The sequence below is a fragment of the Williamsia sp. DF01-3 genome, from assembly GCF_023051145.1.
Classification (GTDB): domain Bacteria; phylum Actinomycetota; class Actinomycetes; order Mycobacteriales; family Mycobacteriaceae; genus Williamsia.
Genome location: NZ_JALKFS010000005.1, coordinates 510653 through 568200, shown reverse-complemented (window position 1 = coordinate 568200; position 57548 = coordinate 510653). Strand labels below are relative to the sequence as shown.

61 protein-coding genes and 1 pseudogene (2 of these 62 running past the window's edge) are annotated in these 57548 nt (G+C 63.2%); 31 read left to right on the top strand and 31 right to left on the bottom strand.

What is annotated here, in order from left to right; all coding sequences use genetic code 11:
- On the bottom strand, positions 1-176 hold the start of the coding sequence (locus MVA47_RS04590; RefSeq protein ID WP_247206861.1) for a DUF4178 domain-containing protein. Its footprint begins 454 nt before the window's first position; 176 of the gene's 630 nt are visible here — the first part of the coding sequence; its start codon is at positions 174-176; its stop codon lies beyond the left edge, outside the window.
- Between the two features lie 58 nt (positions 177-234).
- Positions 235-1107 carry a S49 family peptidase gene (locus tag MVA47_RS04585; protein WP_030167448.1) on the bottom strand — a complete coding sequence of 291 codons (873 nt, stop codon included), beginning with the start codon at positions 1105-1107 and terminating at the stop codon, positions 235-237.
- 141 nt (positions 1108-1248) lie between these two features.
- Between MVA47_RS04585 and MVA47_RS04580 the strand changes: the two genes are divergently transcribed.
- Genes MVA47_RS04580 through MVA47_RS04565 form a run of 4 tightly spaced genes read left to right on the top strand, consistent with a single transcriptional unit; the run spans position 1249 to position 4172 of the window.
- Positions 1249-1992, top strand: a complete 744-nt coding sequence (locus MVA47_RS04580; protein WP_247206860.1) for a VOC family protein — start codon at positions 1249-1251, stop codon at positions 1990-1992.
- A gap of 42 nt (positions 1993-2034) precedes the next feature.
- Positions 2035-2652, top strand: coding sequence for a trans-aconitate 2-methyltransferase (locus MVA47_RS04575; RefSeq protein WP_247206859.1), 618 nt, complete (start codon positions 2035-2037; stop codon positions 2650-2652).
- Positions 2653-2694: 42 nt separating this feature from the next.
- Positions 2695-3252: a GrpB family protein gene (locus MVA47_RS04570; protein WP_247206858.1), complete on the top strand. Its 558-nt coding sequence runs from the start codon at positions 2695-2697 to the stop codon at positions 3250-3252.
- Positions 3249-4172 (top strand): DAPG hydrolase family protein, encoded by a 924-nt coding sequence (locus tag MVA47_RS04565; RefSeq protein WP_247206857.1) that lies wholly within the window; start codon positions 3249-3251, stop codon positions 4170-4172. Before MVA47_RS04570 ends, MVA47_RS04565 begins: the two co-directional genes overlap by 4 nt.
- Here the strand turns inward: MVA47_RS04565 and MVA47_RS04560 are convergent.
- Positions 4147-4764 (bottom strand): ABATE domain-containing protein, encoded by a 618-nt coding sequence (locus MVA47_RS04560; protein WP_247206856.1) that lies wholly within the window; start codon positions 4762-4764, stop codon positions 4147-4149. The genes MVA47_RS04565 and MVA47_RS04560 overlap by 26 nt on opposite strands.
- 101 nt (positions 4765-4865) lie before the next feature.
- On the opposite strand from MVA47_RS04560, the gene MVA47_RS04555 reads away from it, so the two are divergent.
- A complete protein-coding gene (locus tag MVA47_RS04555) occupies positions 4866-6032 on the top strand; it encodes an epoxide hydrolase family protein (RefSeq protein WP_247206855.1) in 1167 nt (388 codons plus the stop codon).
- 41 nt (positions 6033-6073) lie between these two features.
- Positions 6074-6739, top strand: a complete 666-nt coding sequence (locus tag MVA47_RS04550; protein ID WP_247206854.1) for an HAD family phosphatase — start codon at positions 6074-6076, stop codon at positions 6737-6739.
- Between the two features lie 78 nt (positions 6740-6817).
- On the opposite strand, the gene zapE is transcribed toward MVA47_RS04550, so the two are convergent.
- On the bottom strand, positions 6818-7834 hold the full coding sequence (gene zapE, locus MVA47_RS04545) for a cell division protein ZapE (RefSeq protein ID WP_247206853.1): 1017 nt from the start codon (positions 7832-7834) through the stop codon (positions 6818-6820).
- A gap of 43 nt (positions 7835-7877) precedes the next feature.
- Between zapE and MVA47_RS04540 the strand changes: the two genes are divergently transcribed.
- From MVA47_RS04540 to arr, 5 genes are all read left to right on the top strand, one after another.
- The gene (locus MVA47_RS04540; protein ID WP_247206852.1) at positions 7878-8480 is read left to right on the top strand and encodes a bifunctional 2-polyprenyl-6-hydroxyphenol methylase/3-demethylubiquinol 3-O-methyltransferase UbiG; all 603 of its coding nucleotides are present in this window, start codon (positions 7878-7880) and stop codon (positions 8478-8480) included.
- Positions 8481-8662: 182 nt separating this feature from the next.
- The gene (locus MVA47_RS04535) at positions 8663-9304 is read left to right on the top strand and encodes an O-methyltransferase (protein WP_247206851.1); all 642 of its coding nucleotides are present in this window, start codon (positions 8663-8665) and stop codon (positions 9302-9304) included.
- Positions 9301-10014, top strand: coding sequence for a carbon-nitrogen hydrolase family protein (locus MVA47_RS04530; protein ID WP_247206850.1), 714 nt, complete (start codon positions 9301-9303; stop codon positions 10012-10014). The genes MVA47_RS04535 and MVA47_RS04530 overlap by 4 nt, the downstream gene beginning before the upstream one ends.
- Before the next feature lie 121 nt (positions 10015-10135).
- The gene (locus MVA47_RS04525) at positions 10136-10333 is read left to right on the top strand and encodes a hypothetical protein (protein ID WP_247206849.1); all 198 of its coding nucleotides are present in this window, start codon (positions 10136-10138) and stop codon (positions 10331-10333) included.
- 406 nt (positions 10334-10739) lie between these two features.
- The gene (arr, locus tag MVA47_RS04520) at positions 10740-11168 is read left to right on the top strand and encodes an NAD(+)--rifampin ADP-ribosyltransferase (protein WP_247210584.1); all 429 of its coding nucleotides are present in this window, start codon (positions 10740-10742) and stop codon (positions 11166-11168) included.
- A 164-nt stretch (positions 11169-11332) separates the two neighbouring features.
- Here arr and MVA47_RS04515 read toward each other — a convergent pair whose 3' ends face one another.
- A complete protein-coding gene (locus MVA47_RS04515; RefSeq protein WP_247206848.1) occupies positions 11333-11656 on the bottom strand; it encodes a hypothetical protein in 324 nt (107 codons plus the stop codon).
- 187 nt (positions 11657-11843) lie between these two features.
- On the opposite strand from MVA47_RS04515, the gene MVA47_RS04510 reads away from it, so the two are divergent.
- The 3 genes from MVA47_RS04510 (at position 11844) to MVA47_RS04500 (ending at position 13591) form a co-directional block, all read left to right on the top strand.
- Entirely contained in the window at positions 11844-12227 is a 384-nt protein-coding gene (locus tag MVA47_RS04510) for a hypothetical protein (protein ID WP_247206847.1), read from the top strand.
- A gap of 172 nt (positions 12228-12399) precedes the next feature.
- A complete protein-coding gene (locus tag MVA47_RS04505) occupies positions 12400-12882 on the top strand; it encodes an acetyltransferase (RefSeq protein ID WP_247206846.1) in 483 nt (160 codons plus the stop codon).
- Between the two features lie 16 nt (positions 12883-12898).
- Positions 12899-13591 (top strand): NUDIX domain-containing protein, encoded by a 693-nt coding sequence (locus MVA47_RS04500; RefSeq protein WP_247206845.1) that lies wholly within the window; start codon positions 12899-12901, stop codon positions 13589-13591.
- A gap of 82 nt (positions 13592-13673) precedes the next feature.
- On the opposite strand, the gene MVA47_RS04495 is transcribed toward MVA47_RS04500, so the two are convergent.
- The 7 genes from MVA47_RS04495 to MVA47_RS04465 form a co-directional block, all read right to left on the bottom strand.
- Positions 13674-14627, bottom strand: a complete 954-nt coding sequence (locus MVA47_RS04495) for a diguanylate cyclase (RefSeq protein ID WP_247206844.1) — start codon at positions 14625-14627, stop codon at positions 13674-13676.
- A 152-nt stretch (positions 14628-14779) separates the two neighbouring features.
- The gene (locus tag MVA47_RS04490; RefSeq protein WP_247206843.1) at positions 14780-15586 is read right to left on the bottom strand and encodes an ABC transporter ATP-binding protein; all 807 of its coding nucleotides are present in this window, start codon (positions 15584-15586) and stop codon (positions 14780-14782) included.
- The gene (locus tag MVA47_RS04485; protein ID WP_247206842.1) at positions 15583-16623 is read right to left on the bottom strand and encodes an iron chelate uptake ABC transporter family permease subunit; all 1041 of its coding nucleotides are present in this window, start codon (positions 16621-16623) and stop codon (positions 15583-15585) included. Before MVA47_RS04485 ends, MVA47_RS04490 begins: the two co-directional genes overlap by 4 nt.
- Positions 16620-17621, bottom strand: coding sequence for an iron ABC transporter permease (locus tag MVA47_RS04480; protein WP_247210582.1), 1002 nt, complete (start codon positions 17619-17621; stop codon positions 16620-16622). The genes MVA47_RS04485 and MVA47_RS04480 overlap by 4 nt, the downstream gene beginning before the upstream one ends.
- An 88-nt stretch (positions 17622-17709) precedes the next feature.
- Complete coding sequence (locus MVA47_RS04475; RefSeq protein WP_247206841.1) at positions 17710-18732, bottom strand: iron-siderophore ABC transporter substrate-binding protein; 1023 nt, start codon at positions 18730-18732, stop codon at positions 17710-17712.
- Between the two features lie 360 nt (positions 18733-19092).
- Entirely contained in the window at positions 19093-19878 is a 786-nt protein-coding gene (locus MVA47_RS04470) for an aminoglycoside phosphotransferase family protein (protein WP_247206840.1), read from the bottom strand.
- 474 nt (positions 19879-20352) lie between these two features.
- Positions 20353-20769, bottom strand: a complete 417-nt coding sequence (locus MVA47_RS04465) for a hypothetical protein (RefSeq protein WP_247206839.1) — start codon at positions 20767-20769, stop codon at positions 20353-20355.
- 565 nt (positions 20770-21334) lie between these two features.
- Between MVA47_RS04465 and MVA47_RS04460 the strand changes: the two genes are divergently transcribed.
- Positions 21335-21553, top strand: a complete 219-nt coding sequence (locus tag MVA47_RS04460; protein ID WP_247206838.1) for a hypothetical protein — start codon at positions 21335-21337, stop codon at positions 21551-21553.
- A 125-nt stretch (positions 21554-21678) separates the two neighbouring features.
- On the opposite strand, the gene MVA47_RS04455 is transcribed toward MVA47_RS04460, so the two are convergent.
- Positions 21679-22713 carry a PIG-L deacetylase family protein gene (locus MVA47_RS04455; RefSeq protein WP_247206837.1) on the bottom strand — a complete coding sequence of 345 codons (1035 nt, stop codon included), beginning with the start codon at positions 22711-22713 and terminating at the stop codon, positions 21679-21681.
- Between the two features lie 370 nt (positions 22714-23083).
- Between MVA47_RS04455 and MVA47_RS04450 the strand changes: the two genes are divergently transcribed.
- The 6 genes from MVA47_RS04450 to MVA47_RS04425 all read left to right on the top strand — a co-directional run bounded on the left by MVA47_RS04450 (position 23084) and on the right by MVA47_RS04425 (position 28672).
- Positions 23084-23488, top strand: coding sequence for a VOC family protein (locus MVA47_RS04450; RefSeq protein ID WP_247206836.1), 405 nt, complete (start codon positions 23084-23086; stop codon positions 23486-23488).
- A complete protein-coding gene (locus MVA47_RS04445; RefSeq protein ID WP_247206835.1) occupies positions 23485-23766 on the top strand; it encodes a helix-turn-helix domain-containing protein in 282 nt (93 codons plus the stop codon). Before MVA47_RS04450 ends, MVA47_RS04445 begins: the two co-directional genes overlap by 4 nt.
- A 676-nt stretch (positions 23767-24442) precedes the next feature.
- Entirely contained in the window at positions 24443-25558 is a 1116-nt protein-coding gene (locus tag MVA47_RS04440) for a hypothetical protein (RefSeq protein ID WP_247206834.1), read from the top strand.
- A gap of 96 nt (positions 25559-25654) precedes the next feature.
- A complete protein-coding gene (locus MVA47_RS04435) occupies positions 25655-26299 on the top strand; it encodes a dihydrofolate reductase family protein (protein WP_247206833.1) in 645 nt (214 codons plus the stop codon).
- A gap of 328 nt (positions 26300-26627) precedes the next feature.
- Positions 26628-28019 carry a PQQ-binding-like beta-propeller repeat protein gene (locus MVA47_RS04430; RefSeq protein WP_247206832.1) on the top strand — a complete coding sequence of 464 codons (1392 nt, stop codon included), beginning with the start codon at positions 26628-26630 and terminating at the stop codon, positions 28017-28019.
- 80 nt (positions 28020-28099) lie between these two features.
- Complete coding sequence (locus MVA47_RS04425) at positions 28100-28672, top strand: hypothetical protein (RefSeq protein ID WP_247206831.1); 573 nt, start codon at positions 28100-28102, stop codon at positions 28670-28672.
- Between the two features lie 267 nt (positions 28673-28939).
- Here MVA47_RS04425 and MVA47_RS04420 read toward each other — a convergent pair whose 3' ends face one another.
- Positions 28940-29392 carry a hypothetical protein gene (locus tag MVA47_RS04420; RefSeq protein ID WP_247206830.1) on the bottom strand — a complete coding sequence of 151 codons (453 nt, stop codon included), beginning with the start codon at positions 29390-29392 and terminating at the stop codon, positions 28940-28942.
- Between the two features lie 234 nt (positions 29393-29626).
- Positions 29627-30556, bottom strand: a complete 930-nt coding sequence (locus tag MVA47_RS04415; protein ID WP_247206829.1) for an AraC family transcriptional regulator — start codon at positions 30554-30556, stop codon at positions 29627-29629.
- Positions 30557-30664: 108 nt separating this feature from the next.
- On the opposite strand from MVA47_RS04415, the gene MVA47_RS04410 reads away from it, so the two are divergent.
- The 4 genes from MVA47_RS04410 (at position 30665) to MVA47_RS04395 (ending at position 34740) form a co-directional block, all read left to right on the top strand.
- Positions 30665-31405: an SDR family NAD(P)-dependent oxidoreductase gene (locus tag MVA47_RS04410; RefSeq protein WP_247206828.1), complete on the top strand. Its 741-nt coding sequence runs from the start codon at positions 30665-30667 to the stop codon at positions 31403-31405.
- 257 nt (positions 31406-31662) lie between these two features.
- Entirely contained in the window at positions 31663-32859 is a 1197-nt protein-coding gene (locus MVA47_RS04405) for an oxidoreductase (protein ID WP_247206827.1), read from the top strand.
- Between the two features lie 76 nt (positions 32860-32935).
- Complete coding sequence (locus tag MVA47_RS04400; protein WP_247206826.1) at positions 32936-33370, top strand: SRPBCC family protein; 435 nt, start codon at positions 32936-32938, stop codon at positions 33368-33370.
- Positions 33371-33429: 59 nt separating this feature from the next.
- Entirely contained in the window at positions 33430-34740 is a 1311-nt protein-coding gene (locus MVA47_RS04395; RefSeq protein WP_247206825.1) for a cytochrome P450, read from the top strand.
- Positions 34741-34767: 27 nt separating this feature from the next.
- Here MVA47_RS04395 and MVA47_RS04390 read toward each other — a convergent pair whose 3' ends face one another.
- From MVA47_RS04390 to MVA47_RS04335, 12 genes and pseudogenes are all read right to left on the bottom strand, one after another.
- On the bottom strand, positions 34768-35334 hold the full coding sequence (locus MVA47_RS04390; RefSeq protein WP_308280622.1) for a helix-turn-helix domain-containing protein: 567 nt from the start codon (positions 35332-35334) through the stop codon (positions 34768-34770).
- Between the two features lie 269 nt (positions 35335-35603).
- Positions 35604-36362 (bottom strand): 1-acyl-sn-glycerol-3-phosphate acyltransferase, encoded by a 759-nt coding sequence (locus tag MVA47_RS04385; protein WP_247206823.1) that lies wholly within the window; start codon positions 36360-36362, stop codon positions 35604-35606.
- 194 nt (positions 36363-36556) lie between these two features.
- Positions 36557-37252 carry an SDR family oxidoreductase gene (locus MVA47_RS04380; protein WP_247206822.1) on the bottom strand — a complete coding sequence of 232 codons (696 nt, stop codon included), beginning with the start codon at positions 37250-37252 and terminating at the stop codon, positions 36557-36559.
- A 272-nt stretch (positions 37253-37524) separates the two neighbouring features.
- Complete coding sequence (locus MVA47_RS04375; protein WP_247206821.1) at positions 37525-38451, bottom strand: fumarylacetoacetate hydrolase family protein; 927 nt, start codon at positions 38449-38451, stop codon at positions 37525-37527.
- Between the two features lie 31 nt (positions 38452-38482).
- Positions 38483-39127 (bottom strand): VOC family protein, encoded by a 645-nt coding sequence (locus MVA47_RS04370; RefSeq protein ID WP_247206820.1) that lies wholly within the window; start codon positions 39125-39127, stop codon positions 38483-38485.
- Between the two features lie 213 nt (positions 39128-39340).
- On the bottom strand, positions 39341-39694 hold the full coding sequence (locus MVA47_RS04365) for a helix-turn-helix transcriptional regulator (RefSeq protein ID WP_247206819.1): 354 nt from the start codon (positions 39692-39694) through the stop codon (positions 39341-39343).
- Positions 39695-39864: 170 nt separating this feature from the next.
- Positions 39865-40029: pseudogene (locus MVA47_RS04360) on the bottom strand (AraC family ligand binding domain-containing protein); the annotation flags it as partial.
- 208 nt (positions 40030-40237) lie between these two features.
- A complete protein-coding gene (locus MVA47_RS04355) occupies positions 40238-41320 on the bottom strand; it encodes a winged helix DNA-binding domain-containing protein (protein ID WP_247206818.1) in 1083 nt (360 codons plus the stop codon).
- Positions 41317-44775 (bottom strand): ATP-binding protein, encoded by a 3459-nt coding sequence (locus MVA47_RS04350; RefSeq protein ID WP_247206817.1) that lies wholly within the window; start codon positions 44773-44775, stop codon positions 41317-41319. Before MVA47_RS04350 ends, MVA47_RS04355 begins: the two co-directional genes overlap by 4 nt.
- Positions 44772-45542 (bottom strand): DUF4194 domain-containing protein, encoded by a 771-nt coding sequence (locus MVA47_RS04345; RefSeq protein WP_062794655.1) that lies wholly within the window; start codon positions 45540-45542, stop codon positions 44772-44774. The genes MVA47_RS04350 and MVA47_RS04345 overlap by 4 nt, the downstream gene beginning before the upstream one ends.
- Positions 45539-47065, bottom strand: a complete 1527-nt coding sequence (locus tag MVA47_RS04340; RefSeq protein ID WP_247206816.1) for a DUF3375 family protein — start codon at positions 47063-47065, stop codon at positions 45539-45541. Before MVA47_RS04340 ends, MVA47_RS04345 begins: the two co-directional genes overlap by 4 nt.
- Before the next feature lie 161 nt (positions 47066-47226).
- A complete protein-coding gene (locus MVA47_RS04335; RefSeq protein ID WP_247206815.1) occupies positions 47227-48387 on the bottom strand; it encodes an iron-containing alcohol dehydrogenase in 1161 nt (386 codons plus the stop codon).
- Between the two features lie 305 nt (positions 48388-48692).
- Here MVA47_RS04335 and MVA47_RS04330 point away from each other — a divergent pair, with 305 nt between their 5' ends.
- The 5 genes from MVA47_RS04330 to MVA47_RS04310 all read left to right on the top strand — a co-directional run bounded on the left by MVA47_RS04330 (position 48693) and on the right by MVA47_RS04310 (position 52553).
- Complete coding sequence (locus MVA47_RS04330) at positions 48693-48857, top strand: hypothetical protein (RefSeq protein WP_157366777.1); 165 nt, start codon at positions 48693-48695, stop codon at positions 48855-48857.
- 224 nt (positions 48858-49081) lie between these two features.
- Positions 49082-49711 (top strand): superoxide dismutase, encoded by a 630-nt coding sequence (locus tag MVA47_RS04325; RefSeq protein ID WP_030167355.1) that lies wholly within the window; start codon positions 49082-49084, stop codon positions 49709-49711.
- A 215-nt stretch (positions 49712-49926) separates the two neighbouring features.
- On the top strand, positions 49927-50484 hold the full coding sequence (locus MVA47_RS04320; RefSeq protein ID WP_247206814.1) for a peptidase: 558 nt from the start codon (positions 49927-49929) through the stop codon (positions 50482-50484).
- 470 nt (positions 50485-50954) lie between these two features.
- Positions 50955-51734 carry a TMEM165/GDT1 family protein gene (locus tag MVA47_RS04315; RefSeq protein ID WP_247206813.1) on the top strand — a complete coding sequence of 260 codons (780 nt, stop codon included), beginning with the start codon at positions 50955-50957 and terminating at the stop codon, positions 51732-51734.
- Positions 51735-51791: 57 nt separating this feature from the next.
- Positions 51792-52553, top strand: coding sequence for an SDR family oxidoreductase (locus MVA47_RS04310; RefSeq protein WP_247206812.1), 762 nt, complete (start codon positions 51792-51794; stop codon positions 52551-52553).
- 44 nt (positions 52554-52597) lie between these two features.
- On the opposite strand, the gene MVA47_RS04305 is transcribed toward MVA47_RS04310, so the two are convergent.
- From MVA47_RS04305 to MVA47_RS04295, 3 genes are read right to left on the bottom strand one after another with little or no spacing between them, the layout of a single operon-like run.
- Positions 52598-53755 carry an MAB_1171c family putative transporter gene (locus MVA47_RS04305; RefSeq protein WP_247206811.1) on the bottom strand — a complete coding sequence of 386 codons (1158 nt, stop codon included), beginning with the start codon at positions 53753-53755 and terminating at the stop codon, positions 52598-52600.
- Positions 53746-54258: a hypothetical protein gene (locus MVA47_RS04300; RefSeq protein WP_247206810.1), complete on the bottom strand. Its 513-nt coding sequence runs from the start codon at positions 54256-54258 to the stop codon at positions 53746-53748. Before MVA47_RS04300 ends, MVA47_RS04305 begins: the two co-directional genes overlap by 10 nt.
- A gap of 28 nt (positions 54259-54286) precedes the next feature.
- Positions 54287-54817 (bottom strand): helix-turn-helix domain-containing protein, encoded by a 531-nt coding sequence (locus tag MVA47_RS04295; protein ID WP_247206809.1) that lies wholly within the window; start codon positions 54815-54817, stop codon positions 54287-54289.
- A 277-nt stretch (positions 54818-55094) separates the two neighbouring features.
- On the opposite strand from MVA47_RS04295, the gene MVA47_RS04290 reads away from it, so the two are divergent.
- Positions 55095-55925 (top strand): hypothetical protein, encoded by an 831-nt coding sequence (locus MVA47_RS04290; RefSeq protein WP_247206808.1) that lies wholly within the window; start codon positions 55095-55097, stop codon positions 55923-55925.
- Positions 55926-55955: 30 nt separating this feature from the next.
- Here the strand turns inward: MVA47_RS04290 and MVA47_RS04285 are convergent, their stop codons facing one another.
- Positions 55956-57548, bottom strand: partial view of a TM0106 family RecB-like putative nuclease gene (locus tag MVA47_RS04285; RefSeq protein WP_247206807.1) — the 3' portion only. The gene runs 105 nt beyond the window's last position; 1593 of the gene's 1698 nt are visible here — the last part of the coding sequence; its start codon lies off the right edge, out of view — the gene reads right to left on this strand; its stop codon occupies positions 55956-55958.

The following is a 57548-nucleotide window of genomic DNA, read 5'->3' as shown; positions in this document are numbered from 1 at the left end:
CCACGGACGGCGTCGTCGTCGGCGGACGAGAACGGATCCCGCGGAGCGTATGTGCGGTCGCGAACCGCCTTGGTCTCGGCTGCCTGGCGCTCGCGACGTTTCGCGATTGTGTTGAACAGCATGATCACCGCGATGACGGCCAGTATCGCGACGATGATGATCAGCAGCGACTCCATGCGATGAACCTATCCAATTCGGACAGGTCCCGTGCCGTCAGGACCACCCGATCGGCGTCTAGAGGCCGATTCGCATCCAGTGCGCTCGACGCTCGGCAGCCGCCAACACACCGGTGACCACGCCATCGAAGGTCTCAGCGGCCATTGCCGACACACGACCTTCGCTGCGCGACACACCACCGGTCAGCCGGGTCAGCAGCGGCTTCGGTGAGGCGATGATCTCGAGTTCGGCGTCAGGGAAGCGTTCTGCCAGTACCGACCGCAGCACTCCGATGCCGTCGACGAGGCCCACGTCGGCAGCGGCGCGGCCCACCCAGACGTCGCCGCTGAACAGCTCGGCGTCGGACCCGACGAGTTTGGCGCCACGGCGCTGACGCACCCAGGTGATGAAGGCGGCGTGCAAGTCGTTCTGGAGACCGTGGAGCCAGGCGACGTCTTCGGGCTTCTCCGCCGAGAAGGGATCAAGGCGCGACTTGTTCTCACCAGCGGTGTAGACCCGGCGTTCCACCCCGACCCTGCCCAACAGCTCCGGAGCACCGAAACCCGACGACACCACACCGATCGAACCGACGATCGACGTGTGCGCGGCGTAGATCTCGTCGGCCGCACAAGCGATCCAGTAGCCGCCGGATGCTGCCGCGTCCTCGCAGAACGCGATGACCCGAATGCCCTTCTCCGAGGACAATTGGCGGATGCGTTCAGCGATGTACTCCGACTGTGCAGGCGAACCACCTGGGGAATTGATGACCAGAACGACAGCTTTGAGCCGTTCGGTCTCGAATGCGCGCCTGAGTTTCGGTTCGAGGTTGTCGGCGGTCAAGCCGCCACGTGCCATGCCGACCGAGCCGATCGGACCCTCCAGGCGCACCACTGCAACCTTGTCGGCGTGTGCCTTGGCCATCTTCTTGGCGAGCTGCTTGATCGGACCCATCCCTCAACAATATGCGCGTGTACGCCGGTGGCAGCCGAACATCGACTCAGCCGCAACGACAAAGGCGCGTGACCGCTGCCGGACTCACGGCAGTCGATGTCAGACTGTCGTCATGGGACACCGCTTCGGAGTGAGTGATCGATGACGATCCGCTGGCTCAGCGCCTTTCTCGACTTTCCTGCCGACAGCTTCAGCAACGAGGTGACGTTCTGGCGGGCGATCGCCGGGAGTACGGTGTCGCCCGCCCGAGGACCGGACCGCCAGTTCGCATCTCTGGAGCCTTTCAACGGCGACCCGCACCTGCGTGTTCAACGGGTGAAAGACGGGCCCGGCGGCGTCCATCTCGATCTGCATGTCGACGACATCAAGCCGGCCACTGCGCACGCCAAGTCTCTCGGCGCCCACATCGTCTCTGCAGCAAGCGACTTGGTGGTGCTGACCTCGCCCGCCGGATTCGGGTTCTGCCTGGTGCCCTGGAACGGCGAACACGAACGTTCCCGGCCCATCCGGTGGCCCGGTGACACCATCAGCATCATCGATCAGCTCTGCATCGACATACCGGCGAAACTGTATGACGCCGAATGCGACTTCTGGGCCACGCTCACCGGCTGGCCGTGGCGTCAGGGCGTGATGCCCGAATTCCGTAATCTGCGACGTCCGAAGGAGATGCCGCTACGGGTGCTGCTCCAACGGATCGGATCGTCCACGATCGGTGGTCATCTTGATCTCGCCAGCACCCACCCCGACGAGGAGGTCGCTCGACACGAGGGGTGGGGCGCCAAAGTGGAGCAGCACCACCGGTTCTGGACCGTGATGTCGGACCCGATCGGCCGCCGCTACTGCATCACCCATCGCAACCCGCGGTCAGGCGACCTGACCCACTAGCCGCCGGCCGAGTCCAGAGGACGACGAAAGGAGACGCGCACCGTGGAGCAACCGGGGTACGACGCACTGGCGGACCTGTATGCCGAAACGTTCCCTCATCCGTTCCTGACTCCCCTCGAAAAACACGCGGTCGAGGCGTTCGCCGACACGGTCCGAGACCGTGGCGCCGATGGACCTGTTGTGGATGTCGGGTGCGGGCTGGGCCAGGTCACCGCATTTCTGGCCGAACGGGGGCTGGCGTCGATCGGCGTCGACCCCAGTGAGCAGATGCTCGCACGGGCGACGCGCGAGTTCCCACAGCTCGATTTCGTCCGAGGTGATGCCACGCTCGCTCAGCTCGGTGGCGACCTGCCGATCGCTGCCATCCTGGCGCGTTTCAGTCTGATCCACATACCGCCCGAGGATGTCCCGGATGTGCTGCGCTGCTGGGCCTCCCGGACTTCTGCGGGCGCGCCCGTCCTGGTGGCGTGCCAGATCAGTTCGCACACCGGACAAGTTGAGCAGTTCGACCACAAAGTGGCGTCCGCCTGGCGATGGCATCCCGATCGCTTGGCAGCGGCCCTGTCCGACGCCGGATTCGACGAGGTGTGGCGGGCGGTGAGCCAACCCGACGATCAGCACCGATTCGCCGATGTCCACATGCTCGCCACACGGCGATGAGACCTCCCGGGCGTCGCGGTCGGGGCGTTTTAGTCTTGCCTGGTGGCCTTCGAATTGATCGGCGGAATCGAGAAGCGAACGATAGTCCTGGTTCCGTACGACGATGCCTGGCCCCATGCTTTCGAGCGAGAGCGTCGCCGCATCGCATCCGCGCTCGGTGAGGTCGCCATTCGGATCGATCACATCGGATCGACTTCGATTCCAGGTCTGGTCGCAAAGCCCGTCATCGACATCGACGTGAGCGTCGCCGACCCCGATGACGAGGCCGGCTACCTGCCGGCCCTCGAGTCAGCCGGCTACCGACTTCGCGTGCGTGAACCCGGACACCGAATGGTGCGCACGGCAAACCGCGACGTTCACGTACACATCTGTCGCAGTGGAAGCGACTGGGAACGTCGGCACCTCCTCTTCCGAGATTGGTTGCGCCACGACGCGCGCGACCGCCAAGCATATGCCGTACTCAAACAGTCCCTGGCTCAGCGTGATTGGCAGGACATGAACGCCTACGCCTCGGCCAAGGGGCCCCTCATCGAGCAGATCACCGCGCGGGCCGAGAAGTGGGCCGCGCAGGGCGCATGGCGTGGGCTGGAGGAATCGTGACCTTCGCCGACTACCGGGTCACTGACGCCGACCGTCGCCCGTTGCCGCAGTCGTACCGAACCGAGCCGCGCCACCTCGGCTACCGCGACGACGATCTCACGAAACCATTTGCGCACTACCTGGACTCGACGATGCTGCCTCTTCCGCCGCACGTCGACAAGGCGCTGAGAACCGGCCCGGAACCCTCGGCTGGAGGCTACGAGGTCGACGACGTCGCTGAGTATCTGTCGGCGCCGGGATACACATCGATGGAAACCGGATGGACCCGAACTTCGGCGGGAACACTGGTGGTGTCGTGCCTGACCGACATGCCCGATGTCACGGCCGGCATGTGGGACTGGTGGTTCGGATGGCATGGCTCCGACAGCGCACGTTACAAATTGTGGCACCCACGCGCCCATGTCTTCGCGGCCTGGGGAGATGACCGCAGTTCCCAGCCGCACCTGACGGACACGGAGCGCTACATCGAGAACGTGTCATACGTCGATGAATATATCGGATCCACCCTGTCGCACTTCGCAATCAGGTTCGTCGAACCGAGCGCGCTGGGTTTTGCCCCCAGCGCAGGTACCACCCACATCTGCGCCCGCATCGGTACAAGCGACTTTCCGGTGGTTGCTGGGTGGCTTGTTCACCAGGTCCGCCCCACCGATCGCGGTAGTGAGATGAGATCCCGCTTCTTTCTCGGACGCGCCGAAATCCTGGATTTACCAGCGAATTCCACATCACGACCCATGAGCACCCGGTTGCTCGCAAATCCGGTGGGTCACCGAGCACTTGCGCCTGTGGTCGCCACGGTCGGGCGTAGACGCACCAGCGCACAGCTCGCTCGGGATCTTCTCCGCCACTGTGCCGAAGAGATGAACCACTTGGCTGCGTTCTTACCCAGCCTCTTCACCGAGTTCCGCGGTGTGCCTTGATCATTGCGCAGGTCCACTGACTCGATGTCTCGACGCTTCTGCTCTGGGCGGCCTTCAATCGAGCTTTCTTCTGCCGATTCCCACACGTGTTCATGTCGCACCATCTGCGAGTTCGACTTTGACTGGTGTCGAAGAAAGCCGCCTGACAGGTTGGTGAGGCGCACAAGGCCAACCTCCCGTCGCGTTCACCTGCGATGATGCTGATCGCGTCGGCGGCGATCACGCCCAGGGCATCTTCGACACGAGAGGGCGAACTGAGTCGCCAGAGGCGATTGCCGTCGGGCATCAAAATCGCCGCGGCCCTGCCCTCGATGCTGCAGTCGTTGATGATCCGGACGGTGGATTTCGGAAGGTCACTTCCCACCGCGGCAGCCGCCGCTACGGCGTGAATGGCTTCGCGCAGTTCCCGAGCGCGCTCGAGCTGCGCTGCGGTGCATGACTCAACATTCAGACCGTTGATCTGTAACCAGTCGACCAGCCGGTGCGGCGTCGGTATGCGTTCGACGGCTTCACCATGTCGCTCCGACAACGTTCCGGTGAAGCTGGTTGCCAGCACACTCCCGAGGCGGAAGTCAGGAAAACCAACGGACATGGAACCACCTTAGCCGGTTGCGGACGGCCGGCCCCGACTGTTAGAACTGTCTTAGGTGGTTCCAGAACCGTCTTAGACGGTTCCCGACAAATGGAGAACTGATGCACACCGACGGAGTACACGACTTCCGGGCCCATGCAGCTGACGCGGAGCTCGATGATCTCCGCACCCGCATATCTGCCACTCGGCTCCCGGAAACCGAGACGGTTCACTCCCCCGCGCCGAATCCCCGCCGATGGGATCAAGGTGTGCCCCTCGCCGACCTCACCGATGTCCTGAATTACTGGCGCACCCAGTACAACTGGCGATCGTTCGAAACCCGGCTCAACCAGATCGGCCAGTTCCGCACGACAATTGACGGTCTGGGAATTCACTTTCTGCACCGCAGGTCCACGCGCGCCGACGCCACTCCCCTCATCGTGACCCACGGTTGGCCGGGCAGTATTAGTGAGTTCATCGGCGTGGTGGACGAGCTTGCGGATCCGAAAGATGCAGGCGCTCCGGCATTCCACGTCGTGGTGCCTTCGCTGCCGGGCTTTGGCTACAGCGACAGGCCCACCACCACCGGATGGGGAACCGAAAAGATTGCAGCCGCTTGGGGGGAACTGATGGGTCGGCTCGGTTATGGCAAGTTCCTCGCGCACGGCGGCGACTGGGGAGGTGTGATCACGACCATCCTCGGCGGTCGGTTCCCCGAGCAGGTTCTCGGCATCCACACGACGCTCGCCCAAGCACCGCCCGGACTGACAACCGAGGGGCTGACGACGGCCGAACGGTCATGGACCGCGGAGACCCGGAACTTCTGGGCCCACCGCACGGCGTATGCCAAACAGCAGGCCACCCGCCCACAGTCCATCGGCTATTCGCTCGTCGACTCGCCGGCCGGCCTGCTCGCCTGGATTCTCGACAAGTTCGCCGAATGGACTGACACCGAAGACAGCCCGTTCGAAAGAGTGTCCATCGACAGCGTTCTCGACAACGTCACCCTGTACTGGCTGACTCGCACCGGCGCCTCTGCGGCCCGCATCTACTACGAAAGCCACAACTCTCTTGATCCCGAACTGCGAGTGGACGTTCCCGCAGCGATCACCACGTACCCGGGTGATATCGAAAAGTACCCCCGCGCTTGGGCTCAGGAGCGGTTTCGGCAGATCGTCCGATGGCGGACACCAGAAGTGGGCGGGCACTTCCCATCACTAGAAGTTCCTGACTACTACATCAAAGACCTACAGCAAGGGCTCGCAGCAGTGTTGGCCGCGACCAGGTGAATTATCGCGAGGCACCAGCCTTCTCCCGCTATGGTCGCTTGGTGGCGATTCCTTCTGTGGTGAGCGCGGTTGTGTTTGATTGCGATGGCCTGCTTCTGGATACCGAAACGTGTTGGTCGCGGGCTGAGGCTTCGCTCTTCGCCGACCACGGATTTGGTTTCGGCGCCGCGGAGAAGGATCTGCTGATCGGACGGACCTTGGAGGCGGCGTGCGCCAACATGGCGGAGTACATCGGTCGGCCGGGAACAGGACCTGAGCTACACGCCGAATTGCTCCCGCGGGTGGAAGCCGAGCTGTCGGCAACCGTCGAGGCGATGCCCGGCGCTCGCGAGTTGCTCGAACTGTTGCACGGGAAAGTGCCGCTCGGAGTCGCAACGAACAGCCCACGCCACCTACTCGCCGCGGCACTGCGGTCGGCGAACATGCAGCACTACTTCGACGTGTCGGTGGCCTCCGACGAAGTCGCACAGCCCAAACCGCACCCAGAGCTGTATCTACGAGCCTTTCAAGCGCTCTCGGCCGCACCACAGGCTGGAGTGGCGCTGGAAGACTCGGCCACCGGTGTTGCCTCCGCCCAGGCGGCCGGCACGTACCTCATCACCGTGCCCTCCCAACCTGGCAAGCAACTCGACGGTGACTATGTCGCAACATCGCTCGCGGATCCGCGAATCGTTCAGTGGGCCCAACGTGTGACGTCACAAGGCTGACCAGCTCGAACCCATCACCCGATACAGCGTGGACCAGTCAAGGGATCGAGATACCGACCAGCACGTCGCGGCCGAACGTCAGGCTGGACCTCGACGTAGCAGTTGCATGCGACTGGCCAGCCGAAACGCATCGGGCCGTCGAGTGGCGCCCTCGAGGAAGCTCGCGAGTTCGTGGGTGGACACGAAGTGGACGCACACATCGGCATCGACAAGCACATCGACCAGATTGATGAAACGTTGCTGAGCCTCGAGATCGGCATCACGAAGCAAGGGGACGTCGGTAATCGTCCAGGTGGTGAATGCCCGCGTCCATTCCAGGTATTCGATTGTCGATGTCGGGGAATCGCAGATCTGGCTGAAAGAAGCCCACAGGTGAGCGGGGCGTATCGCAAGGACCGGGAAGTGGCGGCCGCGAACTTCCGCCGTTGTGGCCTCGCTGCGTGGTGGAAGCTCTACTGGCGTTCGCGTAGTCCAGGTGCCGGCCGCGAAGCCGACTGCGTGATCAACCCGACGCGACCGATAGTCGGCAGGGCCCTCTAGATGGAAGAGCTCCATATTCGTCTCGATCAGTTCGATTCCGGTCTCGAAGGTGTGATGCCACACCGGGTTCGGCAACAAGTCTCTTGGTGCATAGTTGGAGGTTGCGAGCACAGTCATTCCACGGCGGAACGCGTTCTCGAGCAACCGTGTTAGCAAACGTGCGTCGCCGGAATCATGGACGTGCAACTCGTCGAAGAACAGCAACCTGCCCGCGCCAGTCACTTCGTCGATTGCCCGGTCCACAGCTTCCCGCTCGGTGCGATGATCATGGATGTTGCGATGGAGCTCGTCGAAGAAGCGGTGGAAGTGAATACGGGTCTTCTGGGTCGTAGGAACTGCTGCATAGAGCGCGTCGGTCAGCCACGACTTACCCCTGCCGGCGTCGCCATAGATGTACAGGCCACGAGGCGTCGATTGGCGCCTCTGCTTCTTGTCGGCTGTTGCTGCAACACAAGCGAGTCGGTCAAGAAGTCGCCGCTGGGCGGCGTCCAGAGTGAACCCGGCCCGCGTCGCCGATGCATCGACCGCCGCAACGAGCTGCTGCTCTGAACGCACGTTGGAAGTGTCCCATGTCGGCGCCGCATGCCACAGTGGTGGAGTGGACAAGAAGCTAGACGGCCGATGGAACCACAACATTCACTACTACGACATCGCATTGGCGGCGGCGCCGATGGCCAGAAAGGCACTCGATGTCGGAACCGGCGACGGACTCCTCGCCGCCCGCCTCGCGGAGAATGTTGATGAGGTCACCGGTATCGATTCTGACAATGAAACGCTGACGAACGCGCAAAAGAACATGTCCGCCGACATCGCGTGGATTGCTGGAGACGTACTGATGTATCCACTCCCCGAAGCGCACTACGACCTCGTCACCGCAGTAGCAACTGTCCATCATTTCCCGGACCTCGCGACAGGCCTCGAACGGCTCGCGCGCCTCACAGCCCCGGGTGGCACCCTGGTAGTCATTGGCTGCGCACGCAGTTCGATCGCGCAGGACTACGCCTTGGAACTCGTGGGCGCAGTACAGCACCAAGTGCTGTCTCGCAGGCGCGGCTACTGGCAACACAACGCTCCGGTGCAGATGGACTTCCCGCACACCTACACACAGGTCAAAGGCATCGCCACAGGCGTACTACCTGGCATGATCTGGCGCCGCTTACCGCTGTGGCGCTACGCGATCATTTGGGGCAAGCCGGAGTAGGACCCCTGAGCAGTGCGCCCACAACACATGGACAACGACTTTCCCGTGCCGCACTGCCTCGATCCTCACAGGCGAGTTCGGACACGCACGGTCGGCAATGGTATGCGCACTCTTGTACCCGGCTGCTCTTAAAATGAGGTGTCCGAGGCTGCGACCTGCCTCACCGTCAGAGGAAGTGGCACATGAGCTTTGATCGCCTGGAAGTAATCGTCAACGAAGCCCGTGGTCATGGGTGGTTTGTCGAGGGGTCCGCGAACGCCGAGCAGCTTGCCTTCCTCAAGACTCTCGCCGCCAGGGATGGGATAAGCCGAATCGGCGAGATCGGTTTCAATGCAGGGTTCTCGAGCTACGCGTTTCTCAGTGCCGGCCCCCTCGTTCATGTCACATCATTCGATCTGGCCGAACACGAGTACGTGTCAATGGCCAAGGAACACATCGACGCGGAGTTCCCGGAGCGGCACACGCTGATCGCCGGCGATTCGCGCCAGACGATTCCGCTGTTCGCCGACTCGGAGACCAACGGCACCTTCGATTTGATCTTCATCGACGGTGGGCACACGTACGAGGTTGCCTCCGCCGACATCTCCAACATGAAGCGCCTGGCCCACGAGGGCACCGTGCTCATCTTCGACGATCTGCTCCCGCACAAGCCGTGGGGCGAGGGGCCCATCCGTGCGTGGCGCGAGGCGATCGAAGCCGGAACCGTGCTGCAAACAGGCTTGTTCCAGGATGGTGTTGGGGTCGAGGCGATACGCCCTGACGCGGCTCGGGCTGGGCGGTTGGGCGCTACGCCTAAAGGCCAGGACGGCGATAAAGACCGATGACGACGAAGAGCCCGACTCTGCGGGTAGCTGCGGCGCAACCCGTCACCAAGACCGACGACCTCCGCGCGAACGCCCAAGCCCACGCCGACGCCGTCCGGCGGTGCCGTGCACGACTTGTTGTGTTCCCGGAGATGTCTCTGACCGGGTACAGCATGGAAGCGCAGGCCGTCGACGTCGATGACCCGAGTTTGGATCCACTGGTGGACGCATGCGGGGAGACGGGCTCGATCGCGCTGGCGGGCGCGGCTGTTCCCCACTTGTCCGGACGGGCCATCGGCGTCCTGTCGGTGGCGGGAACCGGTGCCGAGATCGTGTACCGCAAAGTGCACCTCGGAGGCCCCGAGATCGGGGTGTACGTACCGGGAACGGCGGTGGCTGTGGTGGAGGTTTCGGGATGGCGTGTCGGCATCGGGATCTGCAAAGACACCCGCATCGACGATCACACCAGCGCCACCATTGCCTCGGCGATCGACTTGTACGCCGCCGGTCTCGTGCACAGACCACACGAAGTAGGTGAGTTCGATGTCCGCGCGCGCCGTATCTGCGCCCTGGGCTCGGTTCCAGTGGTGTTCGCGGGTTTCGCCGGTCCGATTGGCGGCGGATACCCACAGACATGTGGCGGGTCGGCCATCTGGGATGCCAACGGCAACTGCGTGATTCAGGCAGGCGATCAACCCGGAGAACATGTGAGCGCTGAACTCAGCGCCTGAGTCGGGGATGCGCTTCGACATCGAGCGTCCACTCGATCTGTCTGGGAGGCCCACGCATCTCATGCGCAAAGTCATCACTATGCCGGACGCGAGGAAGGCTGGTCACGGTCACACTATTGGCATGCTCACCAACAAGTTGACTATGAACCTCGTAGCCGATGCGGCACTCATGATCGTGGGACTTGTGCTTCTGCTCTTCTTTCGCGACAGCGAGTTCTGGTGGTTTCGTGGCCAGCCGCTGGGTATCGTCCTGCTGATCTTGGGCGTCATCGGTATCGCCTCGGCCGTCTGGGAAGTCAAGAAGCCTCAGCGTCACTGACCTACACGGCTGCTCGAGTCTCCCACTGTGTAGCGAGCGATCCGATCTGGCGGCGCGTCTGGTTGGTTCTCGGCCAGGGCCGGTTTGCGGGGAGCAACATGCCCGCTCAGAGCGCGACGAGATAGGCGAAGACGATGAAAAAGGGGACTGCGAAGAGGATTACAAGCACTGCGATCACAATCACGAGCGCAACGAGGGCACCGGTTCCCGCGACCCTACGGCGATTCTCGGAGGAAGGTGGTTTCTCACTCAACTGAACAGTCCCATGGCGCGCCGCCTGGCTCGATCGTCCGTGCTATCACTTCCCCTTTCATCGTAACGCGGAGACGGGGGCTTGCGGCAAGACCCTGTTTGTCGTGCACAATCGCCCGGCAACCGACACGCGGAGGGGTTCTCGATGGCAGATATGGCGGATACGCCGGAACGTTTTGTGGTGCACGAGTCCGGGGCCTACTTTCACGGCACCAAAGCCGACCTGCGGGTTGGGGAGTACCTCGTGCCCGGTCATCGCTCGAACTACCGCGACGACCACATCTCGAACTACGTCTACATGACGAAGGTGTTGGACGGCGCGGTCCTGGCAGCGGAAATGGCCGTGGGCGATGGGCCCTGCCGCGTCTACATCGTGGAGCCCGCCGACGACGTCGAGGACGACCCCAACGTCACCGACAAGAAGTTCCCCGGGAATCCAACTCACTCCTATCGGAGCGCCCAGCCGGTGAAGGTCATCGGCGAGATGACCGACTGGGTGGGGCATTCCCCTGAGTACCTTCGTCAATTTCGCGCCGGCCTGGACGCGCTGCGACGCCGCGGAGATGCAGTCCTGTACGACTAGCGGCCGTGATCTCGGTCAACCGGGGACGAGCACGTTGACAGTTCCCTGGAAAATCGCCATGAGCGTCAACGGCTTCCCTGTCCCGTACGTCGCGGCGAGCAGGTATCCCATCGCGCACTCCCCCGGTGATGGTTTCGAGTCGGAGCCGCTTCCCCAGTGGGCGGTTACTCGTTGTCGTTCCGCAACAACTTGCCGACCTCTGTGGATTCGACGTCCCGGTGCCCGCGTATCAGGCGATGACTTCTTCGGGTCGCCGGCGCAAATATCCAACGCCCAGGAGGGCCGGAGATCTCGATCCGATGCGCTCGACGCCAGGACCCCTCGGACACCGATAGTTCATATCGAACCTCGTCAAGGGTCAGGTTGTTGCGGCCGGCGTCGCCGTCGATGGAGAGGTCGGTCGACGCGGTGGGAATCGACTCGCCACTGACCACAACCTGGCCATTGTCATCACGATCCAACAGGATCAGACCGTAGTGAGAGTCCACCAACTCCTGAGTAGGCATAGCCCATGCTATGCCGAATCATGTTGTTTCAGCGTCGCTTAACTCCACGAATCTCGCAACAAACGGATCCCACCTTCACCGCAACGGGGAGTGAAGAGCTGGTGAAGTCGGCGTTGATGACTCCCGGGGGCCAAGTCGACGAACCTAGGGTCAGGTTCATGAAAAAACCATGACAAAAGCTTCTTTGGCGGCTATCACCGTAGCTGCGGCCGGTGTGCTCAGCGTACTGGGAGCTCCTGCTGCGTCGGCCAATTCGTTCTCCACCAGCACGCAGGGTGGAACCGCCAGTTACAACGACGGTGACGATCAGTTCTGCGCGTTCGCCTGGAATACCGAAGGGGTACGGACTGTACGGGTGACACTGACCGCGATCAGCCGCTCGGGTCCCGGACACGACTTCACCGAGCGAAACACCTACGCCGGCGGCGGCGCGGGCAACACCTGCCGCAGCCTGGCCACCGCGTACGAGGACACCCAGTACAAGGCCGTGATCCGTGGTTACTGGGGCGAGAAAGGCACCACCGAGACCAAGACGGTCTACTTCTACAGCTGACCTCGGGCGTACGTCGACGCCACAATGCTTCTTGAAATTTCTTCGGAGCCGCCATTCGCAACACCGATGCGTTTGGCGGCTTGGTCGTTCGCTCGCCATACACGGGCCCTATAAGTCCTTGCCCGTCGGCATTTGCCCAAACTACTGTGCTCAGTCATGGACAGGACGAGCCATGCCTGAACTGGCACTCAGGCGAGCCGAAGAGCGGGATACAGTTCGGCTGGTCGAGGTCTGGCGCGCCGCAGTAGAGGCAACCCACCACTTCCTCACCCCCTCGGATGTCGACGGGTACTCAGAGCGTCTGGCAGCAGAGTTCTTTCCGACGGTCGAACTCGTGGTCGCCGAATTGGGCGGCCGCGTAGTCGGTTTCAGCGGCACCACGGACGGTCGGCTCGAGATGTTGTTCGTCGATCCCACAACACACGGCCGCGGAGTGGGTACAGCGCTGCTGTATCGAGCCGTTCAGGCACAGGGCACCATCGATGTCGATGTGAACGAACAGAACCCGGACGCAGTCGCCTTCTACGAACGACGAGGGTTCGAGCAGATCGGCCGTTCGCCGCTTGATTCGGACGGCCGCCCGTTCCCCCTTCTGCACTTGCGTCGCACCGTTGGTTCAGACACAGGTTCAGTCAGCGACGCACAGCAACCCTGACAAGGGAGAGGAAACCATGTCCACGCCGTCCGCCCAAGGAACTCCCGGTATCGATCTGCCCGACCACCGGGGAAGAACGGGGCTCGACCAAGCAGGTCGCGACCTCACCAGCAACAAGCGTGTTGTGGTCCGCGACGTTGAGCTGTCTTCGCAGGGTTGGCATGTGCTGCGACGCACGACTTTTGATTACCAGCGCCACGACGGCGAGTGGGTCACCCAACAACGGGAAACCTACGACCGGGGCAACGGCGCAACCATCTTGCTCTACGACAACGCACGGGGTGTGGTGCTGTTGACGAGGCAGTTCAGATTTCCGGTGTATGTCAACGGCCACCCGGACGGCATGCTGATCGAGACGGCGGCCGGACTGCTGGACGACGACGACCCGGCCACCGCCATCCGACGCGAAGCCCACGAGGAGCTCGGGGTGAGGGTCGGCCCACTTCACCACGTGTTTGATGTGTTCATGAGCCCAGGGTCGGTCACCGAGCGCATTCATTTCTACGCCGCGCCCTACACCACGTCCGACGTGGACGGCCCCGGTGGAGGTGTCGCTGGCGAGGGCGAAGACATCGAACGGCTTGAGATCCCATTCACCGATGCGCTGGCCATGACCGCCGACGGCCGGATCGCAGACGCCAAGACGATCATGTTGCTTCAGTGGGCAGCACTCAACGGCGTGATGACGTCCAAGACAACCGATCAGTAGAGGCGGCCCGGCGCGGGGTGACCGGAGACGAGGGCTCGTTGTCTGAGAATGGGCGCCGTCCTCGGGGCGGGACCCGGCAGTCTCAACGTCCTCGTTTCGCGTCGTACAGCGCAGCGTCTGCCTGGTCGAGGAGGTCGGAAATGGTTGTGGCACCGGCATCCTCGGTGGCAACACCGACACTCGCCTCGGGAACCACAGACCGGAGCTCATCGATGACGTCCGATGCAGATGTCTGTCCGGTACCGGCGATGAGAAGAGCGAACTCGTCGCCGCCGAGGCGGGCGAGAACAGCGCCTCTCGGGACCACCGAACTCCACCGCTGGGCGTACTCGATCAGTCGTTGATCGCCCACCTGGTGTCCCAGAGAGTCGTTCACGTTCTTGAAATCGTCGATGTCGAAGACCGCGACCGTGATGGTGGCGTGAGCTGACCGTGCGCGCGCGAGTTGTTCGGTGGTCGCGATCTCCCAACCGGCCCTGTTCAGCACGCCCGTCAATGGATCGGTGCACGCGATGGTGACGAGTGACCGTGTCACCAGCCCGAAAGACTCTGCCGCTCCGACGATCGCGACTGCGAAGACGACGTAGGTGATCCCGAGCTTGTGCGCCGGCCCGATCGCCAGGGCCACGCACGTCGCGGCGGTGAGGAAGATGACCATCATCCACGCACGCTTGGGCGGATAGAACGCCCGAATGTACATGGCCAGGAACATCACCGCGATCAGGCAGGGGAAGTCGTAGATGATCGAGTTGTGGAATGCGATGACCACCGGCGTCGCGATCATCGCCGCGACAAGCGCGGGAGCCAGCCTTGCGTGAGCGAACGCCACGTAAATCAGTGCGCCTACTCCCAAGACAACAGCGATCATGCCGCCGGTGGGGTTCGCGAGCTCGTCACTCCTCGGTGAGATCCGGTTGAGGAACACCCCGACGAAGTACAAGAACGTAGTGGCGGCCAGGTAGATGCGGAGTACGCGGACCTTCTGTTCGCGCAACATCTGACCGGCTGATCCGGACACGAGAGCGAAACGGTTCACGATGACCCCCAGCCTGTTCGGTTCGTTCCCGCCAGGACGACGTTATCGCGGAAGCGAGTCCGGTGCCCGCGACACGGGCGGCTGCCAGTAGGCGACGCCAGGTGCAGACCCGGGAACTCGCGACAACTCTGGCAGCGACCGAACGGCGCGACTCAGACGGTGATCGTGTGATGCCGACCCAGCGGCAACATCAACGGCTTCCCTGATGTGGGATCGGTGATGACCTGACTCTCCAGACCGAACACCGCGCGGACGGTGTCCTCGGTGAGAACCTCTGCGGGTTTCCCAGCGGCATGAAGTGTTCCGTCGGCGAGCGCGATCAAGTGGTCGGAGTAACGGGCCGCCATGTTCAGGTCGTGCAAGACCATGACGATGGTGGTGCCCCGTTGCTGGTTGAGGTCGGTCAGGAGATCGAGGACCTCGATCTGGTGGCTGACATCGAGAAACGTCGTGGGTTCATCGAGCAGCAGCAGATCGGTGTGCTGTGCCAGGGCCATTGCGATCCACACCCTTTGGCGTTGTCCACCGGAGAGTTCGTCGACAGGCCGATCGGCGAGAGCGGCTGTTTCGGTGGCATCAAGGGCCTCTGCGACCGCAGAATCGTCCTCTTTGCTCCACCTCGCGAACATGCCCTGATGTGGGTGGCGACCACGTCCCACCAGGTCCGCGACCGTGATGCCTTCGGGCGCGATCGGCGATTGCGGCAACAGCCCGAGCGTGCGGGCCAACTGCTTGGCGGGAGTCCGATGTACCTCTTTGCCATCGAGGACCACGCGGCCGGTGCGGGGCGCCAGCAAACGCGACATCGACCGCAACAGAGTCGATTTGCCGCACGCATTTGCCCCGACGATCGCCGTGACCTGCCCCGGAGGGATTGCCAGGTCGAGCTTTTCGATGACGTTCTTGTTGCCGTACCCGAGTGTCAGATTCTCGATGGTCAGCGAGTGTGTGGTGGTCACAGTGAGCCGCCTCCGCGGTTGGTGCGGATGATGAGGTAGATGAGATAGGGGGCGCCCATCACACCGGTGATGACTCCCACCGGGTATCGCGTATCAAACGCGAATTGACCGACGAAATCCGCCACCAGTACTAGCAACGAACCGACGAGCGCGGACGGGATGAGGAGCGAACCGTTCGGACCCACCAGCCTGGCCGCGATCGGACCGGAGAGGAAGGCGACAAATGCGATCGGGCCAGCGGCTGCCGTGGCGAACGCGATGAGCCCGACTGCGGAGACGATGACGATGAGTCGGGTGCGGTTGACCCGCACCCCGAGTGCCGACGCGGCGTCATCGCCGAGCTGAGTCATGGCGAGATTGCGAGTCTGGCTCAGCAGGATCGGGGTGAGCACTACCAGGGCGACGAGGACCGGAATCGTCTCTGTCCACGACGTTCCATTCAAACTCCCGGTCAGCCAACGCGTCGCCTCCTGCAGATCCCACTCGGCAGCCTGGTCCAGGAGATAGTCGGTGATGCTGAGCAGCATTGCGGCAAAACCGATTCCGATGAGGATCAGCCGAGTGCCCACCACGCCGCTCTTGAACGACAGGACATAGATGAGCACCGCGACCGCGAGGCTGGAGACGATCGCAAAAATCGACACCTGGGTGGCCCCAAGTGACAAGGTCACGATTGCAAAGGTGGCCGCGGCGCTTGCACCGGCGCTGATACCGATGATGTCCGGACTGGCCAGCGGGTTGCGCAACATGGTCTGAAAGGCGATGCCGGAGAAGCCGAAACACAGACCCGCGGCGACCGCGAGCACAGCGCGAGGCAGACGCAATCGTCCGACAGTGAATGTCGCACCCTGCACCTGTTCGCCCAGAATGACTTTCAGGACGTCGCCGGGTGGGTAGTACGTGTGCCCCACCATCAGGCTGACAGCGAATCCGATTGCGATCAGCACGGCGAGCATGGCGATCACGGCTTGACGCCGACGACCACGGTTCTGCCGGCTCTCGGCGATCGACTCTGCTGTCACGACAAGCACACTCACAACGTGCCCACCTTCTGGCGTCGCACGATGTAGATGAAGAACGGTGCACCGATCAGGGACGTCAGAATCGCCACGTCGATTTCGGCGGGGCGCGCGATGATTCGGCCGAGCACATCGGCGCCGGTCAACAGCGCAGCGCCGGTGATCGCCGAGAACGGCAGCAGCCAGCGATGGTCAACACCGACGATCAGTCGGCACGCGTGGGGCACCAGCAGTCCGACGAACGCGATCGGACCGGTCACGGCAGTCGAAGCGCCACAAAGGATCACCGCACCCAACGCCGCACCGCCACGAACCAGGGCAACACGCTCACCGAGCCCGGCGGCCAGATCGTCTCCCAAAGCCAACGAGTTGAGACCACGCGCCGACAACAAGCAGATCAAGAAACCGACGGCGAGGAACGGCAGCACACGTTCGATGCTGTCGAACGTGCCGCCGCCGACACCGCCCACCCGCCACGATTGCGCTACATCGGCAGTGTCGTTGCGGCCCAGCACAAGTGCGGTGACCAGGGAGAGCAGAGCCGCAGATGTCGCGGCGCCCGCCAACGCGAGCTTGAGCGGGGTGGTCCCGCCGCGCCCGAGTGATCCCACGGTGTAGACGAAGATCGCAGCGAGCGCAGCACCGACGATGGCCACCCAGATGAAGCTGGTCGACGACGTGAGACCGAAGTACGAAAGACCGATGACCACGGCAAGCGAGGCCCCCATGTTGACGCCCAGAATGCCCGGATCTGCGATGGGGTTTCTGGTCACGCCCTGCATGACCGCGCCAGACACGCCGAGGGCGCCGCCGACGATCATCGCCAACAGTGTTCGCGGAATGCGTTTTTCGACAGCAGCCTGCTCGATGCTCCCGTCAGTGCCGTCGAGCGCGCCCATCACATCAGCCCAGCCGACAAACCGTGAACCCACCTTGACCGACAGGATGGCCAAAACCACGAGCACTGCGACCGCGATCAGCAGCCACAGCGCTCGAACCCTTCTCGGGCGCCGCACTGCGGCGGCGCCCGAGAGGGCTGGGGAGGGTTCAGCCTTGCGCAGTCGGCTAGGTGTCGCCTGCTTGTCCGTCGTCACGACTTGTGAGTCACTGAACCTTGTCTGAAGCCTGCGCGAGCATCGACAGGTAGTCGTCGAGGACCCATGAGATCGACAGTGGCGTCGGGTTGGCGGCAGTGCCCAGAGGGTCGCTGCTCGGCAGGGTGACGATCGCGTCGGAGGCGACAGCCGGCATCTTCGACAGCAGCGGGTCTGCCTTGAGGGCGTTGACGAGATCGGCGCCACCATAGGTGACGATGACGTCCACGTCGTTCAGGGCGTCCACCTGTTCGGCGCTCTGCGACAGCGAGAACTTCTCGGTGCCGGCCGATGCGGTCGCGATGCTCGGCGGGGTCGCCATTCCGAGGTCTTCGAAGAACGCGGCGCGGGTGTCATGCGTTGTGTAGAAGCTGACCTCGCTGAGGTCGGTGGTGTCGACGTGGGTGAGGAACATGACGTTCTTACCGGCGATCTGGGGATGCTCGGCAGCTGCGTCGGCGATCTCCTTCTCGAGCTGGGAGACGAGTTCTTTGCCCTCGTTTTCCTTGCCGATCGCCTTGCTGTTCAGCTCGATCGTCTCGCGCCACGGTGTGCCCCAGGCGGTCACCGGGTATGCGACCACGGGAGCGATCTCGCTGAGGGTGTTGTAGTCCTCCTGCGTCAGACCCGAGTAGCCGGCGAGGATGACGTCGGGCTGGGTGTTGGCGACAGCTTCGAAGTCGACGCCGTCGGTCTCGTCGAACAGCACCGGTGTGGGCGCCTTGAGTTCCTGGAGCTTCTCCTCCACCCACGGGAGCACGCCATCACCGTCGTCATCACCGAAGTTGGCCGCCGCCATACCAACCGGCACCACTCCGAGGGCCAAAGGCACCTCGTGGTTGGCCCAGTTCACCGTCGCGACGCGTTCGGGCTTTTCGTCGATCGTCGTGGTCCCGAGGGCGTGTTGGATGGTGATCGGCGTCCAGTCGCCGTCCCCCGATCCGTTCTCGTCGGACGACGACGAGCACGCTGCGAGCCCGGTGGCCAGAAGCGCGGCCGCAGTCAATGCGACCAATCGTGATGCGCGAGGCATGGTTCCCTTTCGATCGTGATACCCCATTCCACCGACCGCGGCGGCGCCGAGGATCGGTCACCGAACGTCCGCGCGTCTTCATCTGTGACAGCAGCGGGACCCTGATCGGAGAACGGATTAGGTTTGCCTAAGTAACGTTAGGGTCCGCTGTGCAGGTTTGCAATCGAGCAAATGGGACACCGAATGTCGCGAAACGGACAAGTGGGCTCGGTCGAGTACTTGGTCTGGAAGAGTTTCGGCCATGAGAGCGGGTCGGCGAGAGACCGGGCCATGTTTACAGCCGCGAGTCCGCAATCTCAACCCAGCCAAGTCGTCAAGGTCGCCTCTCGGAATGTGCCAACGCCTGGCACCCGCGTGGACTCAAGAATGCAGGCGATGCGCCGTCGCTATCCACCGAGGATCCCAGGACGATTCGATGACGGCCCGAGCGAAGGCCCAGGCAAGTAGACGATCGCGATCGGTGGACGTGAGGTCGGCCATCCGCCCGATCATCGTCAGGGGATCGTCCTCGAAACGTCGACAGTTGAACAGGTGCTGCAGCACGTCGTAGCAGCGGTCGCCGACATAGGGCTTTGGATCGACCAAGCGCCACCCGGACGGCCCGGCCAGTACGTTCTCGGCATGTAAATCGGTGAACAAGAATGCGCGGTCGTCTGACTGGCTCGCCAACGTGCGGAACATCGTGACGCCATCGCGGGCAACCTCAGCATCGATTCGATCAGCGATCGCAGCGACGTCGGTCTCGAAGTCTGCGGCCCACAACGCGGTGAGCTCATTGAGCGGTCGTAAGGAAACATCGTCCACATTGGTCTCCCATACCGACCGCAGCAGTTCGGCGACCACTTCGTCATGGTCAGGTTCCGCGAGCAACGACCGTAGGGTGTTCCCGGGTCGTATGCGTTCGAGAAGCAGGGAGACGGTTCCTGCATCTGGGCCATCGTTTTCAGTCACTGCAGGCCCCACCCATTCACTTCGGTAGACGCGAGCGGCGCCGGCAGACTGCAGCAGCTTCAGTCCGAGCCCTTCGTCGCGGTTCTCCGGCAGTGTCGGCGCAATCTTGAGTACGAGGTCGCGACCGGAGCTATCGCGAGCAGGAGCCACCCACGATGCCTCCCCACCCGGGTCGAAGGGCGCCCCGGCGGTCACGTCCCACCGATCCTCGATATCTGCCACGATGAATGGCAGCCGCTCTATCCAAACCGGAAACGAAGTTCCGATGTTCGCCAAGAGACGCTGTGGGACAGATAGATTCAAGACTCTCTCACTCGTGGAGGCACGTACTGCAGGGGCCCTGCAGTGATGTAGGCCCACTTGTAACGCGCTCGCTAGTAATTTCGCACGCGACTCTACCCACAACCGAGCACGAATAGGCCGCGGCCAGACGAAATCTAGGTTGTCGACGCACGTATCTGTGCGGCAATGCCTTTTCGTTGCCAGTGACGAAGATACTCTGTTCTTGACTTCAAGAGAGCAGCACTCAGTACGACCGGGTCGGCGTCCGCCATCCGCTGGCACTCAGTCGGTAGTCGCCGTCGGAGTCAGTGTGTGTTCGACAGTTCATTGCCGCCCCAAGCCATTTTCGACGATATGCCCAGAACACTTGACCCGAATTGGGTCAGGCTAAGGCAGGCATACGCTGCCGAAGCATGTAGGTTCAGGTTCGGGCTCGGGTGCGCCGACCTGGATATTGCGGTAGGGGGTTGCGGTCGCTTCATCCGCGGTCAGAAACGGCGGCGTTCCCCAACTTTCAGCCCCGGGCGAAGCTGCTGTACAAGTCCAATAGATATCGTAGGAGCCGTCGGGAATTTCGGTGATACCAGCGTTCGTTCCAGCATCGCCGTCATAGATCAAATAGGTGTAGGTCCCGGTCGTCCCAGCAGGGATCTCTGGCGTTTCGAAAAACAGCCTCGCCGACAGCGTCGTGGCGGGGTTTGGGTTGCCCGCATCGGCGCCCAGGCTGGCACAGACGATCGCGTCAGAAGAGTTGTTGGTGATCGTCGCAGTTACAGTGTTGCCGGTTACTGACGGGGTCGACATGGTGACGTCTCCTGGCGCGGCCCCGGCGACTGGTGCCGTGACGCCCCAGGCCGCCGCTGCAAGGGCTGCGCTGGCTAGCAGTCTAGGAATGAATGTTCGCACAGCTTCTGACCTCGGCTCTCCCCATGAATATGCCATCGAGTGTGAACCCTTGAACACTGGTGCGGGTCAATTTGACGAAGATCGCTTATGAGTGGAACCGGCCGGTCGTTGGTCTTGAGCCGTTCCATCAGACCGCGCCAGCGCAAAGAGCCGCTCAGGAGGCCGGAATGCCGGCATAGACATCATGTACGCATGAAGCCCCAGGTATATCTGCCTCAGGCTTCTCGCAGGTTCCGAATCTCGCTGCTAGCAGACAAATTTCGTCAGCAATCGGAAGGATCTTGTGTCTGATCAGTCTCAGGCTGCGTCGGGCAGATCGCACATACGGTTCCTCCGGCATGAGTTGTCAGTGTTCTGCAAGATGCCACACCACCCGCTATGTCATCGCATGCTTCTCAGCAGACGTCAGTATCGTAGACAGTGGCGCGGAGGTATCGCTTCTGCGTAAAGGTGGAGAGTCAGCATGGGGTTCAAGTTCTACGCCGATGGCGACAGCAACGGCCTGATCCGCATCGATCCGATCAGCGGCGACGGCGAGCAATACCAGCCGAGAGCAGACCAGTGGCGGTGGCAGCCAACCGCAGCTGCGAAGACTCGTTTCTCCGGCGACTATGAACCCGTGAGCGACGCACAGTCCCGCATCATCGCCAAGAACATGCGCACACGGTTTGCGCTTCCCTAGTAGAGCAAGTGCCCATTCAAGTTCGATGGTTGCTCGGCCGGCGAAGGTTGCGTGATCGGGTGCAACCAATCGCGGCGATGGTTGTAACCAGCAGTGCCAGGGCCGAGCGCTTCACCTGATCGAGGCTACGACTGTGGTGCTGGTTCGGTGGCGCGAATGACCTCGAACGGTTCGGCGTATCGGGTATGGGGTAATTGACGCGCCCAGTAGCGAGCAGTGGTCACGACGAGCTCGGGATCGAGGTAGTGCCGGGTCGATTGCGACCGATACTGCTTCAACACAGCAACTTTCGCATCAACCGTGTCTTCGACGGGAACGAACTTGGTGGGCGCGAACCCGTTCCGCGAGGACGGCGATTGATAGCAAAACACCTGCTGCACCCGTCGCGCGGCGATCAACGCCTTCTCGTGTACCGCCCGGTGGTCTTGATGGCTGTCGGCCGCTGAATGCACATAGACCGTCGTGGGCCGGACCGCGGCGATGACCTGCTCGATGATCGTGGTCATCTCACCCGCCTCCCCTAATCTTGTGTCCGGCAAATCTGCCATCAACAGTTGGGCCGACATGGCCATGGCCGCAGCGGCGGCCTCGGCCCGCCGGGCCTGGGCAGGCCCACCCACCGCGCCGCCACTGAGCGTCAACACGGTGACCGGGTGACCCAACAAGCTGTGTCGCAACAGGGTTGCCCCGCAACCGATCTCCACATCATCAGGGTGAGCACCGACCGCCAAGACGCGCTCGGCGCCCTCGGCTGCAGTCGGCGCCAAAGCGCCGACGAGTGCGTCATGGTCGTCAGGATCCACGACCTCGGTGAACCCCGCACGCAGCGCCACCAGCAACCCCGCCGCAGCCGCATCCGAGCCAGCCAGCACGCAGACCCGAATCTGCCGACCACGCCTCAATGCGCCGACCACAGCAACCGCCCTGTCATCAAGGGCCGCGCTGTCGATGAGCATTACCGCCGGTGCCCCAGAGGAAGATACAAAGCCCTCGGTGTCACTCACCGCGAGCCGGACCGGGAGATAACCACTGTCGGTCAGGACATCGATCACCGTGTCGACGGTGCGCGACGCCCACACAATCGCCACCCGCTGCGGCGCAGTGGCCACGCGCACCACACCGGTCGGTAATTGACCCGGAACAGACGGACCATTCGACAACACGTACTCCTTCGTCGGCTAACAATCCGAACGGTACCCAGTAGGCCACCGGTTATGCGTAGTGCACGCCGAGATGGGCCGCGGGGTCGCGAATCCATGCACAGATGGCGGCGCGCTCGCCTGGCATCGGTCGTTGCTCCGTTACTCGCGGCGTCCCAACCACAACCCACCACACCCCACGAGCCGACCATGTCTTCTGGCCACAACCACCGCGGCGTCCTACCGACTGCAATCTCCGCAAGTGTCGTGGGTGAGCCCGTCACCGTTAGAGGTTCACTCAGCCAACACGTAAGCACTTCACCAACACTGCTCGGCTGGAACGCATTCCGGGCCCTTGACGGCTCACTTGCATTTTGCAAGTATGGTTCTTATGAGCCTCTTCATCACCTGCCCCGTCGAGAACGTCGAACGCACGACCGCCTTCTACACAGCCCTCGGATGGACCCTGAACGCCGAAATGTCCGACCACAACGTGTCGTGTTTCGCGATTGCTCCCGATCAGTACGTAATGCTCGGCAGTCGCGAGATGTACGCGAGCGTCGGCGGCGTCGAGGAGCTGGTCGGCGGACCTCAGACCCCCTCGAAGGTCACGGTTTCGTTCGACCTCGACAGCCGCCAGGCGGTCGACGACCTCGTCGAGCGCGCCGCCGCGGCCGGCGGGCGAATCGGTGACACCGATGACTACCCCTTCATGTACCAGCGCCAGTTCGACGATCTCGACGGCTACCACTATTCGCCGTTCTGGATGAAGCCGGACGCCGAACCGACCACGTGAGCGACCTTGCCGCTGCCCTCGACATCGTCGGAGCACGGTGGGCCCTGCTCATCGTTGAGCGACTGCTCGACGGGCCACAGCGGTACGGCGATCTGCAGCGCGACCTCGGCGTTCCGACGAACATGCTCGCGACCCGCCTGCGTGAGCTCGAAGCGGCCGGCGTACTGACCCGCCTGCCCCTCCGACACAACACCCGGGCCTACGCGCTGACCGATCGCGGGCTGGCATTGCGCGAAGCGATCGATGCGCTAGGACGCTGGGGCAAGAAGGACTCGTAAAGGGTGTCGCGGCAACGCGATTCACTCTGACAAGCCCGTCCGCAGCTACTGCGGCCACAAGCAGCACCCTTCAGATCGTCGAGTGGCATACCCATACAGTTGCAGAGCCGCCGCGTCGGGGGAGCCCGTTCCGACACCGAGCATGGCTGTCTGTGGTGCGATCGTGGCTGTGGTTCCTTCCTGGGATGAGTTGATCGAAGTAAATCGTGCGACCGCGGGGCGACCGATTCGAGCAGTTGTGCACTACGCCGGCAATGCCGCGATGGGTTGGACATCGCAACGGATCTGGTTCGCGCCACCGGATCGGTGGCGAGTCGAAGGTGTTGACGGAGTAGTGCAGCGGATCTCGAACGATGAGTTCGACTATCGGCGCGTCGACTCCTCATTGCGCCGCCGCCGCATTCCAGGGTGGACACCTGATCGTCCTGTCTATGCGCGTTTGGAACCACCAAGCGAGCTGTTCGTGGCCCATCGGCGATGGCCCGCCCCGCAACCGCCCGCGCCGCAGCCGGCGAATACCGCGGCTAGCCCCGTTGATGTGAAAGTCGGACGTTCAGGGTTGGTCCCGATGACAGGTGAATACCGCGGTGCCGAGAGGCCTCCGATGTTCGAGCCCACTGGTCCTGCTGAAGCAGTAATGGTGCGCGGCCGCGCCGGGTGGACAGTCCCGTGTGTCATGCCCAGGGTTACCCAGCATCCCGTGCCGGTGACCCTCACCTTCGACGCTGAGACAGGTGTTGTCATCGGCCGCAACGCGGGCCAGCCCTACGACACCGTCGAAGTCTCCGACCTGGCACTCGACGAACCCATCGACCCCACTGTGTTCGAGTGGGACGGGGAGTACATCGATGCTGATGCTCTCGAGGAGCAGCGGCAAGCAGAGATTGCCGCCCACCAATCTGTTCTCGAACAGATCCCGCCCTTCATTCCGACAACATGGCCCCGCCCCGATCTGCAAACGTTCCTGGAGAAGGGCGACCCGGACACGTGGGCGCTGCATATGATGCTCTTCGATTCAACGGGTTTCGACGGCGCACTGTCGCGGTGGCCGATCGGCACTCGCCGGCCGTTTTATGTCGCAACGCGCCACCCGCATACTCATTCATGGTCCGACGACCACTGGACCTATGCGATCGATACCGAGCAGCCCCTTCCCGACTCTGAAGCACGGCAGATACAGCGGTTAATCCCGACGGTTGTTCCTCCGGCCAGAATGCAGGAAGAGGCCCGCCGCGCTGCGGCGGCCATCACCGCTGCCGCGGACATTCACGCTGAACAGGTCCTCTACACCGGTCCAGTGCATGTGCACTACGGCTTCTTCACCCTGACCGCCTTTCCTGACGCTCCCGTCCCCGACCCCGATGCCGAACCATTCGCCGGCCAATCAAACGGCCTGTGCGGGACCGCCGCCGCACCCCTGGCGCACGTCCGCACCGGCCTGCACACCGGCGCCGTTGACGTCGAAGTGATCCTCTCGCCCACCCGACCACCCGTCGACAGCGACCGCTGGGATGAGGTGGTCGAACTCGACTACCACGTCGAAACGCCCACCACAATGCTGGCAGGCTTCTCCGGCGGTACAGCCCTCGCAATTCCGCTGGGCCACTATCGAATGCGATTCAGCGCACGACACATGGACCAAGCCCACGGCGCCGACACCGGCAACCACATCGACACCTACCAACTGCTTCTCTGGCCCAGCGACCCATCCGCACGATCAGCGAGTCCGACCGACACAATTCTCAAGGCCACATCCAACATCGCCAAGTCTCGCCACGCCAACCCAAACTGACCACCATCAACACAACCTGTTTGGCTGCGATTAGTTTCGCCATCCTGTGCGGTCTATCTACCTGTGCCAGTCGATCCGATCATCCAGGAGTCCCCCTTGTCCCGCACCCGAGTCCACAACATGAACGTCTCGCTGGACGGCTATGCCGCGGGCGAGTACGTCACCTTTGACGCCCCGATCGGCGATGCTGGCCAGCTATTCGATTGGTTCGACGGACGCGTCATCCACGGGATCGACGACGTAGACGACCCAATCACCCTGGACCGGGCCGTGACCAGTCTGTGGGGCCAGGGCATCGGCGCGGAAATCATGGGCCGTCGCAAGTTCGGCCCCCAAACCGGCGACTGGCCTGACGACGGGTGGCGGGGTTGGTGGGGCGATGAACCACCCTTTCAGACCCCAGTGTTCGTCATGACCCACCATTCACGCCCGAGCATCGAGTTTTCCAACGGCACCGCCTTCCACTTCGTCGATGCGCCACCCCAAGAAGTGCTTCGCATGGCCCGGGAAGCGGCCAACGGCAGGGACATCCGTCTTGGTGGAGGGCCGTCAACCGTGCGGCAGTTCCTGGAAGCCGACCTTGTTGACTTCATGCACCTGGCGATCGTGCCCATCACGCTTGGGCGGGGCGTATCTCTCTTGGACGGCCTACTTGGTGTCGAAGACGGTTTCATGGTCGAGACCGTCACTTCACCAAGCGGGCTCACCCATCAATTCTGGAACAAAGCTCGCCATACCTGAACCGAATCCAAGCTGCGCCCGGCAACGTTGCACCGCAGATCAATAGCTAGCGCGCGGATACACGCTCACACTTTGCCAATCTCAGGGTAGGCGGCGGCTTCTCGCGACAACGACACTCGAGCGCAAACTCTGCCTACGTCTGCCGAGTCTCGTCGATCTTATGTCTAGCGGCGGATTCGATCGGCTGCCGCAGCTATCCGGAAAGGGCGGCCTGACCGACTAGCTCGTTGTGTCGAGGTCGAAAAGTAATGACTCCTGGCGCACCTGACCGGTCACGCTCTCGGTCACTCCTTGACGTGACGCTCATGTTGCGGGATATGTTCTTTCGATGGGGTGGCGGGGGTTCCAGGGACAGTGGAAGTTTCTCGTCCTAGCGTTGGCAGCGTTGCTGGCTGCTGCAACGGTGTGCGCCTACTTCGTGGCCGGCAATCTGTCTCGTGACGAGCCACGGGCGCGGACCCACGATCTTGGCGTACTGCCCTCAAGGGCTTGGACTCTCGATGTAGCTGCGATAGCCGGGAACTCAGCTGGCGTTCTGTTGACACTGCCGCAAACACTGGACTCGTACTATGGGTATGGAGCAGTTCTCGACGCTCCGACCATGCTCGTGGGCGCGATCGGTACACCCACTGCCAAAGACGCCAGCGGCAGCCAACGTGTCGACGCCGTCACCTTGGTTGGCATCAGCCGCGATGATGGGACCGCTCAGTGGAGACGCCCCATCGGAGCCGTCACCCAGTGCGCTGATCAACTCGATTCGGGGATCATCGCGTGCTGGGACAGCAAGCGCATCGTTTTCGTTGATACCGCCACCGGGAAACTGCTGTCCGAGAATGAACCTGATTTCACCGTAGGGCAGGGCCAGGTCATCGCCGGCACCGCGTTCGTCTCTGGTGTTCAAACGAACGGATCTAGACACAAGCTCGAACTGACAAGCGGAACGCCCACGGACCCGTCTGCTTCCTATCATCGCTCCTTCGACATCGCTGGGCCTCTGACGGCGGTTGACGAAATAGTGCCGTCTCAAAACACGCTTGTCCTCACGACCCAGACTGGCGAGAACCCGATCTACCAATCGACCGTGTATCACCTCGACAGCGGAACTCCACGCTTCACCATCGGTAGTAACACGCTGCGCGTTGTGGGTGATGGACTCTTCCTGGCGACACAGCCTTCAGATTTGAACCCCCTTGGGATACAACAACTCATCTCCCGCGCGGGGTCCCCCATCCTCACCGCGCCCGTACCGGCATACACACACGAGACTCTGCCCACCGCAACAATTGGCCCGCCACCGGTACTACTCGGCGACGGCGCGTACGACCCCTCTAGCGGCCTACAACTGTGGCGCGATCCACGGATGTTGACCTATGGTTCCGACTGGGTCAGCACCGCTCGGGCATTGGCGGGTGCGACAGTCATCGTAGCGTCCGCCGACACTCAATCGCTGATCGGGCTCGATCAGCAATCCGGACAACAGCTTTGGCGCACACCGTGGACCGACGCCTACTGGATACACGGTGGAATCACCGACGGTGAGTATTACGCGTTCACTGATTACACCGGGCTACATTCGCTTCGGGTCGCCGACGGGGCGATAGTCTGGTCCCTCCCTCTTCCATCGGGTGCAGACCCACGGTCTGCAACTATCTCAGATGCCGGCGGCGACATCCTGCTCACCACCGGCGCAGAAATTTCCCTGTGGCGACAGGACAACTAGCCTCGATTGATGACTTGAGTGCACGGCCGGGCACGGCTCCGATGGCCGGAACATTGGGTGGGAGGCTTGGGGTGAGGTTCATGGGTGGGCACACGATGGTGGGGTTTACCCTATCGCTGGTAGGTCTGTTCGCTATGGGATGTCTGGGGGTCGTTAGCTGCACCCCGGCCAGCGAGCCAGGCGCCAGTCCCGCATCGACGCCGGACAAGACGATCAAGGCAACAGCAAAACCTCTCTGGGTGTACCCGGCAGATACCGATTGCGGCACAGCCGAGGTGACCGGCAACGTGACTCCTGATCAGTTCGTCGATTCAATGCTTACCAGCGCCCTCCTCAGCCGGTACGGCACGTTCACCCGCGAGGAACTGCTGATGAATGGTGCGATCGCAAGACTGTTCTACGAGACACCGCCGAGTGGGCAACGAGATTATGTTCAGGCTGCGTGCCCTCCGTACCTCAGGTCGGGGCCTGCGAATGCCCCAATTGGTCTACTGCTTTACGCCGGGTACTCGTCCTGCAACGGGTTTCGGTCCATGTACGGCACGGTCGACATCTCTTACCTAGTCGAGTCCAACACACCCGATCCTGACACCGCCGCAATCCAACTGGCCGCGCTCTATTCACTCTGCCCGCAGTTTCGGAAAATCAGTTGACTCGCGGACGCGGATTGGAGGGTCTTCAGGTGGCGGGATGGGCACGTAACCGCTCGTGCCGAATGTGACCTGCACCCCTCTACGGGCCAGACCCGTAGAGAAATACTGCAACATAACGCGTAATGTCCACTTCCGCCTTCACAACTGCAGAACGATGGCCCACCAGCGTCCAGTCACGTTGATTGACATAAGAAACAGTGTTGCTTCTACCCGTTGCCCTGCAACGTATTCGCCACAAGAACGAAAGCCCGATCATCCGGGCGGCTATCACCGCCTGGAGTACTGGGCGGGAGCGCCAGCGTCGGGGTTGGCAGTGACGATGTCTAAGTCCTGTTGCGCAAGCAGTCGATTGATCGCATTGCTGCTAGCTCCGATTCCGGCCCAATGCTGGTCGACGTCCGATGCAATGCACCAGGCGTGATCGGCTGGCCAGACGAATGCTGCCGGGTTGTGTCCGGTTTCGCGGACGCCCCACTGCCCGAAGTCAGCCAGAGGACCGTGGAGTAGGTAGTAGGTCCGGTTGGGAATGTGCATCCGGGCGCTCTGCCGCATGAGGTCGGAGGAGTTTGGCCACCCGTCCCAGATCGCGTAGTAGCAGTCGTCTGGGGTGCTGGTCGCAGAATTCATGAGTTCGCAGAGTCTTCCGACTTTGGCCTGGTCGTTTGAGGGCCCATCAGGTTGGTCGTCGGTGTCATCGTCGTCGTCGATCGGATCAGGCATGAACCGCAAGCGAGCATACGCATCGAATCCTGCCGGTCCGAACACGGCGAGGTCGTACCAATCGAGGTCGGAGTTGACGATCCAACCAGCTGGGCCTGGGGTCGCGCACGGGTTCAGCACCACAAGCCCATGACACCACATCGGCCGACGACCTCGGAAGGAAGCGTGAATCCAGGCCAAAGCCGTCCCGTCCTCACCGCCCCTCCAACAGCGAGTCCCGAGTAGGCGACAAGCTCAGCCCGCGTTCAATCTCGCTACTGGCTTGCTGCGAAAGGATCTGCGCGCGTAGCTACTTGGAGATTCGCCGGTGTACCTGCTGAATGCGGTGCTGAACGCGCTGGCTGAGCCGTAGCCGACCCGACGACCTACCTCGTCTATTCCCAGGTCATCATGACGCAAGAGATCGCGGGCCACCGCCATCCTCCATGCCATCAAGTACTCCATGGGAGGCATGCCTACATGTCGGGTGAACCTGTCGAAGAACGCAGATCGCGACAGGGTGGCGACCTTGCTCAGTTGAGCGACCGTCCACGGCCTGTCGACGTGCTCATGCATCTGGTGGACGGCGGGGGCGAGTTTGCGGTCAGCCAGGCCGCGGAGCAGTCCAGGGGGCGTCTGTGAGGTGACCGTCGTCCGCAGTGCTTCGACGAGAAGTACCTCGACGAGCCGAGACAGCACCAGCTCACGCCCCGGTCGCTCGTGCAGGGCCTCGTCGGCCACCAGCGAGACCAGCGGCTCAAACCGTTCGACTCCACGCACGTGCACGACCGCGGGGAGCAAAGAACTCAAGAGAGTCGCGTCCGGCGAGTCGAATACGAAGCTGCCCCCTAGAATCCGCACTTCGGGCTCCTGGCCGTCTGAGTAGTCCACATCCAAGTCGTCGCCGGTCATCTCGCGCGGGTCCATCAGGACGGGCTCCACGTCATGAAATCCCGTGAGGTCGAACGCTGGAGTGGTCGGCAGCAGAACAAAATCCCCTTGCTCGAGGACGATCTCGGGCTCGGTGGCCACTGCGAGCCGGCAGCTGCCCTCCAGAACGACGCAGAACCCGGGCTGACCGAATGCGGTGTAGCGGACGCCCCACGCGCCGGCCCCGGAGATGCGCTTGGAGAACACCCCCTGCGGCCGCAGCATCTGCACCACTTCGGATAGAGGATCGGTCATCGGGACTCCCATGAGGCTGCGGTCTCTCGTGAGAAACCGGACTATCAGTAAATAACTACGGACCGTGAACTATAGATGGTCCTGTTTAGCAACACTAGTGTCGTAGACATGCAAACAATCCTGATCACCGGGGCCTCCTCCGGATACGGCCTCGAGACCGCCCGCTACTTCCACTCGAACGGGTGGAATGTCATCGCCACGATGCGCACACCCCGCGAGAACATCCTTCCCGCATCCGACCGCATCAACATCCTGCCGCTCGACGTGACGGACGCCGACAGCATCGACGCCGCGTTCGCCGAGGCGGGCCCCATCGACGTCCTGGTCAACAACGCCGGAATCGGATCTATCGGCGTGGTCGAGGCCACTCCGGTGGACAAAGCCCGCGAGTTGTTCGAGACGAACGCCTTCGCCGTCATGGCCACGACCAAAGCAGTCATCCCCCAGTTCCGCCGACGACGCTCGGGCGTTGTGGTCAACGTGAGCTCCAGCGTCGTACTGGGCGCGATGCCGCTCACAGCGATGTACAAGGCGAGCAAAATGGCCGTCGAGGGCTTCACAGCGTCGCTGGCACTCGAACTCGCGGCGTTCGATGTCCAGGCCAAACTCGTCCAGCCAGGCTACTGTCCCACAACTCAATTCACGGCCAACGGTGGAGACATCAGCGGATTCCTCCCCGACACGTACGCCGACTTCGCCGGCCCGATCTTGGAGGCCTTCAGCGTGCAAGGCAATGTCACCACGCCTCTCGACGTCGCCGAGACAGTCTGGCGCGCTGTCCACGACACCACAGGCACCCTGCGCTTCCCCGCCGGCCCCGACGCGGTTGCGCTGGCCCAAGCACACTGAACGACCCGGAGTGGAGCCCGGCTGCCGGCCGGGCTTCATTGCGGCCACTCTGCCGCACAACAAATCCCGCTCCCCCGAGAAGGCGTAGGCGGATTTTCGTTGACTTTCAGTCAATGAAACTATAGCGTCGTGCCATGGACGTCACCGATCCCTACGCCTCACCTGCCGAACCGGCTACCTGTCGCCATGGCGTGCCCACCCGGTAGCGAAACTTCAGTCCTACAAACGATTTCGCGAACCATAGGAGGATTCCACCCGTGACCGCAACGCAATTGCCTCAGATCACCTCGGCTGGTGACGTACTCGCCAACGTCAAAGAACTGCTGCCGCTGATCAAACAGCATTCGGCGGCCAACGAGCGGGACCGACGGGTGAATCCCTTGGTCATCGAAGCCCTCCGAGACGCGGGCGCATTCCGGCTGGCCGCGCCGCGACGTCACGGTGGCCTCGAGGCCGGGCTCACCTCCATGCTCGAACTGTCAGCGCTGATCGCCGAAGCCGACGGCGGAACATCTTGGGTCACAACGCTATCGAACATCCAGTCATGGTCTACGTGTCTGTATCCCCGCCAGGCGGTCGACGAGATCTACGCTGACGGACCGGACAGGATCCTGTGCGGCGTGGTCTCGCCAGGTGGTACCGCGCGCCGGGTCGAGGGTGGTTACCGTGTCACCGGCCAGTGGCCGTACGCATCCGCGAGCTTGCATGCCGAGTGGATGGGCGGTGGAGTGTGGGTGCTCGACGACGACGGTGACGAGGAAGACCAGGCAATGATCCTGGTCCCCCGCGCCGATGTTCGGGTTGAGGACACTTGGTATGTCGCCGGCATGCGCGCCTCGGGTAGCAACACCATTGTGGCCGAGGACGTATTCGTGCCTGACCATCGATTGGTCTCTATGCTCCCGGTGATGTCGGGTACGTACATGGCCGACCATCCCGACTCTGCGTTCTACCGGTCTGCGTTTGGCCCGATGCTGGTGCTCGTGCTGGTCGGGCCGCAGCTGGGCCTGGGTCGCGCTGCGCTCGATCTCGCGGTGACCAAGGCGGCCACCAAGACGTTGGCCTACACCAATATTGAACGCCAAGCGGAATCGGTGGCGTTTCAACTGCTCATCGCCGATGCTGCCACGAAGATCGATACCGCCCACCTTCACGCATATCGGGCGACCGCTGAGGTGCAGAGCTTCGCCGAGCAGAACGTCTACCCCGATTTCACCGCCAGGGCCAGAATGCGCGCGGATTCCGCTGTCGCGTTGCGCAGCATCAACAGCGCCATCAACACGCTCCTCGATGCGTCAGGCGCCGGGAGTTTCGCCGATGTCAACGCCATGCAACGTATCTGGCGCGATTCGAACGTCGCCGCGCGCCATGCGGTGATGCTGCCGCAGGTGTCGATGGAGACCTACGGCAAAGCACTGCTCGGCCAACGCGACCACATCACCGCCATCATCTGACACAGTCCGTCGTGCGCGGATCTCCCCGCCGCCAGCCACGTCATCATCCATCAGTTCCAGATATTTTGGAGTAGCGATGCCCGAGATCACCACCCGCAGACCACTTCGCACCAGCCAAGAAAAGGCCTGGGCGGTGATCTCTGACCCATCCCGATTCGAGGAATGGAACACGCTGCACACCCGGTGGGGCGCCGAGCCACCCACAGAACTGGCCCTCGGTACCAAAATCGTGGAGGTGGTCACCATCAAAGGCGTCGTGGACACCATCGACTTCACCACGTCCGCCTATGACGCACCGCGCTATGTGCAACTGGAAGGGTCTGGGAGCACCGGATCGACGGTGCAGCTCGATTTCACTGTCGATCCCGGCGGTGACGATGCCTGCGTCGCAACTCTGCACATTGTTTTCGACAGCTCCATCCTGTTCGGTCCTCTCGGCAAGATCATCCAGAAGGCGTTCGGCAAACAGCTCGAGAAGTCGCTGGACAAGCTCAGCGAACTGGTCGAATAGCCAAACAGCTGAAGAGTTCGCGGGCACGGATGCCCCGCCCTAACGAAATGGACGCTGCCATGAAGACCCGATTCAGGTGGATCGCAGCGCACGGCATTGTGCGCCACATGTTGACCCGAGCGGCTCGCGGCGGCGACTTGCAGGCGATGCTGCTTGCCGACCCATCCGCCCGGGCAGATCCACAACAGGTTTTCGAAACAATCAGAGCGTCAGGGCCACTGGTCAAAACACGGATCAACCACATCTCGGTATCTCACCGTGTCGCACACGACCTCCTGCGGTCAGACAACTTCCGGGTTACCGAGCTCGGCGCCAATCTGCCAGGACCGCTGCGATGGGCCGAGAGAAGGACCCGCTCGACGGCGCTTCACCCGCTCAAACCTTCGTCGCTGCTGGCAGTCGAACCACCCGAGCACACCCGGTACCGCAAATTGGTCTCCTCGGTGTTCACCCCACGAGCGGTTGCCAGGATGCGCGAGATGGTGCAAGGAAAGGCAGACAGCCTCCTGGACGAGATGAGTTCCGGCGCGGGCGAAATCGACATTATCGACAAGTACTGCGCGCAGCTCCCGGTCGCCGTGATCAGCACCATTCTGGGCGTCCCAGACAACGAACGTCAGCGTGTACTGGAATTCGGGGAACAGGCAGCTCCCAGCCTTGACATCGGATTGTCCTGGGATCAATTCCGGCGTGTCGAGGACGTCCTGGAGCGCTTCGACGCATGGTTGGCCAACCACCTCGATGAACTGCGCCGCAACCCTGGCGACGATCTGATGAGCGAATTGATCATGGCCACCGACGAGGGCGTCGGACTGACCAACGACGAACTGCGGGCGACCGCGGGGCTGGTTCTGGCCGCCGGATTCGAGACCACGGTCAACCTGCTCGGAAACGGCATTCGCCTCCTCCTCGACAATCCCGATCAGCTCGACATCCTGCAGCAAGATCCTGCACTGTGGCCGAACGCGGTCGAGGAGATGCTCCGTCTGGAATCCCCGGTACAACTGACCGCCCGCAGGGCGAAACATGATCTGACGCTCGAAGGCCGATCTCTGGCGCAAGGCGACCATGTCGTGCTCATTCTCGCCGGCGCCAACCGCGACCCCGAAGTGTTCGACGATCCATACCGCTTCGACGTCACCCGCGAGAACGCCAACAAACACCTGTCGTTCTCAGGCGGCCGCCACTACTGTCTCGGCGCATCGCTGGCCAAAGCGGAGACAGAAGTAGGCCTGAAAACCCTGTTCGAACGATTCCCCCACATCACCTCAGCAGGTGACGCAGTGCGCCGTGACACCCGAGTTCTGCACGGCTGGTCGACACTTCCCGTGGATCTGGGGCGGCCGACAACCATGAAGTCACACCAGTAGGGCGCACCGGCAGGTCGCCCGCGGCGACTACTTCAACGACGCCAGCGCGGCCGCGATGTCCGCGTCGGGGTCGAGCACGCTCGCCGACGACAGGCACGCGACGATCAACGATTCCATCCAACCCACCAACTGCGTGAGTTCGAAATCGTCGGGGTTGTTCAGCCACTGGATGCTTGCCTCGTCAATCGCCCCGACGGTCACACGCCCAACAAGTCGCAGGGCCCGGTTGTTCTGATCGAGGCCGAGCAGTGTCGCGAGTCCGCCGAGCACATCCCAACGAGCGGCCTCATAGATCTCCCACGCTTGAGGGTCCGCGCCGCGGCCGCCCAGCACAAGACGCAGAGCCAGACCACGGTGGTCCCGCAAATAAAGCAGGTGCTGTTCGAGCGCCGATCGCAGCAACTCACCCGCAGAAGCACCGGTGACAGCAGCAAAAGCGGCGTTCATCTGCTCCGCTGAAGCCCGTACAGCCTCCAGATAAATGCCGCGTTTGCTTTTGAAATAATGAAAGAGCAATCCATGGGCAACCCCTGCCCGCTCAGCAATATCGGCCACCGTCACCTGGTCATAATCGTTCTCGGCGAACACCTCCACCGCGATCGAGATCAGCCGCCGTTTGGTCTCCGCCTTCTGAGCCGCGCGCTTACCGAGCTTGACATCGGAAGGCTGGGACACCACATAACCTCCGTCAGTTCTCCCGTGAGAGTCAGCTTCATCCTCGCTGTCACGTCCGCAGCGTGGCCCATCATTGCCGTCGCATCCTCGTCGCAGACGAACCTGATCCTACCGGGCAGTCCCGTCCACGACGGCCGTCGGTCGTCGACGTCTCCCACCGGTTTCCGGGCGTCCCGCCGCCCTAATCGCTATCCGAGCAACGGGATCCGCTTGGCCGTCATTGCTGAGAGCTTGCGATCCATCACCGCATGAACCCGTCGGCCGAAGTCTTCGGCGGTCTCCCCTTCCTCAGCTTGCATCGCGGGTAGCACCGTGGTTGTGATCTTCGTGGGCAACGGCAGATACGGCAGTAAACCGACCAACCCGACATTGAAGCCCCACGGCGCCGAGAACGAGACGGGGAAAGTCTTCAGCCGCAACACCCTGTCGAGACCCAATCTCCGCGCAGCGCCTCTACCGCTACTCAAGACGAACAACGACTCCCCGGCGCCGGCGGTGACCACCGGAACAATGGGAACGCCGGCGTCGATGGCCAACCGCGCGAAACCGGTCCGGCCGTCGAACATGATCTTGTTGCGGTCCTGCCATGACTTGAACCCATCGATGTCACCACCAGGGAACACGAGAACGTGATCACCCGAGTCCAGCGCGCGCAAAGCCGTGTCGTGGTCGGCCGGTATCCCATCGAACATGTTGACCAGCCTGCCGACACCGAGCTTCCAGGCGATGGCATGGGTCAGGACCGAGACTCGCCGACGATCGCCGACCTGTTGATACGCCGCGGCGAAGGCAAGCAAGTTGAGATCGAATACTCCGCCGAATCCGTGATTGGCTACGAACAGCACTGGCCCCTTTGGCGTGTGGCAGCGCTGATCGACCTCCATTCGGTGGTAGCGACGTGCAACACCCACAGTCAGTTTGACCAGATGCCTCGGCACGATATCCATCCAGAAAGCTTACGGCCGATCGCCCTGCGCTACCGGCAGTCTCGAGGGCGTATATCGGCGCCACCGAGGACCCGAGGGGCGAATCAGCGGCGAAGGCCGTGTGACAGATTACTGAGCCTGTTGATGCCGCCATCGGTCAATGTTCTACGGGCCGCAAATACCAATGGCGCACGGCTCCCGACTGCGTAGAACGATCAAGGGCGCCGGTGCTGAACTGCCGAAACTATTGTCTGCGCAACTCGTTCGGCTGAGATCCCCCGCTTTTCGTTCCGATCCAGAGCATCAAGCACCTGCTGAAAGTCTGGTCCGTACACCGAGTTGTCGGCGATGTACTTGGTGCGCCGCTCGCTGATCCCCGTGTTGATCGAACCGGGCTCCACCGTGATGAGTCTGACGCCGAACGAAGTGACCTCACCCCTCGCCGCCGTCGAGAAGGCCTTCAGCGCGGCCTTGGACGCCACGTACGACGACCGGTACGCCAGCGGAAAACTTCCCAACATCGACCCGACCATGACCACCCGCCCGTACCCGCGGTGCCGCATCCCGGGTAGCACGAGTTGCGTCAGCCGTACTGGCGCAAGCACGTTGATGGTGAACAGGCGCTCGATGGCGTCCATCGGTAGGTCTTCGAGCGGACCGTTCTGACTTTCACCGGCGTTGTTGATCAGCACGTCCACCGCACCCACCTCTGCGATGCACCGCTCCGCACTTTCGGCGCTCCCCAACTCGAGAGGCACGTAACGCACGCCCTCAACGCGTGCGCTATCAGGGATGGCAGCGGGATTCCGGCTGGTGCCGTACACCCGAAAACCTTCGACGACCAACCGTTCAGCGGTGGCCTGACCGATACCCGAGGATGCCCCGGTCACCAAAGCAGTACGGACGTTCACATCTACCTCCTGAATCGTTCGGGGAACGAGGTGCCATGTCGCGGGAGGACATCGGCCGATCGGTCAGACGACAAGCGAGCCGCCGGCGACGAAAGCCGCGAGGGTGCCACACATGACTGCAGGCACCGCAGGTCTGCTTCGTGAAGTGTTGACGCCTGTGTAGCAGTATCGAGATCTACTCGACCGCGATGGTCGCGGCGAGGCGCCGGGGTCCGACCACAACGGCCGGAATCCTGTTTCCGCCCAGGGCATCGGCATTCTGGGGCTTCGAATCAGCAGACGACATTCGTTTGCGTTCCGAGATCGATCTCGCCATCTGCGGTTGCAATGCGAGCAGTGACCACGTCATCTGTCGACAGGTACTTCGGATTGCGTGCCTGGCGGGAGAAGAACAGTTTCCACTTCAACGCAGCGGGCAGCAGTTCGCCCATCTTCTGCACGAATGCGGGAGGCGCCGAGATCGCCGTCCCGACCGGCGTTCCCGTGAGCAGCAGGTCACCGGGCGCCAATGTCTGAAAACGGGCGAGCCGGGTCAGCGCGGCCGCGGGCGGGGTGAGAAGGTCATCACCGATCAGCTGATCCTGACGCACGTCACCGTTGACCGAGAGCGTCAACCGGAGTTCCCGGATCCGAGCGAACTCACTCGGTTCCAGCAGCACGAGTCGTGGACCGACAGGGGTGAACGTCGGATACGACTTGCTCTCGTACACCTGCACCTTCGTCAACTGGATCTCGCGAGCGGACACATCATTCGTCACGACGAGGCCGGCCACGAAGTCGCCCAGCGACTCAGGGGTCACCACCTGGTCGATTGGAACGTGCGCGCCGATGACAAGCCCCAATTCGATCTCATAGTCGAGCAATCCGACCTCGGGCGGTCTCCGGATCGGATCGGTGGGACCGCTGAGCGATGCAGACGACTTCCGAAAGAACGTCGGCTGCAAGTTATCCACGTCGGCGCCTGCGTCGACGGCATGTGATCGATAGTTCAGCAACTGAGCAACAACACGGCACGGCGTGGTGACCGGAGACAACGGCGCCAACGTGTCTACGGGAGTGTCACCGCCTACCGCAGCCGCGATCGCCGGGCGGTCGGCAAGTAACTCGCCTGTGGTGGTTGCGGCGGTGTCCACACGAGTCGCAACGTCGCCTTCAATCCGCCACCAGTCCGTTGCAGTGCGAATTATGCTGGTGCTCAACGAAATATGCCCTCCGCTGCCATTGGCCTCATCACAGTGTCTTGAAATTCAAGGTCTTCTTGTTCGCGACAACTTTGCCTCCGGGGCGTACACCAGCCTCACGACGTCTCAACCACGAGTGCGGTACGCCGTTGCGCAACTGGGTGAGCAGGTAGTCGGGGTCGATGTTCACCCCGATCGGGTTGTCGGCGAACTCTTCGCTGGAGAAGTAATTGGCCGTCTCTTCCGGCGTCGGAAAGTTCTCGACCTGAAACTCCAGACGCGTTCCGTCGGGATCCTCGTAGTACAACGAGATCGTGGGGCCGTGATTGATAGCCCAAACAGGCCGAATCCCATGCTCTTTGAGCCGGACGTAGTCCTCCAACAGGCCGTCGAGGGTGGGGACGGTGAAGGCGATGTGGTCGAGACCAAACAATTTGCGTCGCAGTTTGGCGAGCGGGAACAGGTACCTGACCACCGTGGGAACCGAGACGATGGCGAGTCTGTGCGACTCGTCATCCCAGGTCAGGAAGGTCACCTGCCCGTCGTCGTGGACTACGCGCGCACCGAAAACCCGTCCGTACCAGTCGATGAGTTCAGTTCGCCGCGTGGATTTGACCACCCAATGCGCGATCGCGGCAGGAGCGATGCGACCGGCTTCCACACCATTGTGAGCAGGACGAGCAGCCAAGGTCATCTCCTACTGAGTAGACAAACATCGGGACCGGAGAACTTCGTGCACGGTCGCAATACGACGTCGATGCCCTCAGAGTAGTCACTGATTGACTCTCAGTCAATGAATTGATGGTGGCGCGCTGCCGACCGTGCCACCGACGGCCGACGCACCCACCTCCCGTGTAACGGGAACAGTCTTCCGTTCGGCTCCCCAGGTTATTGATATGAGCCGGTGTCAGTGGGCGCGAAATCGTCCAGGACTCATCCCGGTGACCCGCCGAAAGGCCGTGCCGAATGCACTCGCCGACCGGTAGCCGACGCAATAGGCGACCTCGTCGATCGCCTCACCTCGCGCCAGCAACTCGATGGCGTGCTGGGCTCGCGCCGTCGCGATCCATCGACTGAACCCGACACCGGTCTCGGCGTGGAAGACCCTGGTGATGGTGCGGGTGCTGACACCGAGTCGAACCGCCCACTGCGCCAACGTGGTCGAGTCGCTGGGATCCGCCCGAATCGCCGCGACGATCGGCGACAGCAGCGCCGCCGTCGGCACTCGCAGCGACACCTCGTGCCTCGCGGGGGCGAGCACGTCGAGCACCATGGCCTCTGTCGCCGTCCGCGACGCGGGTCGAGCCCGTCGACCGTCAGCCGATCGAGCAGCAACAGCAGCAACGTGGACATCTCCACCGCCACCGGCTCGGCCGAGATCGACGGAGCCGCACGGAAACTGAACTGCGCGGCCCGCAAGGTGATGCCCTCCGGTGTCCATCCCGAATGCCGTACGCCCGCCGGCACCCACAGACCCACAGACGGCGTGATCGCCCAGATCCGCGACCCGATGGTGGCCGTCGACGCGCCGCGCTCCGTCCAGAGCAGCTCGTGCGTGGGATGGGAGTGCTCCTCCCAGAAGGTGTTACGCGCCATCACCTCGTAGTTGCCCGCGATCACAAACGGGACATCGATCGCGCCCGCTTCGTAGACCGGGAGCATTCGTTTGTCAACCGCTTCCGCAACCGGGGCGTCGGTGCGCTGACGTCCCTTCGCCGTACCGGGCGGCAGATCCTGGATCGTCATGGCAGCCGGGCCAGGTGCAGATCTGAGCGAGGGTGACCGCCGGTGCGGCGTGAGGCGTTCATGAGTTGCAGAACTCGATCAACTGATCGCGCTCGCGGTCGACTGCGCGGCGATCCGCTGCGGACACCTTCAGCAGGTACTCGACCTCCACCGTGATTCGCTTGCCGTCCTTGCGGGGATTCCATATACCCGCCACTCGGCCGTCGACGAGAACAAATCCGGGGGAACGGCCGTTGGGGGTCGTCGTCTTCTTGAACACCTCGTCGTCGATGACCCGTCGCCGATCGGCGCCCTGAGCCAGCACGATGTTGTCGAAGGGCGCAATCAGACGGGCGGGGGCGTCGACCCCCTCGTCGGCCGGCGCCAGGCCTTCGATGTCGAAGAGTTCCTCGCCGTCGGGCCCCTGCAGCTTCGCGAGCTCCCAGTCCGCTTCCATCGCCTCGACGATCGGGCGCAGACCGGTGATGCCCGACCATGTCTGAATGCCGTTGATCGACGCCGGGCCGAACCCACGCAGGTAGAGCCGGACCAGATCGGCGATGGCCTCATCCCCGGTCACGGCAGGTTCGCCCGCGCCGCACCAGTCGTCGAACAATTGATAGGTCGTGGTCGCAGAACCACGCCATGTGCCCCGCGGAGGCACCTGAACCAATGACTCCAGGCAGCGCACCACCGTCACCAGGGACGACGCGTCTGCTGCCGGCCAGCGCTCCGACAACACCGTCTTGAGGTCTTTGACAGTCATCTGATTGTCACGCAACAACTCTCGCCCGTAGTCCACCACCTCAGCAGGATCAGCATCGCCGATCAGCTTGTAGTGGTTCGACCGCAACACCTTGTCCATCAGAGGCTGGGTGAGCGGCCGGATCCATCGCGCATCTTCACTGTCGATGAGAAACACGGTGCTGCGCAGCAATGCGATCCGCACCACCTCGCGTCCATCGATCAGCTGATCGAGGTCGGCGGGGTCGAAGTCCGCAATGCGTGACCACAGACCGTAGAACGCCGACTTCGGGTCTTGCGACTGGAGACCGACGCAACGGTCGAGCACCTCGAGGACGTCTTCGTCCACCCTTTCGAGCAGATGCTGGCGCTGCAGCAGGGTCCGGTTCCACTGCCGCATCGACAACGTCGCGGTCATGATTCGCGTCGGCCTGACGACGCCCGCGCCTGCGCCAATTCGCCGAACGTGGCTGCGCGTGCATCCGAGCGGGCACCCGTATCGCCGATCTGCTTGTCCACCAGGATGACCTGACCGATGAACGGTTCCACGATCCCCACCATGCGAATCGGGGCGGCGATGATCAGCTGGAACCCGAACTGTTCAAATGCGCGGAGTGACTGCGAACTGAAGGTCTCGTCGGACTTGCTGAAGGCCTCGTCGAGCATGAGTGGCGCAAACCCCGGACGATGGTCCTCGCCGTGGCTCAGCGAAAAGCTCAGGGCCGCAGCCAGACAGAACGCCACCAGCTTCTCCTGCTCGCCACCGGAGTTGGATGCGGTGTTGCGGTAGGTGTGCACGGGCGGATCGTCCGGTGCGGCATCGAGACTCAGCTCTTTGCCGTAAAAGGTGTAGCTGTTGCGGACGTCGAGCACGTTGTCGCACCAGCGGCGGTTCTCTGCGTCGGTACCGGTGAGCCGGGCTACGAGCCCGCGGATCCGGTAGAACTGCCGCGCCAACACCGCGCCGTCACCCGACTTCGCCGCAGGCGCGTCGCGGATCATCGCGTCGACGATCTTGCCGAACTCCCGCGACTCGTCAGTGGGATTGTGCAATTGCGCGATCTGCAGGTAGGTGCCCTCGTTGAAGTCGACCCTGCGCAGGCCTGTGTTGACCTCGGCAATGCCCTGTGTGATGCGCTTGTTGGTGTCGCCGATCTCCTTGTACAAGTTGGAGACCGAGTGGCTGATGTCGGTGGTGATGAGCTGCCGGAACCGTTGCTGTGTCGACGCCAGACCGTGCTCGACCAGGCTCTGGTGAATCGACACCAGATCCGACGCGTACTCCACCGTGGCGCTCAGATTCGCTGCGGCCTCCGGCCACTCCCGCAGGAAGGCCTCGGCGGCGCGGACAATTCGGTTCTCGGCACCGTCACGTTCGGCATTCGCCTTGCCCACAACGGCTTCGAGCGAATTGCGCAGATCAGACCGCACCTCGCCGTAGTTGTCCAGGGTCAGTGTCTTGCCGCCATCGGCGAGCGTCTCGGCGAGCACCTCGGCGAGATACTCCCGGTCGGAATCCTCGAGTTTGGTGCCCTCGTTCTTGACCTGCTCGAACTCGGCGAACCATCGATCCCAGTCCGAGCCGATGTGTCCCAGTTGATCGCCCAGCGCACCCACCCGAGCGACGGCCTCTCGCCAGTCGGCCCGGGCGATCTCCACCTGCTCCTCGAGTTCGGCGAGATCCACCCGGTTTTCGCGAACGCGATCGATGCGGGCGTTGAGTTCGTCGGCATCTCGCCGCGACGACCACCAGTTCAGCTCGGCCCACGACGCGTACCCGGTCAGGGCATCGGCGTTCTTCGCGCGTTCGCGGTTTTGCTCCAACAGGTCCCGCTTGTCCTGAGCCGCCTGCCGCGCCTGCTGGTACCGAAGTTCGAGCTCGGCCTTGAGCTCCTCGAGAGCCGAGCGCTTACCGTCGGTGTTGGAGCCGAGGATCCACTGTGTGCGGTCGGACACCGAACGCCGGTCGTCTTTGCGGAAACGGTCACGACCGGACTTCACCAGACCCTGCGGAGTGACCGCCAGCGTGTGCTCATCGAGCTGAGACGGCAGATCCACACAGATGTGCTCGGCGCTGTGGGCGACAACTGTGGCCAGCCACGCTCCGGCGGGGTGTTTCCGGTCTACGATCAGTTTCTCGGCGAGCGAACCGCGAACAGGGTCGGCAGCAACCGCTGAGTCCTCCTGATAGACGCGGTATTCGAGTACCCCGCCGATGTTGGTCCGGTTGACGAACTCGCCGATGGTGGTGCGGTGCCGAGCCGGCACCAGCATGGTCATGCCCAGTCCGCGCAGCACTCTCTCGGCGGCCCCGGCCCAACGGTCCTTGGCGGCGGGGTCGACGTCGATGAGTTCGGCGGCGAACGGCAATTCGGCGGGCGGGACCCCGGTGGCCTGCGCGATGCCGTCGCGTTGTGCCAGCACTTCGCGTGGCAGCAGCGACCGCCGGGTGTTCAGGCTCGCCAGCTCTTCCACGACCGCCTCGAACTCTCGCCGCGCATCGGTCTCGGCGGCGAAGAAGCTGTGTGCCGTGGTGGCCAACCTGTCGGCGGCTTCTCTTGCCGCCCTGGCGATCTCCGGGGCTCGCATCCGCAGGGCGGCGAACTCGTCCTGGGTCTCGGGGGTCTGCTCCCCCAGTCCGCCCACCAACGTCGCATACCGTTCGTAGGCGCGGTTCCGGGCCGTCACCTGCGCCTCGAAGGATTTGAGCTCCGATTCCAGTGTGGTGAGCTCGCCCTTCTCGGCGGTCAATTGGTCGCGCAGCGAGCTGTGGCGCTCCTCGCGTTCGTCTGCGAGGTTCTCCCAGTTGGCCACCTCGTTGTCCAACCGCATCCGGTCGGCGTCGATCTGATCCAGACGCTGTTGCAGGAGCGTCAGCCGGTGCTCGCGCATGAACGCCCTCATCGGCGGACCCAGCAGCGTGCCCGCTCGGGTCGTGGATTCTTCAGCGCTGCAATATGTTTCCCAGGCCGCCGGGATCGGTCGGAGGACCTGTTCCTGCGCGTTGGCGCGGGCCGCGGCCTGATACGCCTCGTCGAGTTGAGTGAAGTTCTCCACCAGCCGTTCGGCTTTGGCGTAGGTGTCGGGTCGATCGAGCATGTACGTCCGGATGAACAGGTTGAGATCACCGACGTTTTTCATGGCCTTCGCCTTGCCCATCAAAGACAAGGCTGCCGACGACTGGCCGATTCCCACACGTCGCCTCAGCGCCTCCTGGTAGGCGCTCTGCACATCGAAGCATTCCACAGTCGGATTGGCCGACCGGTACCGGCGGATGTCAAATCCGTTCTGTGCCCATCTGTTCAGGCCGAGTAGGTCGAAATGCCCGTCATGCAGCTGGTACCACGACCGCAGTGAACTGCCGTCGGTGCCCGACCCCGGGAACCACTTGATCGCCACCGCAGTGGTGGCAGATCCTGCGCCGTTGTCGTAGGTCGCCGCGATCGCCGACCAGGTGGCGCCATCCGCCCTCAGGTACTGCACCTGCGACTGGTTGTACCGGTCGTCGTTCTCCGCCCACGCGCCGCGCACGTAGTCGGCCATCGATCGGGCCGCCTTCTTCGCGCCCTTCGCGGACAGATCGGCCGACGCGTTGAACACCTGATCGTAGGTGGGCAGCAACACCACCGAATGACCGTCCATCATCGATGACTTGCCCGACCCGGACGGCCCGGTGAGCATCACGCCCCGCTCGTCGATCGGATAGTCCTTGTACCCGTCGAAGGTTCCCCAGTTGACCAGTTGCAGCCTGGTCAAACGGAATTGGCCGATGTTGAGGGTGCGCTTGCCCGCCGGGGCGGCCAGTGGCGATGGCGTATCGCGGTCAACCGGCCCGGATCCGCCGGCTGCGTCCACTTCCAGGATCTCGGTCATGACGTGCGCTCCTGGTCATCGAGTTCGGTGAGGTCGGTGCCCTCTTCGGTGTGCTCACCGGCAAGCCTGCGGTAGGCCTCTGTGTAGGCAGCCACCTGTTCGGGCCCGAGGAGCGAAGCGATCACCCCGTGCACCACAAACCGGTCCGTTCCCGGCAACGCTCGAATGATCTTTCGCGATTCGAGCTGATTGATGGCGGCATCGATCCGCTTGATGAAGCCCGCCTCGTCGGTGTCGGACACCGGCTTGTAGGTGAGCATGTGGTCGATGATCTCGCCGCGTTCGGTCACCACCGATTCATCGGCGCTGGTCAAGTACTTCTGTCGCAGGAACAGTGCAAGGACCGACGCTGCCAGGGTGAGTGTCTGCGCTCGCAAGATGTTCCGCTGCCGCGGGTCGTTCTCGGACACCTGGCGGGTGAACGCGTACTTGTGCTCGCGGTTGATCTCCAGCTGGAGATTCAGCTCCGACAGGCGAGACCGAATGATCTCCTCGTGCACCTCGATGGTCTTCCAGTTGCGAGACCGCGCCGACACGTGTGCGGCGGCGACCAACTCCTGCAGCGCGTAACAGACCGGCGCAGGCAGAGCCGAGGTATCGCCGTCGAAGCGGGCGTCGATCCGCGCCTCACTGATCGTTCCGACCGGCTCGGATCCGTCGAATGCGAAGTGTGACAGGTCAACCGATGGTTCACTGATCGCTTCGGGTGAGTCGACAAAAAGATCGTCGCCCTCCTGGACCACCACATCATCTTCTGGCGTGCTCACCGGGTGGCACCTCGGACAGGCTCGGCTGGTTCATCGAGCAAATGCATCACCTCGTGTGGCTGAGCGGTTATCGGATCGGGCAGCTTGTGTGTGAATCGGACTGCGGGCAAACGGATCTCGCGCATACCGCGAGCGGTGTGGGCGAGCACGGTGACCTCGTCCTGGCCGTGTTCTGCGGCGCCATGGCGCTGCGCCAGCGACCAGATGCCGATCACGTCACCGGTACGGGCCGTGGGCAACAACGCCAGCACATCGTCGATCTCGGCGGGACCGTCGGCCACGGCCTCGTTCACCGCGTCGGTCAATGCATGCCAATCGATCGATTCGGCGCCCACCAGGTCGGCGGGGTCGATGTTGATCTCACCCACGGTGTCGGCAACCGCCCCAGGCGAATCCACGATCCCGTCGTGAAAGATCAACGCGCCGACCGAATTGGACACAGCGGCGCTCATCGGTACCGCGATACCAAGGTCTTTACCTGGCCCCGCGTGCACGAACGCAGCGGCCGCGGCGCGCTGCGCGTCGGCGATCTGGCTGCGCAACGCGCGATAGTGGAGGAAGTCGCCGTCTTTGACGAAGGTGTTGATGCGCCGGTAGACCTGACCACGCACCTCGTCCACCGACTGCACCTCATCCCACATCCGGTCGATGAAACCGGTGAGTGTGTCGAGGATGTCGTGCGGGAGATTCGGGATCCCCTCGGCGATCTGCCGGATGCTCGACTCGAGATCGTCGCGTAAGCGGTGATCCGCGATCAGTGTGTAGAACGTGTCGAAGGCCTTGCCCTCGTCGGAGTCCGCCAGCGCGTCGTGGCCGTCGAACATCCGGTTGAGCACGTCGGCATGCGAACCGTGCTCGGCGTCGAGGCCACTGGTGAGCAGGGCGCGGGAGTTCTCACGCATCTTCTCGCCGTATCCGATGATGTCGGCGGGCATCCGCTCGGCCAGCGACGTGACCATGCGGATGTCGTCGAGCACCCGTCGCGAATCGACCGCCGGGATGGCGCCGGCTGCTAGTTCTTCCCGCCGTCTGGTGAGCTCGGCGATCTTCTGATCGATGTCGCGGATGTGCTCGCCGGGATCCGGGTTGATCGACACAGCGATGTTCGACAGCCGCGACATCACCAGTTCGAGCACGGTCTCGGTGGCCACCGTGCGGTTACGGCGTACGGCCTGAACCTGCGCGATGGCCTGCGTGGCGCCGCGGGTGAGCTGGTACCGCTCTCGCTGGGAGTCGGCGTGCAGGGTTCGGGCGAGATAACCCGCCCGCACCCAGCGGTCCAACAAGTCGTCGGCCGTGGGCAGTTCCCAGCCTCGCTCGGTCCAGTGCGCGGCCAACTCCGCCAGGTCGCGGTCGATACCCGCCGCGAGATGGTCGCCGTCCACCTGACCGTCGGCCAGACGCGCGGCCATGATCGCGAGATAGGGCACCGCGTTCCGGGACCTCAGCAGTTGCAGGGTGACATCGCTGTCCGCGTTGTCCCCGTAGGCGGCGTAGAGCTGCGCCGCTGTCGGGCGTGCCATCGGACCACCTCACTTTTTCCTGCCATGGCGAGCTCACCCACCGACCTGCTGCCCGCAGCTCGGCGCTCATGACGGGCGGCAAGGCCCATCTGGTTGCCCGCAGCGATGATAGTTGGCCGACGCCGCACTGTCGGTCCGCGGTCGTGCCGACCCGGTGTCGATCAGCGGTAGATCTCGGCGTAGATGGCTTCGATCTCTCCCGCGTTCGGAACCCGTGGGTTGTTGGCGGGCGACCCCGACTCCAGTGCCTGCTCGGCCATCAGTGCGGCCAGTCCGAACCAGCGGTCACGGGCGATGCCACATTCGCTCGGAGTCGGGACGGCGAGGTCGCGGCACAGATCGACGATGGCGTCGACCAGTTGTTCGGCGGCCACCTCATCAGAGGTGTTCGGGTCCGCGCACCCGAACGCGCGAGCACAGTCGGCGTACCGGGAGGTCGCCGCCGACAAGGAGAACCGGGTGACCGCGGGGAACAGCATGGCATTCGACAGTCCGTGTGCGAGATGGAAGTGCGCCCCGATGGGCCGGCTCATCCCGTGGACCAGGGCCACGCTGGAGTTCGAGAATGCGATCCCCGCCTGCGTGGAGGCCAGCATCATCGCTTCCCGGGCCTCACGATCGGAGCCGTCGGTGTAGGCCCTGCGCAGATTCCGGCCGATGGTCGTGATCGCCGAAAGACTGAACCCGTCGGAAAACGGGTTGTTCTTCCGGCTGACGTAGGCCTCCACCGCGTGGGTCAGCGCATCGATACCCGTGTCGGCGGTGAGACGCGGCGGCATCGTCATGGTGAGCTCGAAGTCGACGATCGCGGCCACCGGCAGAAACGCCCGACCGATGCACAACATCTTCTCGTCGCTCTCGCTGTCGGTGATGATCGTGAACTGGGTGGCCTCCGAACCACTGCCTGCCGTGGTTGGCACGGCGACCACCGGTAGGCCCGCGCGGTCATTGCGCGCGGGCGCCTTGTAGTCGCGCATCGAGCCGCCTTCGACGGCGAGCAGAGCCAGGGCTTTCGCGGTGTCCATCGGACTGCCCCCACCGAATCCGACAAGGAGATCGGCACCGTGGTCGCGCACCGCACGAAGCCCGGCGTCAAGCGAGGCCGTCGTGGGGTCGGGCACTGTTCCGTCGAAATACACCGCATCGAGGCCGGCCTCAGTCAGTGCGCTGATCAGCTGATCAACCCTCCCACTGCCCGCCAGGTAGCTGTCGGTGATGACCATCGGACGCCGCGACGCCAATCCGGTCACCACGTCGACCAGCTGATCGAGTGCGCCCGCCCCGATCCGCATCTCGCGCGGTAGACCGACTGTGCTGACCAATGGCTGAATCCTTTCGCCACGGGGTGTTCCGTCACCCACTGCAAAGCGCGGACCTCGACACCCTCTTGTACGACCACCCTATTGCGGCGACGTCCATCCCGACCCGGAGATCGCCGACAGCGGCCCGTCGGACCTGGTCGAACGACCCACATCTGCCCTCAGGGACCCGACGCTAGCTCGGTGCCCGTTCCCCATCGGCCACAGCTTGAGTACTGCGCCCATACGTGTTTAGCTGTGCATCACCGGGGTATGTGATCGTTATCACTGATGATCCGCGGGACCACGAGTTGACGAGGGGAGATCGGGTGGCAGCCTCGACCGACAGCGGCAGCGGCGTACCGGTTTTCGACCGCCGGCCCCGTTCATGGCCTGGCGCCGAGCCCATCAACGTCGGGGCACGATGCATCACCACCGGCATCAGCGTGCTCGCTCTGTTCCTCCTTTTGCTCGCTTTGATTTTTGTCGCTTAGCGGCTAGTCGATCCGACTGTGGTCGACCGCGAATGCGGCACACCGGCACCTGTGAAACACCCCAGCGCAACCCCCGCAAACCTCAACTGGGCTTGAGGCGCATTGCTCACGTCCTATTGCACAACCCAATCTCCTGAGCAAGGGTGGAAGTTGCACTCGAGGGATAGATCCCAGAGGACATCAATAAGGGGGCACGCGTGTCCCCACATAGTGAGAGGAACAATGTGTCTGAATACACCTTGCCGGATCTGGACTACGACTACGCAGCTCTCGAGCCGCACATCTCCGGCAGGATCATGGAGCTGCACCACAGCAAGCACCACGCCACCTATGTGAAGGGCGTGAACACCGCACTGGAGAAGTTGGCGGCTGCGCGCGAAGACGGCACGATCGCCGACAAGGTCTTCCAGCTGTCGGCCAACCTGGCCTTCCACCTCGGCGGCCACACGAACCACTCGATCTTCTGGAAGAACCTGTCGCCCAACGGTGGCGACAAGCCCGAAGGCGAACTGGCAGCGGCAATCGATGACCAGTTCGGCGGATTCGACAAGTTCCAGGCGCACTTCACCGCTGCGGCAACCACTTTGCAGGGCAGCGGCTGGGCGATCCTCGGATACGACACCATCGAGGGCAAGCTCGTCATCCAGCAGCTCACCGACCAGCACGGCAACACCTCGGTGGGCCTGATCCCCGTGGTCATGCTGGACATGTGGGAGCACGCCTTCTACCTCGACTACCAGAACGTCAAGCCTGACTACGTCAAGGCTTGGTGGAATGTCGTCAACTGGGCAGACGCCGCGGAGCGTTTTGCCAAGGCACAGGCGCAGGGCTCCGGCTTGATCGTGCCCGCATAAGCACTTTCGTACAACCCTTTCGCAGGCGGCGGTCACCCCACTCGGGTGGCCGCCGTCGGCGTCTTCGCCCCCAGAGGGAAACTTCCTGTTAACCGCCGCGATTAGCACTCGAGTCGGGTTGTGTGCCAATCGTTTACCGGGCATGCTGCGAATAGAGTTCGACACCTGGTCAAAGGCGACCTGAGCAGAGGAACTTCCGGCAACAGGAGGTAACCATGAGCGAGGACGCCACCGGCCATGAAAAGTCGCGGTCCGGGTCGATACCCATCGGGCTGACCCCGTTCCACCGCCACGGCGAGCTACGCGGAATCCTGATCTCGGGCCGCTGGCCCGACACCACCCTGGAGTGGACGCAGACGCTCGTAGCATCGGTGCGCATCGCCTGCCGGCCGGGATTTCTCCGCACCACCACCGTGTTCAGCGTCATCGAGGACAAACCAGAGGTGTGCGACCCCGACACCGTGGGGTTGATGCTCGCCGTCGGCAGCGTGATCGACAACAACTTCACCGAGGCGGGCCCTTTTTACACGCCGCCGCCCGCGTTGTTCATGCTCCATCCCCCGTCCGAGACTCGACCGTCCCTGCCCGAGTGTGCAGACGTGGCCTCGGGGTGCGTACTGCTGCCAGGACTTCCCGAACTCGGCCTCGAACACCGCGCAGGATGGGCCGAGGCCGAAGCCGACGGCACCGTGGTGACCCTGCGCAATCAGGTAGGTCTGGATCTGGGAACCGATCCCGATACCGCCGTCCTGGCGATGCTCCTCGCTGCTTGAGTAGTGGCACCGGTTGGGAAACTGGCCGACGCTCGCTCTGCGGGGCGAGCAAACCCGGGTAGTACGAGCGGAAGGTCCGACCCGCTCGGGAAACCGGGGGACGCTCGGCCCGTAGACCGAGCAAACCCAAGTTCCACGGGCGGTAGGCCTGGCCCGCTCGGGAAACCCGCCGACGCTCGGTCTGCAGACCGCGCCCATCCCAGCCACCCGAGCCACCAGCCGGGCACGCTTGCATAACCCGCCGACGCTCGGTCTGCAAACCGCGCAAAGCCCAGACATGCGAGCGCCGAACCAGCCCCCGACCACCCATGTCCGCACGTCACAGCGTCGCGGCGAACCTCCCGCGAATCACCGGGTAAGGGAACCCTAATGTTCGGGTACCCAAACTTTTGAAAAAGGGCTCCCTACCTGCATAAATGCGGCCATTCGATCAGTTGCAAACAGTCGTGAGCGGCGCTTACGTTGGTGTGGTGATATCCGCACTCCTGGTCAGCTTCGGCGTGATCTTCGTGGCCGAACTCGGCGACAAGTCCCAGCTGATGGCAATGACGTACGCCATCCGCTACCGCTGGTGGGTTGTCCTGCTCGGCATCACGGTGGCCACCACCGCCGTGCATGCGGTCTCCGTTCTCTTCGGCCACGTACTCGGTCTCTCGATCCCCACCGACCTGATGACAATCGTCGGCGGACTGGCGATGTTGCTGTTCGGCTTCTGGACCCTTCGTGGCGACAGTCTCGACACCGACGAATCCGACAAGGCCGATCGGGTGAAGAAGTCGGTGCTGTTCGCGGTCATCGGATCGTTCTTCCTCGCCGAACTCGGCGACAAGACAATGCTCGCCACCATCACCCTGGCCACCGACCACAACTGGGCCGGTGTCTGGATCGGATCGACCGTTGGCATGGTCGCCGCCGACGCCCTGGCCATCGCCGTCGGCGCAGTCCTCGGCCGCAAACTCCCCGAGAAGGCGATCGCATACGGCGCGGCTGCACTCTTCTTCGTCTTCGCCGCGTGGCTCACCACCGACGGCCTGGTGACCGCCAACAACTTCATCGTCACGATGGCCACCATCACCGCCGTCGCCATGATCGTCAGCGCCGGCACCTGGTACGTCCACAGCCACCGTGAGCAGAACCGGGCAGCCGAACGCGAACGACTCCTCGCCGAGCCAGAACCGGAAGCCGGCCTTCCCGGTGAGCATCCCGCCGGCCTCGTAGCCGAGCGACCTGTCGCCACAGCCACTGACTAGGGTGATCCCAGCGGGCTGAACAACCCCCGCGGACACTTTGTAGAAGGGACGGCATCAGTGGAGATCTCAGGATCAGCGGTATTGGTCACCGGCGGAGCATCGGGACTGGGCGCGGCAACAGCAAAGCGCTTCGCCGATGCCGGGGCGGTTGTGTTCGGGCTCGACCTGCAGCCTTCGATCGACAAGGCAACCGCGGTGGACGGCGTCACCCTCCTGGCAGCTGACGTGACAAGCGAAGCCGATGTCGAGGCAGCGCTGGACACCATCGCCGAATCCGGTGCCCCGCTCCGCGTCGCCGTGAACTGCGCCGGTGTCGGCTGGGCCAGCCGCATCTTGACGAAGAAGGGCCCCCACGAGCTCGACCTGTTCAGAAAGATCATCGAGATCAACCTGGTCGGCACATTCAACGTGATGCGTTTGGCCGCGAACAGGATGCAGAGCCAGGAAGCGGTGGACGAGAACGACCAGCGCGGCGTCATCATCAACACCGCGTCGGTCGCGGCATTCGAGGGCCAGATCGGGCAGATCGCTTACACCGCATCCAAGGGCGGCGTGCACGCCATGACCATCACCGCTGCCCGCGACCTCGCGCAGGTGGGCGTGCGGGTCAACACGATCGCTCCGGGCACCATCAACACCCCGATGCTCGACGGGATCACCCCGGAGTTCAAGAAGACACTCGAAGCCGGCATCCCGTTCCCCAAGCGCTTGGGCGATCCGAGCGACTACGCCAAGCTGGCCGCGTTCATCGTCGACCACGATTACCTCAACGGCGAGACGATCCGCATGGACGGTGCGCTGCGGATGGCTCCGCGCTGACCACTGACGTCACCAGCAACTGAACACTCAGACCGGACCGGCCTTCAGCCGGTCCGGTTCTGTTTCTGCCGCGACGTCACCGGGTTCTGCCGCGACGAACCGGAACCGCGCGCCAGTTCACGGGAGATCCGGAGAAGCGGTGCGGCGTCGCTGTCGAGGTCGTCGCCGGCGCCCGCCAGGACCTGCCGGACCGCTCCGGCTGATCCACCGAGGTCGACGTAGGTCTGCACGGCATCGCGGAGCGCGGTGGCCTGGGCCGCCGATTCGAGCTCATCGAAGTCGTCGGGTAGATAGGGGCTCAGCTGCAGCAACGCATCGCGGATCTCGACCACCCGCCGCTGGAAGAGCCAGATGATCGAACCGTCGAATGCACCCTGAGGTGGCGACGGCAACACCACCCCCGGAAGTGCCGAGGTGGTCAGAGCCCACAGCGGCTCGAGTTCGCGGTACTGGCTGCGGTGCCGGCGGTCGTGGTGCAGCGACATCACTCGCGCTCGCACCAGCGGGTAGCAGATGCCGGCGAGGAACAGCACCGCCCCCAGGACGGCGAGGACGGCCGCGACGTTCAGCAACACGTCGAGGTGCGCCACGTGCAGTCCGGCGGTGACGACGTACAACGTCTGGATCAGGGCCGCGACACCCAGCAACCCCAATCCGGTCGACAGGATGATCAGGGAGTGGCGCAGATATCCCTCGGCGTGACGTACGTATCGGCCGATCGACACCACGCAGGCCGCCATCCCATACGCCACGTAGCAGTCGGCGATCACGAAGAACAGCGCGTAACCAACATGGTGCACGGTCCAGTCCGACATGTGCTCGGTACGGACCGGCACGGGCGTCGCCAGCATCGCGATGTTGAGGCCGATCAGTGTTACCACCAATGGAATTGCTTCCACGCCGGCTCGCCGCTGCCGCTGCTCCTCGGTTGTCCCGTAGAAAAAGACGACTACGAGTGCGGCGACACCCATCGCGAGCAGGCAATAGATCGACAATCTGTCTGCGCCCGGGAAAAAGTAGTCGTTGAGCCATTGCCGGACGCGGGGGTTACCTACAACAAAAGCCAGAGTCGTCGCTGAGATCGCGACGGTCATGGCCACAGGCTGCAACCCGGTGGCTTCCCTGCGGAGGCGGTCGATACGCCAGCACAGAGCGAGGGCGAACAACGCCAACGCGATGGCGTTGACTACCCCTACAACCATCCGTTGTGCCCCCCGAGGATGCTCTGGATTCCCCGTAATCCATCATGGCCGGCCGTCTTTCCGACGCCCTGGACGGCTTTTGCCGCCCATTCTCCTATCAGTGTTGCCAAAAACTCCGCTTCCCATTCACGTTCATCCGAATAACACGTCCGACTCAGTGCATCGTCGGTGTCCTCGTCGCCTGCCGGACTCCCGATCAGCCGGTTCTCCACCTGTTCGAGCAACTGGTGACCTGCGATGAGGTGGCCGAACTCGTGGATGATGATTTGATCGCGGTGGAGCTTGGTCGTGGCAGCCTGACAAAAGAAATAGTCTGCATCGGCGGCCACCAACCAGACGCCGTTCGGCATCCCGGCCGGCATCGGGTGCGCAACGATCTTGATCGGCCTACCACGCCGGGCGCCGTAAAGATCGCAGAGTTGTTCAGCGTCGAGAGGCAGATCCAGGTCGAGACCGCCGAGTTCGCGGCGGCACAGTGCCCGTAGTTCGCGCTCGGATCGCATGCTCCATCTTAAGACGGTGCCCCCGTGATCAGTCTGCGGCTTCGTGCCTTTCGACCACTCGAAGTCCTGAATGACCATGCCCCAACTCAGGTTCGGCCGACTTCAGCAGGTCGGGCGGGTCGGCGGGCAGACCCTGCTGAACCCGGAGGACCTTGATGAGTTCGTTGACCACGGTGACCGAGTCACTCGACAGGCCGGCGAGACGGAACGCGGCGAGTTGAACGTTGCTGTCGGCCTGTAGCCGCATCAGGTCGATCTGGTCGCGAGTGCGCTGGGCGGCCCGATCTTCCAGGAAGTAGTGAACGTCGACGCCGAATGCCGCCGAGATGCCCTCGACCGTGCGGAACGACGGCGACTTGGCCTTCCCCGACCGGAGCTGGCTCAAGTAGGACTCCCCGAGACGAAAGCCCAGTTCAGTGGAACGATTGGCGATGGCTTTGGCGCTGTAAGCACGACCATTGGGGCCCGGGACCGTTCGGAACAGCTCTTCCAGACGTCGCGCGAAGAGTCCGGGATCAAACGCGTTCTCGGTGTCTGCTTGGTCCATGTTGTCGGTCATGCCACGCTCCACGCGCATTCTCCGTGTGCCTCCCAGTGAGGGCCGATCACCGAGCGGGGACCAGCCAGAAGTATGAAATTCACTACTCCGCACGCCGTGTTTGCCATATGGTAGCTTACAGCCCTGAGGCAGCCAAACAGCTTCATGCTGCGCGGAGTCGGTCTTCGGTACTTCACTTCCGGGCTCGTTCAACGCTGATCGAGCCCACCTGAATAAACCGTGAAGATGCCGAAAATTCAATAACCCGCCCCTGGTGATTTCCGGACTGGAGGACTCGATGCCGAAGCATCGCGTGAAGCGCCCGATCACGGCGTGGTTCTCGGTGCTCGTCGCGTCACTGGGGTTGGTGGTCGGTGGCATTCTCCTGGCCCTGACCTCGCCCTCCGCAGCTGCTGATCCCGCAGCCCCGTCAGAGGTCACCGTGACGTCGCGGCCCGGCTCCGACACGACCCCGCCGCCGAACTCGGACAACGGCAACGCCGACGACAGTCCGGGGGTGGACAGTACCGAGACGTCACGAATGCCGGCTCGATCGATCACCGGGCCGACACCTGACCACGGTCAAGGTGACGGCAACAGCGGCAACGGCAACAACGGGAACGGAAATGGCAACAACGGCATCCCCGGGAACAGTGGCAACAACGGTAACCAGGGCGGCGGCAATGAGGACGACGGCAACGAAGAGGGCGGGCTGACCACCGCCCCGACCGCCGTACCACCCGGAATCGAGTTGCCGGCCATCACGCTTCCGAACCTCCCGATCCCAGGCCTGCCGATACCCGGCATGCCGGGTCCAGACGCATCAACTCCCCCGGCACCGGGCTCCCCGACCACTGGTTCCCCGACACCGGGCACCGGCGCGCCCGATCTCCCCCAAGATGAGTCCGAACCGACTGTCCCACAGGGTGACCCGCTGTCTGACCCGCCCACCCCGCCCGCTGCCACACCAACCGCGTCGAACTGCCTGATGGGCGCCGGGACCGATGGCGGCTGCGCGGGCGCCGAGGTGGCTCGTGATCTGTCGCCTGCCGGACTGCTCGTCCTGGGTTCGGTCGCCTTGTTCGGCAGCGGCGCATTCCTCGAGTCGCTGCGCAACGGCCGCGGCTGACTTCTCTCACTTCTCGAGCAGACGGCGCAATCAATCCTGGCCGGGACGCACCTCATCGTGCACGGGCACGGCAGCAGGGCGAGGTAGATCCGAACCCAGCGGTACCTGTTGAGCTGCGGTGGTTGTCATCCATTCGCGCAACGCCTTCGTGGCACGCACGTCGTCCTCGTTGTATTCGAGCAATCTGACCCGCTGGGATTGATCCACGTCTTCGCCGTCGCGGCCCACTGCCCGCCGATACCACTGCATCGACGCCTCACCACCGGCTTCGTCGTCGCGCCAGTGGAAGCCCGCGTGGGGCGCCACCTTCTTGAGTCCCTTGCCCTCGGGGCTGAGGAAGTTCACGCTGACGGCTTCATAGATGTCTACCCAGTGCGGTGAGTTGATGAACTCCTGCACGGTTTCACGGCTCGGCACACCCGGCGATCCCGCGAACCTGTCAGCCGACCCGAGCAGCCAACGATTCTCGGCTTGTTGCGAATAGCAGTAGGCCGCAAAGGTTTTACCCTCACTCAGGGCCTTGTCACGTTCACCGATCAGCCACTGCCAGAACTCGGCGAAGGAGCGGGCCTCGTCCTGGGTGGGCAGGGGTTGCCAGGTGACGAAGGGGCGGTATCTGACCGCCCGGGAGGGATCGGTGTTGTCGGTGAGCAACGTGCCCCACAGGTAGGCGCCGTCGTCCTGGTAGCTCTCCATGTCCACGTCGACCTCCACGTCGGCCCGCGCCACCTGCACCTCGGGCATTCGCCGGATCAGCGTCACCTGAGCCAGCCAGGCACGCGCCAACAGGATCGAGTCATCGAGGCTGTTGCCCGGCCAGCCGTCGGGCACAGGACCGTCGTATGCGGCGAGTTCGTCCACCGTGCGAACGCCCACCGTCGCGAGCAGCTGGGTCAGATTGCCGTTGACCACCAGGCTCACATCGCGTGCCTCGCGCAGTTCCGGACCGCACTTGGACCACCACGCGCAGTTGCGACACTCCCCGATCCGTGAGGGCGCCGTCGATACCCGGCCCGCGGCGATGCCGGCCCGGCGCTCCAGCAGCGCGTCGTATCTGACCAGCGTGTCGGTGAGGTCGAGGACCACCATGCAGTCGGTGTCGAGGCCGATCACCGCGCCGACCGGTTTGCCCGTCCCCGGGTCGACCCCTGCGACGTCGAGCGCCTCGAGCATCCGGTACAGCTGCGCCAGCCGAACGGTGTCCCGCGAATTGCCGCGAACCTTCCGCGTTTCGTCGAGCATCGGCTGCCAACTCCACACCGGGCTGGTCACCGCGCCCGATCCGGGGTCGGAAGCCTTGTGATTCACCACGATGACGGGCACGTAACCCGGCTTTCGATGCGGATCGTCCATGCGGATCAGCAGCTCCGCCCACCCGCGGCGGCCACCGGCCTCGTCGTCGGGCAGGGACGCGCCCCAGATCCATCGAGCACCCGAGCTGATGGCCGCCATGGTCCGCTCGGCCCGCTGCCGGCTGCCGCCGCCGCTGCCCACGTCGGCCCAACCGCTGAGTTCGATCGAATGGACCGCATGGAGCATGTCGCGCACGCGCTCACGATGCTCGGCCGCCGCTTCTTTGCGCAGCGTCACCGCGGGGTCTTCGGCGACCTTCTCTGAGCCGGG

Bases quoted from the DNA above. Each gene is read 5' to 3' on its own strand.
- MVA47_RS04585 (WP_030167448.1), bottom strand. From the start codon at position 1,107: ATGGGTCCGATCAAGCAGCTCGCCAAGAAGATGGCCAAGGCACACGCC.
- MVA47_RS04580 (WP_247206860.1), top strand. From the start codon at position 1,249: ATGACGATCCGCTGGCTCAGCGCCTTTCTCGACTTTCCTGCCGACAGC.
- MVA47_RS04560 (WP_247206856.1), bottom strand. From the start codon at position 4,764: ATGTCCGTTGGTTTTCCTGACTTCCGCCTCGGGAGTGTGCTGGCAACC.
- MVA47_RS04555 (WP_247206855.1), top strand. From the start codon at position 4,866: ATGCACACCGACGGAGTACACGACTTCCGGGCCCATGCAGCTGACGCG.
- MVA47_RS04535 (WP_247206851.1), top strand. From the start codon at position 8,663: ATGAGCTTTGATCGCCTGGAAGTAATCGTCAACGAAGCCCGTGGTCAT.
- MVA47_RS04530 (WP_247206850.1), top strand. From the start codon at position 9,301: ATGACGACGAAGAGCCCGACTCTGCGGGTAGCTGCGGCGCAACCCGTC.
- MVA47_RS04525 (WP_247206849.1), top strand. From the start codon at position 10,136: ATGCTCACCAACAAGTTGACTATGAACCTCGTAGCCGATGCGGCACTC.
- arr (WP_247210584.1), top strand. From the start codon at position 10,740: ATGGCGGATACGCCGGAACGTTTTGTGGTGCACGAGTCCGGGGCCTAC.
- MVA47_RS04510 (WP_247206847.1), top strand. From the start codon at position 11,844: ATGACAAAAGCTTCTTTGGCGGCTATCACCGTAGCTGCGGCCGGTGTG.
- MVA47_RS04505 (WP_247206846.1), top strand. From the start codon at position 12,400: ATGCCTGAACTGGCACTCAGGCGAGCCGAAGAGCGGGATACAGTTCGG.
- MVA47_RS04500 (WP_247206845.1), top strand. From the start codon at position 12,899: ATGTCCACGCCGTCCGCCCAAGGAACTCCCGGTATCGATCTGCCCGAC.
- MVA47_RS04475 (WP_247206841.1), bottom strand. From the start codon at position 18,732: ATGCCTCGCGCATCACGATTGGTCGCATTGACTGCGGCCGCGCTTCTG.
- MVA47_RS04465 (WP_247206839.1), bottom strand. From the start codon at position 20,769: ATGTCGACCCCGTCAGTAACCGGCAACACTGTAACTGCGACGATCACC.
- MVA47_RS04460 (WP_247206838.1), top strand. From the start codon at position 21,335: ATGGGGTTCAAGTTCTACGCCGATGGCGACAGCAACGGCCTGATCCGC.
- MVA47_RS04450 (WP_247206836.1), top strand. From the start codon at position 23,084: ATGAGCCTCTTCATCACCTGCCCCGTCGAGAACGTCGAACGCACGACC.
- MVA47_RS04440 (WP_247206834.1), top strand. From the start codon at position 24,443: ATGCCCAGGGTTACCCAGCATCCCGTGCCGGTGACCCTCACCTTCGAC.
- MVA47_RS04430 (WP_247206832.1), top strand. From the start codon at position 26,628: ATGGGGTGGCGGGGGTTCCAGGGACAGTGGAAGTTTCTCGTCCTAGCG.
- MVA47_RS04425 (WP_247206831.1), top strand. From the start codon at position 28,100: ATGGGTGGGCACACGATGGTGGGGTTTACCCTATCGCTGGTAGGTCTG.
- MVA47_RS04420 (WP_247206830.1), bottom strand. From the start codon at position 29,392: ATGCCTGATCCGATCGACGACGACGATGACACCGACGACCAACCTGAT.
- MVA47_RS04415 (WP_247206829.1), bottom strand. From the start codon at position 30,556: ATGACCGATCCTCTATCCGAAGTGGTGCAGATGCTGCGGCCGCAGGGG.
- MVA47_RS04410 (WP_247206828.1), top strand. From the start codon at position 30,665: ATGCAAACAATCCTGATCACCGGGGCCTCCTCCGGATACGGCCTCGAG.
- MVA47_RS04400 (WP_247206826.1), top strand. From the start codon at position 32,936: ATGCCCGAGATCACCACCCGCAGACCACTTCGCACCAGCCAAGAAAAG.
- MVA47_RS04395 (WP_247206825.1), top strand. From the start codon at position 33,430: ATGAAGACCCGATTCAGGTGGATCGCAGCGCACGGCATTGTGCGCCAC.
- MVA47_RS04385 (WP_247206823.1), bottom strand. From the start codon at position 36,362: ATGGATATCGTGCCGAGGCATCTGGTCAAACTGACTGTGGGTGTTGCA.
- MVA47_RS04370 (WP_247206820.1), bottom strand. From the start codon at position 39,127: ATGACCTTGGCTGCTCGTCCTGCTCACAATGGTGTGGAAGCCGGTCGC.
- MVA47_RS04355 (WP_247206818.1), bottom strand. From the start codon at position 41,320: ATGACCGCGACGTTGTCGATGCGGCAGTGGAACCGGACCCTGCTGCAG.
- MVA47_RS04350 (WP_247206817.1), bottom strand. From the start codon at position 44,775: ATGACCGAGATCCTGGAAGTGGACGCAGCCGGCGGATCCGGGCCGGTT.
- MVA47_RS04340 (WP_247206816.1), bottom strand. From the start codon at position 47,065: ATGGCACGCCCGACAGCGGCGCAGCTCTACGCCGCCTACGGGGACAAC.
- MVA47_RS04320 (WP_247206814.1), top strand. From the start codon at position 49,927: ATGAGCGAGGACGCCACCGGCCATGAAAAGTCGCGGTCCGGGTCGATA.
- MVA47_RS04305 (WP_247206811.1), bottom strand. From the start codon at position 53,755: ATGGTTGTAGGGGTAGTCAACGCCATCGCGTTGGCGTTGTTCGCCCTC.
- MVA47_RS04300 (WP_247206810.1), bottom strand. From the start codon at position 54,258: ATGCGATCCGAGCGCGAACTACGGGCACTGTGCCGCCGCGAACTCGGC.
- MVA47_RS04295 (WP_247206809.1), bottom strand. From the start codon at position 54,817: ATGACCGACAACATGGACCAAGCAGACACCGAGAACGCGTTTGATCCC.
- MVA47_RS04290 (WP_247206808.1), top strand. From the start codon at position 55,095: ATGCCGAAGCATCGCGTGAAGCGCCCGATCACGGCGTGGTTCTCGGTG.